The following is a 55,741-nucleotide window of genomic DNA, read 5'->3' as shown; positions in this document are numbered from 1 at the left end:
CAGTTCCAGCCGTGGAACAGGATGCGGCGGCTGCCCGGGTCTTTGTGAATGGTGTCGATGCACTGGCGAATCTGGTCGATCGCCTTGTACAGCACCACGAAGGCTTCGCCGTCTTCTTCAGACGCAGCAATTTGCTGGAAGCCCTGGCTCTGCGCCAGCTCGATCGCCGCCGGGTTGCTCAACGGGATGCGCTTGTAGGCCGGCCACTGGCGCCATTGCACACCGTAGATCTCGCCGAGGTCGTCATGCCCCTGGCGGAACGGGTTGGCCAGCCACTGGGCGTTTTCGTTGGCATTCTGGTCCCAGACCTTGCAGCCCAGTTCACGGAACTCGCCGGCATTCTTCACCCCACGCAGGAAGCCGACCATTTCACCGATCGCCGACTTGAACGCCAGTTTGCGGGTGGTGATGGCCGGAAAGCCTTTCTGCAGGTCGAAGCGCAGCGAAGCGCCAGGCAGGCTGATGGTGCGGATACCGGTACGGTTACCCTGCAGGGTGCCGTTTTCGATGACGTCGCGGACCAGATCTAGATACTGTTTCATGGCTTACCTGTAGCAAAGACGGCAGGGGATCACCCTGCCGTGGAAAATCAAACGGCGGCCTTGGCCGTGGGTTTACGGTTGTAGGCCCACCAGATCAGGCCGATGCCGCCGAGGATCATCGGCACGCAAAGCAACTGCCCCATGGTCAACCAGCCGAAGGCAATGTAGCCCAGCTGGGCATCGGGAACCCGCACAAACTCAACGATGAAGCGGAAGATCCCGTAGAACAGCGCGAACATGCCGGAAATGGCCATGGTCGGGCGCGGCTTGCGCGAGTACAGCCAAAGGATCAGGAATAATGCCACACCTTCCAGGGCGAACTGGTACAGCTGCGACGGGTGACGTGGCAGTTGCGCCGGATCGCTGAACGGCGGGAAGACCATGGCCCACGGTACGTCAGTGGCCTTGCCCCACAGTTCGGCGTTGATGAAGTTGCCGATGCGACCGGCACCCAGGCCGATCGGCACCAGCGGCGCAACGAAGTCCATCAGTTCGAAGAACGACTTGTTGTTGCGTTTACCAAACCACAACGCCGCCAGCATCACGCCCATAAAGCCGCCGTGGAACGACATGCCGCCCTTCCACACTTCGAAGATCAGCGCCGGGTTGGCCAGGTAGGCGTGCAGATCGTAGAAAAGCACGTAACCCAAGCGTCCGCCGACGATCACGCCCATGGACAGCCAGAACACCAGGTCCGAAAGCTTTTCTCGGCTCCAGGTCGGATCGAAGCGGTTCAGTCGACGCGAGGCCAGCAGCCAGGCGCCGCCGATGCCGATCAGGTACATCAGGCCGTACCAATGGATTTTCAGCGGTCCCAGGGCAATGGCCACGGGATCTATCTGCGGGTAAGGCAGCATGGTGACTCCTCTCGTTAAAGCAAAAAGCTCAAGCCAACGCAGAACAGCAGCGCAGCAAACAGCCGTTTGAGCAAGCGTGGCGACAGTTTATGCGCCAGGCGCGCGCCGAAGCGGGCGAAAAACATGCTGGTCAGGGCAATCCCGAGCAGCGCCGGCAGGTACACGAAGCCCAAGCTGTGAGCGGGCAAATGTGGGTCGTGCCAGCCCAACCAGATGAAGCTCAAGGCGCTGGCCACGGCAATTGGAAAGCCGCAGGCCGACGACGTCGCCACTGCCTGCTGCATCGGCAGGCTGCGCCAGGTCAGGAACGGCACGGTCAACGAGCCGCCGCCAATGCCGAAAATCGCCGAGGCCCAGCCAACCACGCCTCCGGCAGAGGTCAGCCCGACCTTGCCGGGAACCTTGCGACTGGCCTCGGGCTTGAGGTCCAGGGCCATCTGCACGGCGATCACCAGGGCAAACACGCCGATGATCTTCTGCAGCATCGGGCCCTGGATCAGCGACGCGGTCTTGGCGCCGATACCGGCACCGACCAGGATCCCCACGGTCATCCAGACGAAGATCGGCCATTGCACCGCACCCTTGCGATGGTGCTCTCGAATGGCATTGATCGACGTGAAGACTATGGTTGCCAGGGACGTACCCACGGCCAAGTGGGTCAACACCGAAGCATCGAATCCCTGCAAGGTGAAACTGAACACCAGCACCGGCACGATGATGATGCCGCCGCCAACGCCGAACAGCCCGGCCAGCACGCCTGCACAGGCGCCCAACAGCAAATAGAGCACGAATTCCATTGTCGCCCCCGTCAATTCAGTCCGGCATGGTAACGGAAGGTAGGCCTGTGGCTCTAGTGAAGACACATTAAGTCGCTGGATCATGTCGGACGCTTTGGTAGAGTGGGCAGAAATACAGAGGCGCACCTATGTGTCTGATCGTCTTCGCCTGGCGGCCGGGCCATGCCCAGCCACTGATCGTCGCGGCCAACCGCGATGAGTTCTATGCCCGTCCCAGCCGTGTACTGGGCGCCTGGGACGATGCGCCCGGGGTGTATGCCGGACGCGATCTGGAGGCCGGCGGCACCTGGCTGGGCGTCGGTCCAGGCGGACGCTTTGCCGCACTGACCAATATTCGCGACCCGCAACTGGCCCAGGGCGCACGCTCACGCGGCGAGTTGGTGGCGGCGTTCCTGCGGGGTGAGTGTGGCGTTGAGGCCTATCTGGATCAGGTCGCCAGCCGCAGCCAGCAGTACTCCGGTTTCAACCTGCTGGTGGGAGATAGCGGCACACTGGGTTACCTGAATGCCCGTGAGGCGCAAGTGCAACTGCTCAGCGAAGGTGTTTATGGCCTGTCCAATGCTGGGTTGGATACGCCTTGGCCGAAACTGGTCAAGGCTCGCGCCGGATTGAAGCAACAGCTGGCTGACCCGCGGCCTCAGGCGTTGCTGACCCTGCTTGGGGATAACCTGCAGGCCGCCGATGGCGATTTACCGGAAACCGGCGTAGGCCTCACTACCGAGCGCTTGCTGTCGAGTGTGTTCATTGCCAGCCAGAACTATGGAACGCGGGCCAGTACGGTGCTGATTGTCGAAGCGGACGGTCGGCGCAGGTTGCTGGAGCGCAGTTTCGGGCCGTTTGGCGGGCATCTGGGGGAAGTGGATCTGCAGGTCTGAGGCTATCGCCGGCAACGCTGGCTCCTACGGGGATTGATGTAGGAGCCGGCCTTGCCGGCGATCGGCCGCAAAGCGGCCGCAACAATCACAAGGTCTTCGACGACCCGGGATTGATCATCCGCGCCAGACCCAGGTTCTTCAGGGCCAACTGCAGCGAACTGTGGATAACTTGCGGGTTGTCGATACCCATGGCCTGGGCCAACAGCTCTTGGGACTTGCTCAGGCTGACCTGACGCAGCATCCATTTCACCTTCGGCAAGTTGGTGGCGTTCATCGACAGGCTGTCGAAACCCATGGCCATCAGCAGCACCGCCGCCGCCGGATCACCGGCCATTTCACCGCAGATGCTCACCGGCTTGCCTTCGGCATGGGCGTCGCGCACCACGTTCTGCAAGGCCTGGAGCACTGCCGGGTGCAGGTAGTCGTAGAGGTCGGCAACCCGCGGGTTGTTGCGGTCAACTGCCAACAGGTATTGGGTCAGGTCGTTGGAACCGACCGACAGGAAGTCCACCTGACGCGCCAGCTCGCGGGTCTGGTACACCGCGGCTGGAATCTCGATCATCACCCCCACCGGCGGCATCGGCACGTCGGTGCCTTCGTCACGCACTTCACCCCAGGCCCGGTGAATCAGGTGCAGGGCTTCTTCCAGTTCGTGGATGCCGGAAATCATCGGCAGCAGAATACGCAGGTTGTTCAGGCCTTCACTGGCCTTGAGCATGGCACGGGTCTGCACCAGGAAGATTTCCGGGTGATCGAGGGTCACGCGGATTCCCCGCCAACCAAGGAAGGGGTTGTCTTCCTTGATCGGGAAATATGACAGCGCCTTGTCACCACCGATGTCCAGGCTGCGCATGGTCACCGGCAACGGGTGGAAGGCGGCCAGTTGCTCGCGGTAAATCGCCAGCTGCTCCTTTTCACTCGGGAAGCGCTGGTTGATCATGAACGGCACTTCGGTGCGGTACAGCCCGACCCCTTCGGCGCCACGCTGCTGGGCACGGGCGACATCGGCAAGCAGGCCGGTGTTGACCCACAGCGGCATGCGGTGTCCATCGAGGGTGATACACGGCAGTTCGCGCAAGGCATCCAGGCCCTGGGCCAACTGACGCTCTTCCTCGACCACTTCGGCATACTGCTTGCGCAGCACGTCGCTGGGGTTGGTGTAGACATCGCCCTTGTAGCCATCGACGATCATGTCGATGCCGTCGACCTTCGAATACGGCAGGTCGACCAGGCCCATCACGGTCGGAATACCCATGGCCCGGGCCAGGATCGCCACGTGCGAGTTGCCCGAACCCAGTACCGAAACCAGGCCGACCAGCTTGCCTTCCGGCACTTCGCCGAGCATGGCCGGGGTCAGTTCTTCACTGACCAGAATGGTGTTATCGGGATAGACCAGCGTCTGCTGCCGTGCTTCCTGCAGGTAGGCCAGCAGACGCCGGCCCAGATCCTTCACATCGGAAGCCCTCTCGCGCAGGTAGGCATCGTCCATCAGCTCGAAGCGATTGACATGTTCACCCACCACCTGGCGCAAGGCGCCCTGGGCCCACTGACCGGTCTTGATCACCTGTACCACTTCGCCACCCAGGGCCGCGTCTTCGAGCATCATCAGGTAGACGTCGAACAACGCGCGCTCTTCCGGGCGCAACTGGGTTGCAAGTTTGGCGGACAGGCTGCGCATGTCGTCGCGCACGCCTTCCAGGGCATTGTTGAAGAGCTTGAGCTCGGCGTCGATGTCCTCGACGGTTTTGTCCGGCACCACGTCGAGGTCGGCTGGTGGCAGCATGACCACAGCCTTGCCTACCGCCGCACCGGGAGAACCCGGCACGCCGACGAACTTGGCCTCCTGGATACCCTTGCCCTGACGACCCAGGCCACGGATCGAGCCAGTGGCTTCGGCATGCGCGATTACCCCGGCGAGCTGGGCGCTCATGGTTACCAGGAACGCCTCTTCGCCCTCATCAAACTGGCGCCGCTCTTTTTGCTGGATGACCAGAACCCCGACCACACGCCTGTGGTGGATGATCGGCGCACCAAGAAACGAGGCGAAACGCTCTTCACCGGTTTCGGCGAAGTAGCGGTAGCGCGGGTGGTCGGCGGCATGTTCCAGGTTCAGCGGCTCTTCCCGGGTGCCGACCAGACCAACCAGGCCCTCGTTCGGCGCCATGCTGACTTTGCCGATCGAGCGCTTGTTCAGGCCCTCGGTGGCCATCAGCACGAAGCGGTTGGTCTCGGGATCGAGCAGGTAGACCGAGCAGACCTGACTGCCCATGGCCTCTTTTACGCGCAACACAATGATCCCCAACGCCGTCTTGAGATCCTTGGCGGAGTTAACTTCCTGGACGATCTTGCGCAGCGTATTGAGCATGGCTCGGGGTCGAACTCCGTCGTCAGTCGCGCGCCAGCAGGCGCGGGGCAAGCTCTTTGAGAGCGCGGCGGTAAACCTCGCGCTTGAATGTCACCACCTGGCCCAGCGGATACCAATAACTGACCCAGCGCCAGCCATCGAACTCCGGTTTCCCGGTCAGGTCCATCCGCACCCGCTGCTCGTTGGAGACCAGGCGCAGGAGAAACCATTTCTGTTTCTGACCGATACACAGCGGTTGGCTGTGGGTCCGAACCAGGCGTTGGGGTAAACGATAACGCAACCAGCCGCGGGTGCAGGCAAGAATTTCAACATCATCGCGCTCTAGCCCCACTTCTTCGTTCAGCTCGCGGTACAGGGCATCTTCCGGCGTCTCTTCAGGGTTGATACCTCCCTGGGGAAACTGCCAGGCATCCTGGTTGATCCGCCGAGCCCATAGCACCTGCCCAAGATCATTCGTCAGAATGATCCCGACATTGGGGCGAAAACCATCGGGGTCGATCACGGCAGCAACCTCGCAAACGCATGTCACGGCATTGTTCCACAAAGGTCACAAGGCCAGCAACGCGCCTGTTTACCTTATGTGCACCGATGTGAAAAGTCCGTATTCTGTGGGACTTTTCAGATGTTATGCGAGTGACTTCAATGCGCCTGGCTTTATTCGATCTGGACAATACCCTGCTTGGTGGCGACAGCGACCACGCTTGGGGGGACTACCTCTGCGCCCGCGGGATTCTCGACCCGGTGGAGTATCAGAACCGCAACGATGCCTTCTACCAGGATTACCTGGCCGGCAAGCTGGACCTGGCGGCCTACCTGAACTTCAGCCTGGAAATCCTCGCGACGACCGAAATGGCGCAACTCGACGAATGGCATCGCGACTTCATGCGTGACTGCGTCGAGCCGATCATCCTGCCCAAGTCTCTGGCGCTACTGAAAAAACACCGCGACGCTGGCGACAAGCTGGTGATCATCACCGCCACCAACCGTTTCATTACCGGGCCGATTGCCAAGCGCCTGGAGGTGGACACCCTGCTGGCCACTGAATGCGAGATGGTCGACGGCTGCTACACCGGTCGCAGTATCGATGTGCCGTGTTTCCGTGAAGGCAAAGTGACGCGTCTGATGCGCTGGCTGGAAGAAAACGGCTTCAACCTGGACGACAGCTATTTCTACAGCGATTCGATGAACGATTTGCCGCTGCTGGAGCAGGTGGCCAATCCAGTCGCCGTCGATCCGGACCCTAAGCTGCGCGCCGAAGCTGAAAAACGCGGTTGGCCGGTGATCAGCCTGCGCGACTGATCGCCTGTAGGAGCCAGCCTTGCTGGCGATGCCCGGCACTGCCGGGCCAGGGGTGCTACGCGCACCATCGCCGGCAACGCCGGCTCCGACAAGCTCATCTAGACCGGCTTGGCGCCCATCAGGCCAGCGATAGCGATGAAGCACACACCACTGAACACCGCCAGTGCCAAGGTGAACTTCGGATTGCCCACCGTCGGTGCCGTACGCAGGCGATTGACCCGCGCCAGCAGCCAGAACCAACTGAATGCCCCGAAGGTGTAGATCACGCTGGAGCCCAGCACCCAGGTCTGACCCAACGGCCAGCCGATCAGGTGCACCAGCCACCAGCCGGTGAACGGCATGCTCACCAGGCAAATGCCCATCAACAGCCAGACGAACACCAGCGGTCGCTGCATCAGGCGTCTCGCTGCTGCCGTGTCGCCTTTACGACGCGCCAACCAGGTCCAGATCGCCAGACCCAGGGCACTGCCCAGCAACAGCACGGTGGCCGCGACGTGCAGGACCTTGAGAGTAGTCAGGTATTCCATGTCATTGCTTCCTTGTGAGCTGTTCTGAGCTTAGCTGCTCAGCCCAGGAACAGCCGGTACGCGGGGTTATCGGTTTCGTCCCAGTACGGGTAGCCGATCTTGGCCAGCGCGGCCGGCACCAGGTGGCGCTCATCATCCGGCACTTGCAGGCCAGCCACCACGCGACCATCGGCTGCGCCATGGTTGCGGTAATGGAACATCGAGATGTTCCAGCGCCCACCGAGCTTGTTGAGGAAGTTGAACAGCGCTCCCGGACGCTCCGGGAACTCGAAACGCAGCACCAGCTCGTCACTGACCCGCGCGGCATGACCACCGACCATGTGACGGATATGCAGCTTGGCCAGTTCGTTGTCGGTCAGGTCAAGTACCGGGAAGCCTTGCTCGGTCAGGCTCTGAATCAGCGCGCTGCGCGGGTCGGTGTCCGGGTGAGTCTGCACGCCAACAAAGATATGCGCCTCACCATCGGCATGGTAGCGGTAGTTGAACTCAGTGATCTGGCGCTTGCCAATGGCCTCGCAGAAGGCCTTGAAGCTGCCTGGCTGCTCGGGAATGGTCACGGCAATGATCGCCTCGCGGCCTTCGCCGAGCTCGGCACGCTCGGCAACATGACGCAAGCGGTCAAAGTTGACGTTGGCACCGGAGTCGATGGCCACCAGGGTCTGGCCGCTGACACCCTTGAGCTCGACATACTTCTTGATCCCCGCCACACCCAAAGCGCCGGCAGGTTCGGTGATCGAGCGGGTATCGTCGTAGATATCCTTGATCGCTGCGCAGATCTCGTCAGTACTGACGGTGATCACTTCGTCAACATAGGTCTTGCAGATGTCGAAGGTGTGCTGGCCGATCTGCGCCACCGCCACGCCGTCGGCGAACAGCCCGACCTGTGGCAATACCACCCGCTCACCCGCAGCCATGGCGGCTTGCAGGCAATTGGAGTCGTCTGGCTCGACGCCGATCACCTTGATCTGCGGGCGCAGGTATTTCACGTAAGCCGCGATGCCAGCGATCAAGCCGCCACCACCAACCGGAACGAAGATCGCGTCCAGCTGGCCCGGGTGCTGGCGCAGGATCTCCATGGCTACCGTACCCTGCCCGGCAATGGTGTGCGGGTCATCGTAGGGATGGATATAGACGAAGCCTTTTTCATCGACCAGCTTCAGCGAATACGCCAACGCCTCGGGAAAAGAATCGCCGTGCAGGACCACCTTGCCACCACGCGAGCGCACACCTTCGACCTTGATCTCCGGGGTGGTCTTGGGCATGACGATGGTCGCTTTGATCCCCAGCTCCCGCGCCGCCAGCGCCACGCCCTGGGCATGATTGCCGGCTGAGGCGGTAACTACGCCACGGGCCAGCTCCTCAGGGGTCAGCTGCGCCAGTTTGTTGTAGGCACCGCGGATCTTGAAAGAAAACACCGGCTGCAAGTCTTCGCGCTTGAGCAGGATGTTGTTGCCCAGGCGCTTGCTCAGCTGGCCGGCAGTCTGCAACGGGGTTTCGACCGCAACGTCGTAAACGCGCGAGGTGAGGATCTTCTTGACGTACTGTTCGAGCATCGGGAAAGCATCACTGAGCGGTTGGGCGGGGCTGGAAGTCTACCCCAGCGCCTTGTCGGGCGACCACAGCAAGTCCGTGGTTTTAGCCGCTATACTACGCGTCTTCACGATACTCCTCCCCGCTTCGGAGCCCGCATGACCCAGGACCAACTCAAACAGGCTGTCGCCCAGGCCGCTGTCGACTTCATTCTGCCCAAGCTCGACGACAAGAGCATTGTCGGCGTTGGCACCGGGTCGACCGCCAACTGCTTCATCGACGCCCTGGCCAAGCACAAGACTGCCTTCGATGGCGCCGTGGCCAGCTCTGAAGCGACCGCTGCTCGCCTGAAGGGTCATGGTATTCCGGTGTATGAGCTGAACACCGTCAGCGACCTGGAGTTCTACGTCGACGGCGCCGACGAAAGCGACGAGCACCTGAACCTGATCAAGGGTGGTGGCGCGGCCCTGACCCGCGAGAAGATCGTTGCCGCTGTGGCCAAGACGTTCATCTGCATCGCCGACGCCAGCAAGCTGGTGCCGGTGCTGGGCGCCTTCCCGCTGCCAGTCGAAGTGATTCCGATGGCCCGCAGCCATGTGGCGCGCCAGCTGGTCAAGCTGGGCGGCGACCCGGTCTATCGTGAAGGCGTGGTCACCGACAACGGCAACATCATCCTCGATGTGCATAACCTGCAGATCACCAACCCGGTGGAGCTGGAAAGCCGGATCAACGCCATTGTTGGCGTGGTCACCAACGGCTTGTTCGCCGCGCGGCCGGCGGATCTGCTGTTGCTGGGGACTTCTGAAGGGGTCAAGACTCTCAAGGTCTAAAAGCATCGCGGGGCAAGCCCGCTTGCCCCGCGATGAAGTTTATTCAGTCGGCTTCTTGAACACGTAAAACAGGTTCGGTTCGCTGACCAGATAAATGGTCCCGGCATCGTCCATGGCGATGCCCTCAGCCTGCGGCACGCTGCGCTTCAAGCCCTGAAAGCCCTTGCGCAGCGACAACGTGCTCAACGGCTTGCCCTTCACATCCAGCTCCACGACCAGCTGAGACTCATCCGACAGCGCCAGCAAATGGCCGCTGCGCTCATCGAATTGCAAACTCGACAGGTCGCGCACAAACAGCCGTGAATCACGTTTCTGGTCTTGCACCACATGCACGGCATACGGTTGCCCAGGGCTTTCGTGTGGGAAACCATGTACCTCATAGATCAGCATCGGGTCGCGCTCCTTGGCCACAAACAGGCGTTTGCCTGCCGAGTCATAGGCCAAACCCTCGAAGCCTTTGTTGCCATTGAGGCCAATGCCCAAGGTCAACTGCTCGGCATCCTTGGCATCGAGAAACAGCGTGCTGTCCTGCAGGCGCACGCGAATCAGGCGTTGTTCGCGCTCGTCGGTAATCACATAACTGCCCGGCCCGATGTATTCCACTGCCTCCGGGTCGCCAAAGCCGGTCAATGGCACACGGCGCAGGATGCGTCCGTCCAGTGACAGCTCAATCAGCTCGGAACGCTTGTTGGTTACCGTGAACAGGCTGTTGCGGTCAGGGTCGAAAGTCAGCGCCGAGATATCGTCGTCGAGGCCTTCGATCGTCTTGGCTTCGAGCACCACCTGGTATTGGTCCAGGCCAATGCTCTGCTCGAACGGCTGCCACCAGGTCTTGAGGTTGAACCAGCCCCGCTCGTACAGACGGTAGTGCTGCCCTGCTACTGCAAGCAGTAACAAGGCAATCAGACTCACAAACAGGGCAATCAGCGGTAAGCGGATGTAGCGGCGCATTCAGAAGGACTCGATGGGTGGCAGGCGGAATCTAACCACACTCTGCTGAATCCAAACTTAACCTGGATATCGGACAAGTCTTAAATCAAGGCTTTTTGAAACGATAGAACAGGTTCGGCTCACTGACGATATACAGGGTACCGTTGTCGTCCATCGCCACACCTTCGGCGCGCGGGATACGCTTGCTCAAACCGTTGAAGCCACCGAGCAGGGTCATGAAACTGACCTGTTCGCCGGTCTCATCCAGCTCCAGCAGCATGTTGGAATCAGCCGACAATACCAGCATGTGCCCGGTACGCGGGTCGATGCCCAGGGCCGAGAGGTTGCGCAGGTCCAGCTCTTCGTTTAGCAGCGGTTGCTTGTCACCGGCCAGCGGGCTATGACCATCGCTACCCCAGGTAAACAAGGCTGGCGGACGCTCTTCGCCAAGGACAATACGTTGCTGGCGAGGGTCCCAGGCTATCGCCTCGAACGCCTTGTTCTGGTTTTCCGATGGACCGAGGTCGTACTGCGGGAAATCAGCGATATTCAGTGAACGGGTATCGGCAGTCAGGGTGACGATGGTCAGCGAGTGATCACGCTCATCGACAATCGCCAGCCGCCCGCCCTCAAGTGCCGCCACACCTTCGGGATTGCTCCAGCCCACCAGCGGCATCTTGCGCAGGACGTCACCCTCAAGGTTCAGTTCGACCAGGAAGGGGTTTTTGCCCATGACGGCGAACAGGGTTTTACTGGCAGGGTTGTAGGTCAGGTCGGACGCTTCGTCATCTTCCATGCCCGGCAAGACCTTGGCATCGATATCGACCTGGTAGTCCGGCAGCCAGATGCTGGCTTGCTGCTCGGCCGGGCTTTCAAAACGTTCCTGCAACCACAACAGCCCGCGATCATCCCAATGCATGGCAATCGCCACGCCGTAGCCGATGATTGCCGTCGCTGCCAACCAGGTCGACCAACGCAAAGCGAGCCCACGCTTTCGAGCAGACGGCACGGATTTACTGGATGAAACGGGAGACGCCATGGGTTTGCTGCTCTTTTTTGCCAGTTAATAACACACTACCGGCACGTTCGCAGAGCCAGATCCGCAAGCATTATCCGGATTGATTGTGAAAAAAATGACAAAAGCCGACAGCGCGCAGAGCAGCCAGCGTGACTGGCTGCCCTGCCGGGCTACAACACTGTGCTTTCGAAACGGCTGATACCCGGCAATTCCAGCACCAGTTCATCGCCGGGATTGAGCGGGCCGACACCAACCGGGGTACCGGTGAGGATCACATCGCCGGCCAGCAGCGAGAATTGCGAGGCCATGTGCTGGATCATCGGCACGATCGGATTGAGCATCAACGCGCTGTTGCCGTCCTGGCGCACTTCACCGTTGAGGGTCAGGCGGATACCGATGTCGGTCAGGTCGTCAAAGGCACTGACCGGCACGAACGGCGGCAGTACGCAGGCGCCATCGAAGCACTTGGAACGCTCCCACGGCAGGCCTTTCTCTTTCAGCTGCGCCTGCAGGTCGCGCAGGGTCAGGTCCAGGGCCGGAGCAAAGCCGGAGATGGCGTCGAGCACTTCTTCTTCGGTCGGGTGGGTAGACAGCGACTTGCCGAGCAACACGGCAATTTCCGTCTCGTAGTGCACCGAACCGCGCTCAGTCGGGATCTTGAAGCCGCTGTCGAGCGGCACCACACAACTGCCCGGCTTGATAAACAGCAGGGGCTCGGTCGGGATCGGGTTATCCAGTTCTTTGGCGTGCTCGGCATAGTTGCGCCCGATGCACACCACTTTGCCCAGGGGAAAGTGAATACGCGTGCCGTCTACATACTGGTGCTGATAGCTCATTACCGACTCCTGGCGCAATTGAAAGCGCTTATGCCTTTGACTTACTCGGCAGCGAAGATCTTGCCCGGGTTCATGATCCCGTTCGGATCGAACACCGCCTTCACCGCTTTCATGTATTGAATTTCCACGGGCGAGCGGCTGTAGGTGAGGTAGTCACGCTTGGTCATGCCCACCCCGTGTTCGGCCGAAATCGAGCCGTTGTACTTCTGCACGGTCTCGAATACCCACTTGTTCACCGTAGCGCACTTGGCAAAGAACTCGTCTTTGCTCAGGGCGTCGGGTTTGAGGATGTTCAGGTGCAGGTTGCCGTCGCCGATGTGGCCATACCAGACCACTTCGAAATCCGGATAGTTTTCTGCGACGATCGCATCGATATCGCGCAGAAATGCCGGCACTTTCGATACAGTGACCGAGATATCGTTTTTGTAGGGTGTCCAGTGCGAGATGGTTTCAGAGATGTACTCGCGCAACTTCCACAGGTTCTGTAGCTGTTGCTCGCTCTGGCTCATTACACCATCGAGCACCCAACCCTGCTCCACGCAGTATTCGAAGGTGGCCAAGGCGGCATTGGCCACCTCTTCGTTGCTGGCTTCGAATTCCAGCAGAGCATAGAACGGGCAAGGGGTGTCGAACGGCGCGGGGACATCGCCGCGACCCATTATTTTGGCCAGCGCCTTGTCGGAGAAGAACTCAAAAGCCGTCAGGTCGAGCTTGTCGCGAAACGCGTGCAGTACCGGCATGATCGAATCGAAGTCCGGGGTGCCAAGGACCATAGCGGTGAGATTGTTCGGCGCACGATCCAGGCGCATGGTCGCCTCGACCACAAAACCCAGGGTACCTTCAGCGCCGATGAACAACTGGCGCAGGTCGTAGCCCGTGGCGTTCTTGATCAAGTCCTTGTTCAGCTCCAGCAGATCGCCGGCGCCGGTGACGACCTTCAGGCCAGCCACCCAGTTGCGGGTCATGCCGTAGCGAATGACTTTGATTCCGCCGGCATTGGTAGCGATATTGCCACCAATCTGACTTGAACCTGCAGAAGCGAAGTCCACTGGGTAGTACAGGCCCTTGTCTTCGGCAAAGTTCTGCAGTTGCTCAGTGACCACCCCCGGCTGACAGACCACGCTACGGTCGAATTCATCAAAAGCGAGGATCTGGTTCATGTAGTCGAAGGACACGACCACTTCGCCATTGGCCGCCACTGCCGCCGCCGAGAGGCCGGTACGCCCGCCCGAAGGCACCAGGGCAACCTTGTGCCGGTTGGCCCAGCGCACGATGACCTGGACCTGTTCGGTGCTCTTGGGAAACACGATGGCCAGCGGCGCCGGGGCAAAGTGTTTGGTCCAATCCTTGCCGTAAGTCTCGAGGGAGTCCGCATCGGTCAGCACCTTGCCGGGCTCAACCAGGGTCATCAGCTCATCAATCAACGCAGAATTGGTCATCGACAGAACTCTCGAACTATTCATAGTCACCCTGAGCACACTTCACGTGCCAGGGATGGGCGTATCGGGGGGTACTCATGCTAGCATACGCCCCCCGCTGATCGCGCTTTTGGGCCGATGCTGCGAGAGCTTCACTTCCCTGCCATTTTTCTCCGGGACACAGGTTTACGCAGATGAGCAAGACTTCTCTCGATAAGAGCAAGATCAAGTTCCTTCTTCTCGAAGGCGTCCACCAATCCGCCGTGGACGTCCTCAAGGCCGCCGGGTATAGCAACATCGAGTACCTCACCGGTTCTCTGCCCGACGCTGAGTTGAAAGAAAAGATCGCTGATGCCCACTTCATCGGCATCCGCTCGCGCACTCAACTGACCGAAGAGGTTTTCGACTGCGCCAAGAAACTGGTCGCTGTCGGCTGTTTCTGCATCGGTACCAACCAGGTTGACCTGAACGCCGCTCGCGAGCGCGGTATCGCCGTGTTCAACGCGCCGTACTCCAACACCCGTTCGGTAGCCGAACTGGTATTGGCCGAAGCGATCCTGCTGCTGCGCGGCATCCCGGAGAAAAACGCTTCCTGCCACCGTGGTGGCTGGATCAAGAGCGCGGCCAACTCCTTCGAAATCCGGGGCAAAAAGCTGGGTATCGTCGGCTATGGCTCGATCGGCACCCAATTGTCGGTCCTGGCCGAGAGCCTGGGCATGCAGGTGTTCTTCTTCGACCCGCTGACCAAACTGCCACTGGGCAACGCTACCCAGGTCACCAGCCTGAACGAGCTGTTGGGTCTGGCCGACATCGTCTCGCTGCACGTGCCTGAGCTGCCGTCCACCCAATGGATGATTGGCGAGAAAGAAATCCGCGCGATGAAAAAAGGCTCGATCCTGATCAACGCCGCCCGCGGTACCGTGGTCGAACTGGATCACCTGGCTGCAGCGATCAAAGACAAGCACCTGATCGGCGCTGCCATCGACGTGTTCCCGGTCGAGCCGCGCTCCAACGACGAGCAGTTCGAAAGCCCGCTGCGTGGCCTGGACAACGTGATCCTGACCCCGCACATCGGTGGCTCCACCGCCGAAGCCCAGGCCAACATCGGTCTGGAAGTAGCCGAGAAACTGGTCAAGTACAGCGACAACGGTACGTCCGTATCGTCGGTCAACTTCCCTGAAGTGGCCCTGCCGGCTCACCCGGGCAAGCACCGTCTGCTGCACATCCACGAAAACATTCCGGGCGTACTCAGCGAGATCAACAAAGTCTTCGCCGAAAACGGGATCAACATCTCCGGTCAGTTCCTGCAGACCAACGAGAAAGTCGGTTACGTGGTAATCGACGTTGATGCCGAGTACTCGGACCTGGCGCAAGAAAAACTGCAACAGGTCAAGGGCACCATTCGTTCCCGCGTGCTGTTCTAAGTTCTTCTAGCGACAAATCGCGGGGCAAGCCCGCTCCCACAGGTTAATGAATGCCTGTGGGAGCGGGCTTGCCCCGCGATGCTTTCAACCCTTACTGAACAGTAACAGTGATCTTCTTCGATTCAACGCTTGGTTTGAACGGCACGTGGAACTTGTCGCCCAACACCAGCTGCAGAGTGTGCTTGCCCGGGGCCAGGGTCAATTCGACCTCGGTCTGTGCCTTGCCAAAATGCAGTACTTGCGGACCGGCTGGCAGCGGCGCCTTGTTTGCCGGCAGCAGGCTGGTAGGCAATACCTGATCAGCGGCCGGCTCATTGTCGACATCTACCAGCAGGTGGTGGTGGCCGGTGTGCGGGGTCTGGTCACCCGCTGGTTTGAGCTCCATGCCCTCGATACCGAATTTGACGGTAAAGGTCTTGTCGACCGTCGCGCCATCGGCCGGGGAAACGATGAAGACCTTGGCGTCTTTCGGCGGCTCCTGGCTCTTCAGGCCTTCGGCGGCTGCGGCAAACGCCGAAACCCCCATCAACAGGCCAACGACGGCTGCACGCGAAACTAGGCTTTTCATTCACTTCTCCTGTGATGTGTTTCTATAACCTTGCCTATGAAACGAGAGGCAATGGCTTGTAACCATAGATCAATTGAATCGGAACATATCCGAATTTTCGCACAGAAAATATTTCATCCTGCGCATAACATCCTACAACCGATGCTGTCCTAAGTTGCGCTCGACCGTGGCATCATCAGAAAGCTGCGGCGAACTTTTAAACTGCCAATAAATTCAAGGGACCTAAATGCGCCTGACCATAGGGATACTACTTGCCACCCTGCTCAGCCCATGGGCACATGCCGAACTGATCGACGACATGAATGACCGTGGTGAATTGCGCATTGCCGTCGAAGCCAACATGCCACCGTTCAACTTCAAGGATGACGGCAAGCTGGCGGGGTTTGAAATCGAACTCGGTCGGCTGCTGGCCGACGAACTGGGAGTGCGCACCGAGTTCGTCGTGACGACTCGCGACGATTTGCTGCCGGGTGTCGAGAGTGGCAAATATGACATCGCCCTGAACCAGGTCGCTGCCACCCCCGAACTCAAGGAGCGTCTGGATTTCAGCGAACCCTATAGCTATTCCAGCGCCCAGTTGATCGTGCGCAAGGACGAGAAGCGCTCACTGGCCACCCTCGGTGCACTCAAGGGCCACAGCCTCGGCGTGGTTCAGGGCAGTCAGTTCGCCGAACAGGCGCGGGGCGTCGAAGGGGTCGATCTGCGCAGCTATCCAGACGCCAGCCAACCGATCAAGGACGTGGCCAGCGAGCAGATCGATGCCGCCATCAGCGACCGTCTGCTGGTGCCTTATGCCATTCGCGACAGCCAGCAAGCGGTGGCCGAAGGCGCGACCGTCGGCCCGATCCTGAGCCTGGCGATTCCGTTTCAGAAGGGTAACCCGGCGTTCCACAGCGCGGTAGACAAAGCCCTGCAGCGCATCAAGGCCGATGGCCGACTCGAAGCACTGTCGCAAAAGTGGTTCGGGATGGACGCCAGCAAGCCGCCGAAGTAAGCAAAACCATCGCGGGGCCTGTGGGAGCGGGCTTGCCCCGCGATGGTTTTAAAGTTGTCTCAAGGCTTGCTCTGCCGCCTCAAGCTCCAGCTCACTGAACACCTGCACCCCTTCCCGGCGCAGCAAGGCTGTGGTCACTCCTTCGCCTGTTACTTGGGTACCACTGAAGGTACCGTCATACGTCAGCAGATTGCCGCACGAAGGGCTACCCGACTTGAGCACTGCGACACGAATGCCATGACGACGGACCAGATCCAGCGCCAGCTGCGCACCGGCGAGAAACTGCGCACTGACATCCTCGCCAGCAACCGTAATCACCCGTGCATCACCCTCCAGCACGGCACGACCCTGGCCGCCGGGAATTTCCGCCGGTGGCCGTGGCGTCGGTAGACCACCCGCCACTTCCGGGCACAATGGCACAATCCGGCCTTCGCGTTGCCAGCGTTGCAATAGGTCAGGGTGACCACTGGCGCGCCCGTCATAGCGCACCGGCTGACCTAGCAGGCAGGCGCTGACCAGCACTTTGTGCGGCTTAGAACGGTTCGTTGCCACGACGGCGGAACCAACCGGTGACCGACAAACGCTCGCGCCGGGCCGGCAGCACTTCATGGGGAATATCACCGGAAAGGAACACCACCAGGCAGCCACCATTTGGCTGCACGTCGTGCTCCGCACCATCCTTCAGGCTCATGCGCAACTGTCCGCCGTCGTCCGGCAACCAATCCGGGTTGAGGTAGATCACCGCTGACACCGTGCGCCGGTCGTCATCGCGAAAACGGTCGAGGTGCTTGCGATAGAAGGCGCCGGGCGGGTACAGGGCAAAGTGGCACTCGAAGTCTTCAAGGCCCAGGAACAAGCCACGATTGAGGGCTACACGCAGGCCGTCCATCAATTCCAGATACTGGTCACAGCACGCTGCCTGACCAGGCTCCAGCCACTGGATATGGTCGCCGCGAATACCTTCGCGAACCTCTTGGGTCAGGCCCCGCCCTACCGCTGCAGGCGCCAGCTCGCCCTCTGCGGCGCGTGTACGACACTCAGCCGCCAGTGCCAGGGTCAGAGACGCTGGAAGAAAGATGTCCTGCTGTGACCAGCCATGGGTGGCCAGGTCGTCGACAATGCGCAACAGCAGTGGGTGATCAGGAGATAAGGACATGGCGCGCATAGTATCCATCTGCTGCGAAAACCGACAGCGCCACTTGGCCGAGAGTATGCAATGGCTTCTCGACAAAGCCCGGCCAGGCCAAGACAATAGCGCCCTGCCGACAGGAGTCCTGAATGCGCCGTTTGTTTTTTTTGCTGATGATGATCTGCACCACGCCTGTCTGGGCAGACAGCCTCGACCAACTCTATAAGGTCGCCGGCTGGCCTGAGCAGCGCGCCCACTTTACCGATGCGCTCGATGCCGCCCAGCAGCGCTATCGCAATAGCCTGCCGCCCGCCGTTTATCAGGCGTTGCTCACTAACAGCAACCAGCGTTTCCAGGCCCAGGCTGTGGACAAGCGCGCGCAAGCGCAATTGCGTGCCCACCTGAGCAATCCCGACCCTGCGCTGGCCTTCTTCCAGTCGCCGCTGGGACGCAAGATTGTCGCCGCTGAACTGCTGGCCACCCGTCGTGACCAGCTGGCCAAGAACGCCAAGGGCTTGCCCAAGATCCAGGCCAGCGACAACCGCTTGCTGATCATCGGCCACCTGGCCCAGGCCCTGCCCGCACGCGAAGCCGGTGCCGAAGTCAGCCTGGCAATTGCCGGGGTCGCGGCCGACAGTCTCAGCCAGATGATCCCCGGCCTGCTCGGTGGTGGCCAGGCCCAGAGCCTGCTTGACGGTCAACGCCAGCGGCTGATGGAGCAAATTGGCAGCGAACTTAACAACACCCTGCTCTACGTGTATCGCGACTTGTCCGATGAAGAGCTGGATGAGTTCGCCACCTTTGCCGAATCGGCAGAAGGCCAGACGTACTACAAGGCCGCCCTGGCCGCGATCCGCGCCGGCCTGGCCGTCGGGCAGAACACCTCGGACCTGAAGTGATCAGTCCAGGCGCTGGTCGATGAAGTCAAAGAAGCGCTGACGGATCGCCGGCAATTCGTTGGCCAGATGATGCCGCGCCTCGGGTATCAGCAGAATGTCAGGCGCGGCGAATTTTTCCTGCAGCACCTTTAGGTTGTGCGGCCAGTCCACGGTCATGTCGGACTGCCCCTGAATAATCAACGGCCGCCGCGCACTGACTGGCGCCGCCTCGATGCGTTTGACCCAATCTACCAGTGCCCCGACCCAGGCTGTCGGCAAGCGTCGCGGTTGCAACGGATCTGTCTGCAGGAACGGCAGGAAGGTCGGGTCGTTGCTGTTGTCACTGAAGCGCCGCTCAATGCCTTTTACAAACGGCCGCAGCACGCGGTAGCTGAATTTTGACCAGCGCCACGCACGTGGCCGCACCAAGGGCGCCAGCAAAATTACCTGGCCCTGGGCCGGGCTCTGCGCGCCAGCGTGCAGCAGATGATCCACCACGATCGCCCCACCGGTGCTCTGCCCGCAGAGATGCCAGGGCTGTGGCAGCCCGAGGCTGCGCCCCTGCTCGAACAGGGCCTGCAACACCTGCTGATAGGCGCCGAAGTCGTCGATGCTGGCCCGCTCGCCGCTGGACAAACCATGCCCTGGCAAGTCACAAGCGAGCACGGCGTAGTCCTGATCCAATGCCCAGTCGATGACATGGCGGTACAAGCCCATGTGATCGTAATAGCCATGCATCAACACCAACGTCGCCACGGGCTGCGCGGGCAGCCACACCTGCCCGACCAACTCGAAACCCGCCGCCTCGAAGCGTCCCAGCCAGTGCTGCGGTGCTACCTTGCGAGCCGGCAGATCCAGCCCATAGTAACGCTGATAGGCCTGGGCCTGGGTCGACAACGGCTGACGCGCCGTCATGGGCGCCAGGCTGGCGCGTAACGAGTCGGACTGAAATGACGCAGGCATAGAGTATTTCCACACAGCAGAAGCCGGATTTTGACCTGTGATATTCAGCTGTTGCCAGCAGCATGGCAAGCTAGGCGACTTTTCCCGGACATTGCCTCCATGCTCATGCCATCCCCCCGCACCCTGCTCGGCCTGCTGATCGCTGCCCTTTGCGCCGCCGGTTTGTGGTGGGCCTACGACAGTTTCCAGAGTCGCTATCTACGCACGTTCGATAACCAGACCGCCCTGTTCTCCGGTGATCGCCTGCAGCTACCGGCCAAAATCGCCGGGCCCGGGCCGATCCGCCTGGTGCACTTCTGGGACCCGGCCTGCCCGTGCAACGTCGGCAATCAACAACATCTGGCGGAACTGATCGAGCATTTCGCGCCACAGGGGGTGGAGTTCTATGTGGTACAGAAACCCGATAGCCGAGGTCAGTTGCCAGGCACCCTCAGCGCACTCAAGCCGTTGGCTGAGCTGCCCGGCGCCGAACACCTGCCGGCCAGCCCCGGCGTAGCGATCTGGGACCGCCAGGGCCAGCTGGCCTACTTCGGCCCCTACAGCGAGGGCGCGACCTGCAACTCGAGCAACAGCTTTATCGAACCGATATTGCTGGCGCTGAGCCAGGGTCGCGCGGTCAGTGCTACGCATACGCTGGCAGTGGGTTGCTACTGCCCCTGGAGCCCCTAACGCAAGCGCGCCGGATTACCCACCACCGTCGCCCTGGCCGGAACATCGCGGGTCACCACGCTACCGGCACCGATCACCGCGTTATCGCCCACGGTAACCCCGGGCAGAATGATCGCCCCGCCGCCAATCCAGACGTTGTTGCCGATCTTCACCGGCCGGCCACTTTCCAGGCCGCTGCGACGTATCTTCGGGTCCAGCGGGTGGTCGGCGGCGTAGATCTGCACCGCCGGGCCGATCTGGCAATCGTCACCGATGCTGACCGGGCAGACATCGAGGATCACGCAGTTGAAGTTCATGAACACGTTGCTGCCCAGGCTGATGTTGTAGCCATAGTCGCAATAGAACGGCGGACGAATCACTGCGCTGGCACCGGCCGCGCCGAAGTGTTCCACCAGCAGTTTATGCCGCTGTTCGTTGAGCAGCTCGGCACTGTTGTTGTAGCGCTGCATCCAGTGCTTGTTGGCGATCTGCTCGGCCTGTAGTTCCGGGCAACTGGCGTGGTAGAGCTGGCCGGTAAGCATTTTCTGCCTTTCACTGAGGTTCATCTTCCCTCCTTTGGGACTATCCTCTGCCCGAAGTTACCTCGATGATCGGACCACAAAATCCGCTAAAAAGCACAAGGAGTCTTGATGAAGCGCAGCCTGACCTTCCTCGCTGTGGTCATTGCCGCGGCCGCCGGTGGCGGTTACTGGTATGTGCAAGGCAAGTTACCGCAGCGCGAGGGCGAGGTGCTCCTGGCCAGCCTGCAGGCGCCGGTCAGTGTGCGGTATGACACTCGTGGCGTACCGCACATCCAAGCTCAGAACGAGATCGACCTGTATCGCGCCCTGGGCTATGTACATGCCCAGGACCGGCTGTTCCAGATGGAGACCATCCGCCGCCTGGCCCGCGGCGAATTGGCCGAAGTGCTCGGCCGCAAGCTGCTGGCCACCGATACCCTGTTCCGCAGCCTGCGAATTCGCGAACAGGCCGAGCGCTACATCGAGCGTCAGGACAAACAATCGCCTGCCTGGCTCGCGCTGCAGGCTTACCTCGATGGCGTCAATGCCTGGCAGGACAGTCACCCAAAACCCATGGAATTCGATGTACTGGGCATCACCCCACGGCCGTTCACTGCCCAGGACACCCTGAGCATTGCTGGCTACATGGCCTACAGCTTTGCCGCCGCCTTTCGCACGGAACCTGTTTTGACCTATGTGCGCGATCAGCTCGGTAGCGAATACCTGAAGATCTTCGACCTCGACTGGAACCCTGAAGGCGCATTGCACAGCCGCCCGCCGCTGACAGCTGCTGACTGGAAAAGCCTGGAGCACCTGGCCCAGGTCAGCCAGCAAGCCCTGAGCGAGGCCGGCATTCCTCAGTACGAAGGCAGCAACGCCTGGGCCGTGTCCGGCAGCCGGACACGCAGTGGCAAGCCGCTGCTCGCCGGCGATCCGCATATCAGCTTTGCCGTGCCTGCTGTCTGGTACGAGGCCGAACTGTCAGCGCCCGGTTTCAACCTCTATGGCTATCACCAGGCGCTCAACCCCTTCGCTTCGCTGGGGCACAACCGCGAGTTCGGCTGGAGCCTGACCATGTTCCAGAACGATGATGTCGACCTGATCGCCGAGCGGGTCAATCCGGCCAACCCTGACCAGGTGCGTATCAACGGCCAGTGGCAACCGTTGACCATCTCCCAGGACACTATCGCGGTGAAAGGCGAGGAACCTGTCAGCATCACCCTGCGGCGCTCGCCACACGGCCCGATCGTCAACCAAGTGCTCGGCGCCAATGCCGGGCCGACCCCGATTGCCATGTGGTGGGCGTTCCTGGAAACCGACAACCCGGTTCTTGAAGGTTTCTACCAGGTCAACCGCGCCGACACCCTGAACAAGATGCGCAGTGCCGCAGCGAAGATCCAGGCCCCCGGTCTCAACCTGGTGTGGGCCAATGCCCGTGGCGATATCGGTTGGTGGGCGGCGGCGCAGCTACCGATTCGCCCGGACGGGGTCAACCCGTCGTTCATCCTCGACGGTAGCACTGCCCAGGCTGACAAACTCGGCTTCCACCCGTTCAGCGCCAACCCCCAGCAGGAAAACCCGGCCAGCGGCTATATCGTTTCGGCCAACCATCAGCCGCCCGCAACCATGCCGATTCCCGGTTACTACAACCTCCCCGACCGCGGCCAGCAACTGGACCGCCACTTGGCCGATCCACAAATCAAATGGGATACGCAAAACAGCCAGGCGCTGCAGCTCGACACGGCCAGCGACTATGGCCTGCGCACCCTGGCACCGTTGCTGGGGACCTTGCGAGAGGTGGCCACGGGCGATCAGGAGAAGGAGCTGGTCGAACAGTTGGCCAGCTGGAATGGCGACTACCCGCTGGACTCGGTCAGCGCCACGCTGTTCAACCAGTTCCTCTACGACCTGGCGTACGCGGCCATGCATGACGAACTGGGCGACGCCTGGTTGCAGATGCTGATCAGCACCCGCGTCATCGATGCCGCCTTGCCGCGCCTGGCCGCTGACGCCGAGTCGCCCTGGTGGGGGCTGCATGGCAGCAGCGGGCATGGTAGCCGCAGCGAGGCGGTGAAACGCGCCTGGCAGGCCAGCCTGACCCACCTGCGCGAGACACTGGGTAACGACCCGGCCGCCTGGCAATGGGGCAAGGCGCATACTTTGACCCACAACCATCCGCTCGGGCTGCAGAAACCGCTGAACCTGCTGTTCAACGTCGGCGCATTCGCCGCGCCGGGCACTCATGAAGTACCGAACAACCTGTCGGCGAAGATCGGTCCGGCGCCCTGGCCGGTCACCTATGGCCCTTCGACCCGGCGCCTGATCGACTTCGCCGATGCCGGACAGGCCCTGACCATCAACCCGGTCGGGCAAAGTGGCGTGCTGTTCGACAGGCACTATGCCGATCAGGCCAAGGACTATATCGAGGGGCAGTACCACAAGGCGCAGATGGGGGTGATTCCGGCGCAGAGTACCTTGCGGTTGGTGCCTGGAAAATAGGGCCTTATCGCGGGGCAAGTTGCTCCTACAGGGTTGTGCTGAACCTGTAGGAGCGGGTATCAGTTGTTACTTAGAACGCCGGCAGTACCGCGCCGCTGTATTTTTTCTCGATGAAAGTTTTCACTTCCGGGCTGGTCAGGGCCTTGGCCAGCTTCTGGATTGCCTCGCTGTCCTTATTGTCTGGACGGGCAACCAGGAAGTTCACGTACGGCGAGTCGGCACCTTCAATCACCAGGGCATCTTTGGCCGGGTTCAGACCGGCTTCCAGGGCGTAGTTGGTGTTGATCATGTCCAGGTCAACCTGATCCAGAACGCGTGGCAGCATGGCCGATTCAAGCTCGCGGAATTTCAGTTTCTTCGGGTTCTCGGCGATGTCTTTCGGCGTGGCCAGGGCGTTTTTCGGATCTTTCAGTGTAATCAGACCGGCTTTCTGCAACAGCAGCAGGGCGCGACCACTGTTGCTGCCTTCGTTAGGAATGGCGACGGTGGCGCCTTCCTTCAGCTCGCTCAGGTTCTTGACCTTCTTCGAGTAACCACCGAACGGCTCTACGTGCACACCAATCACGGTTTCCAGGTGCGTGCCTTTACCTTCGTTGAAGTTTTTCAGGTACGGCAGGGTCTGGAAGTAGTTGGCGTCCAGGCGCTTCTGGTCGACCTGCACGTTAGGCTGCACATAGTCGGTGAACACCTTGATCTCCAGGTCCACGCCTTCTTTGGCCAGGGTCGGCTTGATCAGCTCAAGGATTTCAGCGTGGGGCACCGGGGTGGCGGCAACCACCAGTTTCTCGCCGGCGTGGGCGAAACCTGCAACCGACAGAGCGGCCGCCAGAGCAGTGAACAACAGAGCCTTTTTCATGCGCAGTCCTTATTCGAATACAGAGCCATCGGTCGACGGCAAAAAATGAGTTGCCAGCACTTTGCTAGCCGGCTTGGAAACGGACAATACCCAGATTTTTTATGCCGTAATAATATCTTTTTCTTAGCTTATTATTCGATTTAAGCATGAAGCCGCGACAAGGCTTGCTCCAGCAGGCTCTGCAAGGCACCGCGCTCACCAGCGCCAGCCCGCTGGCACAACTGATCAAGCTGACTGGCCAATGCTTGCAGCGGTGTCGGCAGGTTCAAATGCTCGGGCAAAATCTCTTCACCGCTGCTGACCAGCAAGGCAAAGTGGATGACGTTTTCCAGCTCGCGGGTGTTGCCCGGCCAGCTGTGCAGCTCCAGCACGCGCTGGGCGGCGTCACTGATCAACGCTACCGGCAGGTTCAGTCGCGGGCTATAGATACCGACAAAATACTCGGCCAGCGGCAGGATATCGCCGACCCGCTCACGTAACGCAGGCAGTTCCAGATGCCCTTCGCGCAAGTAGTGATAGAGCCGCTCATGGAACTTGCCGGCACTGACCGCCTCACCCAAGTCGATACTCGACGCGGCGACCAGGCGCACATCCACAGGGTTGGGTTGCTGGGCGCCAACGCGGATGACTTCACGGCTCTCCAGCGCGGCAAGCAATTTGACCTGAATCGCCAACGGCAAGTCGGCGATTTCATCCAGGTACAGGGTGCCGCCATTGGCTGAGCCGAACCACCCGGCGCGGCTGCTGGCAGCGCCACTGTGGGCACCGGCGCTATAACCAAAGAGCTCGGCATCGGCATAGGTCGGGCTGATTGCCGCACAGTTGACCGACACAAACAGGCCTGCGCGATCACTGGCGCGGTGAATCTGCCGGGCCAGCAGCTCTTTGCCGGTGCCGGTCTCGCCGCGAATCAGTACCGGCAGTGCCAAGGGCGCCAGCAACTCCAGCTCCTCGCGCAATTGCCGCGAACGCGGGTCGACGAATACCAGCGCCTTGGCGCGAATACTCAGCGGGCTCTTGTCCAGCTCGGGAAAGGTCAGCAGCCGCTGACCAGAGGTGTCGTGAATACTCATGGCAAACTCCCGCCCGCAGCACCTGGGGCCGGGCGTTGGCTGTGGAAAAAGTCAGCGTACGGTCAGGCGCGGCGAAGGGCGTGCTGTTCCAGCCGATTCTGCAGGCGGTAAAGGTAGGCGAAGCCCTGCTCCCAACGACGATGCCCGGACTTGACGTTGATATGTCCGGCTCCAGCCAGAAAGCCCACTTCAGCGCCCCAGGCCCGCGCCAGCTGCATGGCCCGCGGGGCGCTGATCGCCGGATCGTTGTCGGAGCTGACCACTTGGCAGGGGAACGGCAACAACTGCTGGGCAATCGGCGCGAAGTTGCGCAGCGCTGGCGCGCAGGTAGGGCGCTCGACATCGGCTGGCGCCACCAGCAAGGCGCCGCGTACCCGGCGCAGCAGGCTGACACTGGTTTGCGCAGCCCAATGAGCGACGGTGATGCAACCCAGGCTGTGGGCAATCAGGATCACTGGCGTATCGGCGGCGGCCACTGCCTGCTCAAGTGCCTGCACCCAATCCTGGCGTTGCGGTGTCAACCAATCGGCTTGCTCGACCCGTGCGCTGTTGGGCAGCACTTGCTGCCAGTGACTCTGCCAATGGTCTTCTGGCGATCCTTGCCAGCCCGGCACAATCAGGTAACGGATCGACGAGTTGCGCATGGGGATGCCTCCTGCTGGATTTGCTTGAGGCCAAGTATAAGGAGGTGATTATGTCAGTAAAGGAATAAGAAGCTATTTGTTAATAACTAAATTGTCATGCAGGAATAAAAAAGGGGCCAGCCCCTGCCGAGGAATGGCCCCAGATGACTTCCCGAGGGTGTCAGATGTTGGCTATTTTTTGCCAAACCTTGGGTTTGAAGAACAGGGTCTCGCCACGGGCAAGCCCAGCCAGGCTGTCATGATCCTTGACCACTTCAGCTTCGATCAGCTCGCTCTGCCCTTGCACCTTCAAGGTCACCCGGGTGGTCGCACCCAGCGGCCGGATATCACGTACTTCAGCCGCATGGTGCCCCTCAATCTCATGCCGCGACAACGACACTTCATGAGGGCGGAACAGCACGTGATGGCCTTCGCTCAGATGCAGGCGATTGGAGTCGCCAAGGAAGTGGTAAACGAAATCGCTGGCCGGATTCTCGTAAACCTCGCCCGGCGAGCCGATCTGCTCGATCACGCCCTTGTTCATCACCACGATGCGGTCGGCGACTTCCATCGCCTCTTCCTGGTCGTGGGTCACGAACACCGAGGTCAGGTTGATGTCTTCGTGCAAGCGCGCCAGCCAGCGGCGCAGTTCTTTACGCACCTTGGCGTCGAGGGCCCCGAACGGCTCGTCGAGCAGCAGCACCTTGGGCTCAACGGCCAGAGCGCGAGCCAGGGCGATACGCTGACGCTGGCCACCGGAAAGCTGCTCGGGATATCGGTCGCTGAGCCAGTCGAGCTGAACCATGTTGAGCAGCTCATGGACCTTCTCGGCAATCTTGCTCTCGCTCGGACGCTCCCCTTTGGGCTTCATGCGCAGACCGAAAGCAACGTTGTCGAACACGCTCATGTGGCGGAACAGGGCGTAGTGCTGGAACACGAAACCGACGTTGCGATCACGTACATCGTGACCGGAAACATCCTCACCGTGGAAAACGATATTGCCCTGGTCAGGGGTTTCCAGACCGGCGATGATCCGCAGCAGGGTAGTTTTGCCGCAGCCGGACGGACCGAGCAGCGCCACCAGCTCACCGCTGTGGATATCCAGGTTGATGCTGTCCAGAGCCTGGAAAGCGTTGAAGCGCTTGCTGACGTTACGAACTTCGATCGACATGAATTATTCCTCCGCTGCGCTGTGGCGCAGGCGGTTAATGCGGGACTCGCTCCACTGCTTGAGCAGCAGGATGAAGAGCGCCAGAATCAGCAACAGGCTGGCCACGCTGAAGGCCGCGACATGGTTGTATTCGTTGTAGAGGATCTCGACGTGCAACGGCAAGGTGTTGGTCACCCCGCGAATGTGCCCGGAGACCACCGACACCGCACCGAATTCACCCATCGCCCGCGCGGTACACAGCACCACGCCGTAGATCAGGCCCCATTTGATGTTGGGCAGGGTCACATGCCAGAACATCTGCCAGCCGTTGGCACCAAGCAGGCGCGCGGCCTCTTCTTCCTGGGTGCCCTGCTCCTGCATCAGCGGGATCAGTTCACGGGCGACGAAAGGTACGGTAACGAAGATGGTGGCCAGGACAATACCCGGCAAGGCAAACACGATCTGGATGTCATGGTCCTGCAGCCAGGGCCCGAAAAAGCCCTGGGCGCCGAACATCAACACGTAGACCAGACCAGCGATCACCGGTGACACCGAGAACGGCAGGTCGATCAGCGTGACCAGGATGCTTTTGCCGCGGAAGTTGTACTTGCTCACACACCAGGCGGCGCTGACCCCGAACACCAGGTTCAGCGGCACCGAGATAGCCACGGCGATCAGGGTCAGCTTCAGGGCCGACAATGCGTCAGGCTCGAAGATCGCTTCGAAGAATGTTCCCAGGCCCATTTTCAGGCCCTGGGACACGACGATAACCAGCGGCAGCAGCAGAAACAGGGCGAAGATCAACCAGCCGAGACTGATCAGGATCCACCGCGAAGTCGAGCTGCCACGGCGCGCGGCGTTGGCCGAAGCGGCCGCGCCAAGGGTAGATGCAGACATGGACGTGGCCTCCTTCAAGGGGTTTCGATGCGCCGCTGCAACAAGTTGATCAGCAGCAACAGGACGAAGGAAACCACCAGCATCAACACGCCGATGGCAGTGGCACCGGTGTAGTCATATTGGTCGAGCTTGACCATGATCAACAGCGGCAGGATCTCGGTCTTCATCGGCATGTTGCCGGCGATGAAGATCACCGAACCGTACTCACCGACACCGCGGGCAAAGGCCAGGGCAAAACCGGTCAGCCAGGCGGGCAGCAGCGCCGGCAGCAGTACATAACGGAACACCTGCAGCGGTTTGGCCCCCAGGCAGGCCGCGGCTTCTTCGACTTCCCGAGGGATATCGGCCAGTACCGGCTGCACCGTACGCACCACGAACGGCAAGGTTACGAAGGTCAGTGCCAAAGTGATGCCCAACGGGGTGTAGGCGATCTTGAAGCCCAGGTCGGTGGCAAACTGGCCGACCAGGCCCGCCGGCGCGTACAACGCGGTCAGGGCGATACCGGCCACGGCTGTCGGCAGGGCGAACGGCAGGTCGATCATCGCTTCGATGATCTTGCGCCCCGGGAAGGTGTAGCGCACCAGTACCCAAGCCAGCAAAGTGCCGATGATGCCGTTGATGATGGCGGCGCAGAGGGCAGTACCGAAGCTCAGCTTGAGTGCGGCCAGGACTCGCGGCGCACTGATGATGGCCCAGAACTGCTCCCAGGTGAGCTGAGCGGCATGCACGAACATGGCCCCCAGCGGTATGAGCACAATCAGACTGAGGTACACCAAGGTGTAGCCCAGCGTCAGCCCGAAGCCGGGTATGACGGGGGAGATACGACGTGACATAAAGGTCCCTGGTTTAACGCGTGAAGCCCGGGACGAATCCCGGGCCCATGCTGGCTACTGAACGGCGATTATCCTGACGGCCATGTATCACTGGGCCGTGTAGATCTGGTCGAACACACCACCATCGTTGAAGAATTTGGGTTGGGCAGTTTTCCAGCCGCCGAAGTCTTTGTCGATAGTTACCAGGTCCAGTTTCGGGAACTGCTTGGCGTACTCGGCGGCAACTTTTGCGTCACGTGGGCGGTAGAAGTTCTCTGCGGCGATTTTCTGCCCGGCCGGGCTGTACAGGTGCTTGAGGTATGCCTCGGCGATCTGCTCGTTGCCCTTCTTCTCGGCATTCTTGTCGACCACGGCCACTGGCGGCTCGGCGAGAATCGACAGCGACGGCACGACGATCTCGAACTTATCGCTGCCACCGTCTTCCTTGAGGGCCAGGAACGCTTCGTTTTCCCAGGCCAGCAACACATCACCCTGACCGTTGTTGACGAAGGTGATGGTCGATCCTCGGGCGCCGGTATCGAGCACCGGTACATGCTTGAATAGCGCCTTCACGTACTCCTGGGCCTTGGCTTCGCTACCACCGGCTTTCAGGCCGTAGGCCCAGGCGGCGAGGAAGTTCCAGCGCGCACCACCGGAGGTTTTCGGGTTCGGCGTAATTACCGATACATCTTTCTTGATCAGATCGCCCCAGTCCTTGATGCCTTTGGGATTGCCTTTGCGCACCAGGAACACAATGGTCGAGGTGTACGGCGTGCTGGCGTCCGGCAGGCGGGTCTGCCAGTTGTCCGGCAGGGCCTTGCCGAGCTTGGCCACTTCGTCGATGTCGCCGGCCAGCGCCAGGGTCACCACGTCAGCGCGCAGGCCGTCGATCACCGCCCGGGCCTGCTTGCCCGAACCACCGTGAGACTGCTGGATCTTCACGTTGTCGTCCGGGTGAGCCTGCTGCCAGTGCTTGATGAACTCGGCGTTGTACTGCTGGTACAGCTCCCGGGTCGGATCATAGGACACGTTCAGCAACTCGTAGTCCCTGGCGATGGCGGAACCGGCAAACACGGCGCTGGCGAGTGCAGCCAGGGCATAACGGCGGATGGACATGGTGAAGCTCCCGATTGGCTATTTTTTCTAATTAGGGTGATCAGCTGGGCTTGTTGCCGGGGCTCTGCAGGCGGAACTTTTCCTTGCGTTCGATCTGCACGACCTGGGCGTTGTGCACGGTGATTTCCACCGCACCAAAGCGCAGGTCGCGCAGGGCGCTCTGGATTTCGCGCAAAATGCTGGCTTCGTCCTGACCGTCAACGCTACGCAGAGATGCGCTCATGCTCGTGCTCCTGTGAGTAAGGGATGCCGTGCAGTTGCATGAAGGGGGGGCGACTGCGCCTGGCTTGAGGGCAATCTTAGGGGGGCGCTAATATTCTTAAAAATACTATTTAAGAATTTTTATATAACCAAAAATGATTAAGTGCCAGGGGCTGATCTACAGCCCATCGCCGGCAACGCCGGCTCCTACAGTGTACTTCTGCAGGAGCCGACGATGAGGCCCTCAGGCCCAGCGCAATTGCTGTGCTGGAACCGGCCGTCCAAACCAGTACCCCTGCCCCAGCAGGCACTGGTGCTCGAGGAGAAATTGCGCTTGCTCGGCCTGCTCTATGCCTTCGGCAAGGACCTGCATACCCATGCTTTGGCCCAGGGCAATGATCACCCGGACAATCGCCGCATCGTCTTCATCGCACGGCAACCCAGCAACAAAACCCTGGTCGATCTTGAGCTTTTGCACTGGCAAACGCTTTAACCGCAGCAGCGACGAGTACCCCGTGCCAAAGTCATCGATGGCCAGACGCAGCCCCAGCTCACGCAAACGGTGCAGCTGTTCCAGCGCAACCTCGGGGTCTTCCATCACAGCGCTTTCAGTTACTTCCAGCTCCAGCATCGCCGGGTCCAGGCCGGTCCCGTGCAACACCTTGGCAACCTGCTGATAAAGGTCGCGATGCCCAAACAGGCGACTGGATATGTTCACCGCCACAAACATGAGTGGCCGCCCGCTGGCCTGCCACTGCACCATCTGCGTACAGGCCTGGTGCAGCACCCAGGTATCGATTTCCGCAATCAGGCCCGTGCGTTCGGCGATCGGAATGAACTCCCCGGGAGGCACCAGCCCGCGCTGCGGGTGCTGCCAACGTACCAAGGCCTCAACACCAATCATCGCGCCGTTGCGCAGGTCATGCACCGGCTGGTAGTAAACCCGCAGTTCTTCATGCTCCAACGCCCGGCGCAGCTCACCCGCAGTCTCGACGCGCTGCTGGGCATGGGCCGTCAGTTCTTCAGTGTACAAGGCGAAACCTGCACGACCGCAGGCCTTGGCCTTGAACAAGGCCGAGTCGGCATTACGCAACAGTTGCTCAGCGCTCAGCGCGTCGCTGGGGAACAGGCTGATGCCAATACTCGCGCTGACGAACAGGTTCTGGTTATCGAGCTCGAAGGGTTGCTTCATCACATCGATGATGCTTTGCGCCAGCGCAGCAGCCTGGCCAACCTGCGGACATTGCTCGGTAAGCACGGCAAACTCGTCACCCCCCAGCCGGGCCAGGGTCACACCGCTACAGAGCAACGCCTTGAGTCGCTCGCCCACCACTTTGAGCAACTGATCACCGACATTGTGCCCAAGGCCGTCGTTGATGCTCTGGAAATGATCCAGGTCCAGTAACAGCAGGGCACAACCGCGCTTGTTGGCCTGTGCAGCAGCCAGCGCCTGCTCGGCGCGGTCGCTGAACAACAGGCGATTGGGCAAGTCGGTGAGTGGATCATGATGGGCCAGGTAGGCCAGCTCGCGCTCGCTGTGCTTGATCGCACTGATATCGCTGAACACCGCCACATAATGGCTGAGCTCACCGCTGTCATCGCGGATCGAGCAAATGGTCTGCCACTGCGGGTACACCTCGCCACTTTTGCGCCGGTTCCAGATCTCGCCGCTCCACTCGCCCTTTTCGGCCAGGGTCGCGTAGATTTCCTGATAGAACACCGGCCCATGCCGCCCGGACTTGAACTTGCTTGGCCGCTGGCCGAGAACTTCGTCCTTTTCATACCCGGTGATCTGCATGAACGCACGGTTCACATGCACGATTACCCCGTCACGATCGGTCACCAGCACGCCTTCAAGGGTGCTGTCGAACACCGCCGCGGCCATGCGCAGACGTTCGCGGTCTTCACGGCGCAGGCGTGCGCCAACACCAATGAAGTTCAGCAGCCGCGCACGGGAAGAGAAGATCAACATCGCGCTGCATAGCACCCAGATATAGGCACTGAACAACTGCCAGCGGGCCAATTGCTGAGAATTATCGAAAAGACCGCTCAATAATTGATCAGACAGCGCCAGCCAGAGCACAGATGACACCAGGTAAAGCGCAGACATGCGCATGGCGTCTCGAATGGAAGCAGACATAAGGTCCTGACAATCCCACAAAAAAATTTGGGGGATTATAGGGTAGAAACATCCCGTGACCTCCTATCTAAAAGGCCGACTGGTTTTATTTACCGGTGCAGGGATAATGCTTCGCGCTGTTCCTTATGTTCTAGAGGGTCCTTTCACCTATGTGGTACCAAGGTTTGCTCAACTTGTCAGCCTGGCAACTGCTGGCAGTTACCCTGGTCATGACCCATGTGACCATCGTCAGTGTCACTGTCTACCTGCACCGCTATTCAGCCCACCGCTCGCTGGAACTGAACGCCGGGCTCAAGCACTTTTTCCGTTTCTGGCTGTGGTTGACCACAGCGCAGAACACCCGCGAGTGGACGGCCATCCACCGCAAGCACCACGCCAAATGCGAAACCGTCGATGACCCGCACAGCCCGGTCATCAAAGGCCTGTCCACGGTATTGCGCAAAGGCGCAGAGCTGTACCGCGAAGAGGCACGCAACCCGGAAACCCTGCGGATCTATGGCAAGAACTGCCCTGAGGACTGGATCGAGCGCAACCTCTATTCGCGCTACAAGCTGGGCGGCATCGCCCTGATGGCGGTCATTGACCTGCTGTTGTTCGGCACCATCGGCATCACCATCTGGGCGGTGCAGATGATGTGGATTCCGTTCTGGGCCGCCGGCGTCATCAATGGTCTTGGTCATGCCGTCGGTTATCGCAACTTCGAATGCCGTGACGCCGCCACCAACCTGTTGCCGTGGGGCATCATCGTCGGCGGCGAAGAGCTGCACAACAACCATCACACCTACCCTAACTCGGCCAAGCTGTCGGTCAAGCGCTGGGAGTTCGACATGGGCTGGGCCTGGATCCAGCTTTTCTGCTTCCTGCGCCTGGCCAAGGTGCAGCGCGTCGCGCCGATCGCCCATCGAGTCGAAGGCAAGGGCCAGCTGGACATGGACACCGCCATGGCGATCCTCAACAACCGCTTCCAGATCATGGCCCAGTACCGCAAGCTGGTGATCGCGCCGCTGGTCAAACAGGAACTGGCACGGGTCGATGACTCGGTGCGCCATCAGTTCCGGCGCGCCAAGCGCTTGCTGTCGCGGGAAACCAGCCTGCTGGAAGACCGTCACCACCTGCGCATCCAGACCATGCTCGAACACAGCCAGGCACTCAAGACCATCTACGAGAAACGCCTGGCCCTGCAGCAAATCTGGCTACGCACCAGCGCCAACGGCCACGACATGCTGGCAGCGATGAAAGACTGGGTACACGAGGCCGAGGCCAGCGGTATTCAGTCCCTGCGCGACTTTGCGGCTCAGCTGAAAACCTACTCCCTGCGTCCTGCCGTGAGCTGATGCCGTTGATCGGCGCGCCCCGGTGTGGGGCGCGCTGTCCGGAACTTCACCGCCTATCCTCACTCTGACTGGCATAACGCCCGTGTGGCGGGCCGGGTCGTGGCCGCCCGCCTCTGTGTGAGAAGTTCCGTGCCAATGGTCAATAAGAAACCGACGTCCCAGCCCCATAATGAGCCCCCTGAATTGGCTCAGACCCTCCTGGCGCTGATGCACGCCCAAGGCGAAGTGGCGCGCCTGAGCGAGCGCGAACAGCTGTTCAGCTCGTTGCTCGATAGTGTCAATGCCGTGCTCTGGGCGTTCGATTGGGAATCACGCCAGGTGCTTTATGTCAGCCCCGCCTACGAGCGAATCTTCGGTCGCCCGGCCGGCCTGCTGCTGGCCGACTTCAATGAATGGCGTGACAGCGTTTACCCTGACGACCTCGACTATGCCGAGCGCAGCCTGGCCGAAGTGCTGGTCAAAGGCGCCGTGGAAGACCGCGAATACCGCATCATCGATGCCGACGGAAACGTCCGCTGGCTTAGCGACAAATGCTTTATCAATCAGCAGACCGACAACGAGCATCGACTGATCGTGGTCGGTATGGCCGAAGACATCACCGAAAAGAAACGCGCCGAAGGTGAACTGCAGCTGCTGGCTACCACGGATGTCCTGACCCAAAGCAGCAACCGCCGGCACTTCTTCGACTGCGCTGTGGAAGCTTTCGAAGCGGCACGGCGGGAGCAAGCGCCGTTGACCTTCCTGTTGCTCGATATCGATGATTTCAAGCAGATCAACGACACCTATGGTCATCAGGAGGGCGACTATGTGCTGCAGCGCATCGCCGACACCGGCAAGGCCGTATTACGCCGTGGCGATCTGTTCGGGCGCATCGGTGGTGAAGAGTTTGCCGCGGTATTTCCAGGCTGTACGCCACAGGTCGCCGAGCAGATCGCCGAGCGCTTGCAGCGGGAAATTCAGCGCTTAGCGTTCAGTCATGATCAACAGGTGTTCGGCGTGACCGTGAGTCAGGGGCTGACGGGCATCAGTGACGCGGATACATCGCTGGACAGCCTGTTTGCCCGGGCAGACGCGGCGATGTACCAAGCCAAGCGCCAGGGCAAGAATCAGATTGTGATTGGTTGAATCCCACAGAAATAAAGTTAGCCTTAAACCTTGCGCAGCCTACCCAGCTCCGCCAACCCCACCTTGAGTAACCGCGCCGTCTTGCTCTCGGCCAACGCCTCCAGCCCCTGGTCCGCCGGCAACCGCACCAGCTGCCCGGCCAGGTTCATCACCAGCGCTTCACGCGAATACACCCCGCCGCCCAGCTGGTAGATCGCCGCAATCAGCTCACGCAACTCCAGCGGCAAGCGCCAGCGAGTGCGCAACGCCGAACCGAAGGCCGCGCCAAATTCATTGAGCGACAACGCAATGTCATCCTCATTCAGCTCCCCCCCGGACAGACGCCATTCCTGTAGGCAACGCAGCAATGCCAGGTCGCCCAGACAATGCAGCAGACCGGCGCAGTAACAGCGCTCCTGATCCAGTTCAAGCATCCGCGCCAGGACCCGTGCGTACTCGGCGGCGTGCAGCGACAATGCCCAGAAGTGCTCGGCACGCTCAGACAACAACGGGTCACTGAGCTTGGCGCTACGCTTGAGCGTCAGCCCCAGGATCAGGTTCATGCTCTGCGTGGTACCGAGCTTGTTCAGCGCCTGCAGCAATGTCTGCACGGCACCGTCGCGGTGCAATGCAGCACTGTTGGCGGCAGCGATCAGCACGGCAGTAACCTGCGGGTCGTTACGGATCTCTTCTTCCAGGGTTTTGAGGTTGAGCCCCTGCGGGTTCAGGCTGCGCTTAACGGCCTGCTGCACATCCGCCAGCAACGGGCCGCCATCGGCCGTGGCCCGGCGTCCTTCGAGAAAACGCGTCAGGGTCATACCCGCCTGCAGCGCCGGCACCGGACAGGCGATTTGCTCGCCCACCTTGAGCAGCAACTCCTCCAGGCGATGACGTAAGGCGTCCATGTTCAAAGGCTTGCTCAGATAAGCTGTAGGTGCCAACGGCAAGGCTTCGCGCACGCTGGCGCTGTCGCTGCGATTACTCATGAGAATGAACGGCAGCGCCGGTTGGCGTCCCTTGGCGCGCACATTGCGCAGCAAATCCAGGCCATCCCCGCCAGGCAATTCGCGAGCGGCAATGATCAGATCAGGTTGGCAGGACAGCGCCGCCAGCGCCTGGGAGCCATCGGCACAGACCTGCACCCGCGCATCGCAACGCACGCTGAGCAACATCTGGCTGAGCATCTCCCGTACCCAAGGGTCGCCCTCGGCAATCAGCACGCAGGGTGCCTTGGCTGGGTTGGTAATGCTCATACTCGACTCTCCGATAGTTCACGACACGTACTCCTGCGCACCTTCCAGGGCGTCTCCTTACTGGCAACCTTAGCCATGCAGCATTCCTTTGGTCGAAAAAAAACCCGCCGAAGCGGGTTTTCTTCTACTGCGTCACAGTTTACGCGAGTTCTGCGAAGCACTCTTCGATGATTGCCAGACCTTTGTCCAGTTGCTCATCAGGGCAGGTCAGCGGAACCAGGATACGCAGGACGTTGCCGTAGGTGCCGCACGACAGCAGGATCAGACCCTTGTCACGCGCCTTGGCCACAACCGAAGCAACGGCAGCAGCGTTAGGGGTGTGGGAACCGGCCTTGTCGAACACTTCAACAGCGATCATCGAGCCCAGGGCACGCACGTCACCGATGATCGGGTGCTTGTCCTGGATCTTGCGCAGGCCAGCAACCAGACGCTCGCCAACAGCCTGGCTGCGTTCCAGCAGTTTCTCTTCTTCAAACACTTCCATCACGGCCAGGGCCGCAGCGCAAGCGATCGGGCTGCCGGCGTAGGTGCCGCCCAAGCCGCCTGGGGCGATAGCGTCCATGTATTCGGCCTTGCCGCAGACACCAGCCAGTGGGAAGCCACCAGCGATGGATTTGGCGAAGGTGGTCAGGTCTGGGGCAACGCCCATCTGCTCCATGGCGAAGAAGGTGCCGGTACGGCCAGCACCGGTCTGCACTTCGTCAGCGATCAGCAGGATGCCGTGCTGGTCGCACAGGGCGCGCAGGCGCTTCATGAACTCTTTAGGCGCAACGTAGAAACCGCCTTCGCCCTGAACAGGCTCGAGGATGATCGCGGCGATGTCGCGTGGCTCGGCGTCGTTCTTGAAGATGCGCTCGATCGAAGCGATCGAGTCGTCAATGCTGACACCGTGCAGTTCGTTCGGGTACAGGGCACGGAAGATACCGCCTGGCATCAGGCCCATGCCGGCCGAGTAAGGCACGACTTTACCGGTCAGGCCCAGGGTCATCATGGTACGACCGTGGTAGGCGCCGGTGAAGGCGATCACGCCGGCACGGCCAGTAGCGGCACGGGCGATCTTGATGGCGTTTTCAACAGCTTCGGAACCGGTGGTGACCAGCAGGGTTTTCTTGGCGAAGTCGCCTGGCACCTTGGCGTTGATCTTTTCGCACAGCTCAACGTAAGGCTCGTAGGCCAGTACCTGGAAACAGGTGTGGGTCAGCTTGTGCAGCTGGGCTTCAACGGCAGCGATGATCTTCGGATGCACGTGACCGGTGTTCAGCACCGCGATACCGCCGGCGAAGTCGATGAACTCGCGGCCTTCGACGTCAGTGACGGTGGCGTTTTTTGCCGACTCGGCGAAGATCGGGTGGATCTGGCCAACACCGCGTGGAACAGCGGCGATACGACGTTGCATCAAAGATTCGTTGGTCTTGTTGCTCATAATGTCCTCAATTCGCCACACACAAGGGCGGCGCGATTCAAGTCAGAGTGGCCGGTATTCAACTGCGGGCAGCATGCGTTGATCGACTGCCGCAGGGGCCCAGGCCACTGGATGTACGGTGTAAAAAGGCCAGCGAGACGTCGCTCTCGCGCCCCGCTGGCAGAGGTAAAGCCTTACGCTGCGATCAGATGCTGATGCACAGGTATTTGATTTCCAGGTAGTCCTCAATGCCGTACTTGGAACCTTCGCGGCCCAGGCCCGAGGCCTTGATACCGCCGAACGGCGAGACTTCGTTGGAGATCAGACCGGTGTTGATGCCGACCATGCCGTACTCCAGCGCTTCGGCGACACGGAACACACGGCTCATGTCACGGGCATAGAAGTACGAGGCCAGACCAAACTCGGTATCGTTGGACATGGCAATGACTTCAGCCTCGTCCTTGAAACGGAACAGTGGTGCCAGCGGGCCGAAGGTTTCTTCCTTGGCCACCGCTGCGTTGTTTGGCACGTTGACCAGTACGGTCGGCTCGAAGAAGTTGCCTTCGATCAGCTTGCCGCCGGTCAGTACCTGAGCGCCTTTGCCAACCGCGTCAGCAATGTGCTCCTGAACCTTGGCTACCGCTTTGCCATCGATCAGCGGACCGGTGGTGGTGCCGTCTTCCAGGCCGTTACCGATCTTCAGCTTGGCCACAGCGGCCTTGAGCTTCTCGGCGAAGGCATCGTAGACGCCGTCCTGAACATAGATACGGTTGGCACAAACGCAGGTCTGGCCGTTGTTGCGGTACTTGGAGATGATCGCGCCTTCGACGGCCTTATCCAGGTCAGCGTCGTCGAACACGATGAACGGTGCATTACCGCCCAGCTCCAGGGAAACTTTCTTGATGTCCTTGGCGCATTCGGCCATCAGCTGGCGACCGATTTCGGTGGAGCCGGTGAACGACAGCTTGCGCACGATCGGGTTGCCGGTCAGCTCGCTGCCGATATCGCCGGCGCTGCCGGTCACCACGCTCAGCACGCCAGCCGGGATACCGGCGCGGGTGGCCAGCTCAACCAGGGCCAGGGCCGAGTACGGGGTTTGCGAAGCAGGCTTGAGCACCATGGTGCAGCCAGCGGCCAGGGCCGGGCCGGCTTTACGGGTGATCATCGCCGCCGGGAAGTTCCACGGGGTGATCGCCGCGGTTACACCGATTGGCTGCTTGATCACGATCAGGCGCTTGTCTGGCTGGTGGCCAGGAATGGTGTCACCGTAAACGCGCTTGGCTTCTTCAGCGAACCACTCAATAAAGGAAGCGGCGTAGGCGATCTCGCCCTTGGCTTCGGCCAGCGGCTTGCCTTGCTCGGTGGTCATCAGGCGAGCCAGATCGTCCTGGTGCTCGATCATCAATTCGAACCAACGACGCAGCTTGCCAGCACGCTCTTTGGCGGTCAGTGCACGCCAGGCCGGCAGCGCCTTGTCGGCGGCCTCGATGGCGCGACGGGTTTCGGCCGCGCCCATCTTCGGCACAGTGCCGATGATCTCGCCGGTGGCCGGGTTGTTGACCTTGATGGTCTGACCGTTGTCCGCGTCCAACCACACGCCATCGATGAAGGCTTGCTGGCGGAACAACTGAGCGTCTTTAAGCTGCATGTCGGCTTCCTTAACGGCACCGTACAGACACGGCGCGAATTATTGATTGTAGAAAAAGGAGAGCGTTTGAAATCTCAAACGAATCCTAGGAGCAACGAGGGAAAAGGACAATAGGGTGTTCGAAAAAAAGAACAAAAAGCGCTATACGGCAACCTTTTTCAGATCAACATCAGTTATAGACCTGTGTGTGTGCAAAATCGAACACAGCCATTCTGGCGATGGACGCCGACAGTCTAGATGGGTATCATGGCGCCCGCGTTGCACTCGTAGCTCAGCTGGATAGAGTACTGCCCTCCGAAGGCAGGGGTCGTGGGTTCGAATCCCGCCGAGTGCGCCATCCTCCTCTCCCTTTGCTTGCAAAGGTCTGGCGTTTCGCCAATCCCGCTTACCTACATTTCAATTCGCCTGGCTGCCCAAGCCCAGTGAATACCCTCGTTTATTACCCTTCGTTCTATCCATATCCCCTGTAAGTCCTGTTGGCTTTACCTTGACTAAACTATCTGTTTAGAATGCTGGCAAATTGCCCGCCAGTAATGGACTGCGGCACAAGGTTACCCACACCCTCCAGGGAATTTAGGAATGAAAATGCTGAAACACTGTCTGGCTTTGACCGTTGTCGCTTCTCTCGTAGGCTGCCAGGCGACGGGCGAGCAGTATGAATCCGATGTGTTTGACGCCAGCCAGGTAAACACTCAGCAAGAAGCCAAGACCGTGAAAATTCTCACCGTCTCGCCGACCAAGATCAAAGTCAGCAACGAGAAGAACAAAAATGCCGCCATGATGGTCGGCGGTGTTCTCGGTGCACTGGGTGGTGCAGCACTGGGTGCTGGCAAAAACACTGACACCGCTATTGTCGGCGGTGTTGCCGGTGGTGGTGCGGGTGCCCTCGCCGGCTCCATGGTCAACGACACCACCCTGGTTCCAGGCGTGCTGATCGGTTACTCCGAAAGCGGCAAGATCTACACCTCCGCTCAGGTTGGTCGTCCTTGCAACTTCGAAGTCGGTGGCATCTCCCTGATGGTCATGACCATGAGCAACGAGACGCGCATTCAGCCGAATGCTACCTGCCCAGAACCTAAAAAGAGCTGAGGCAGCCGGACATGAAGCATATTGTTCTGGGCACCGCCCTCGCACTGTCTGCCGTGACCGCCACGGCAGGCCAGTTCGATCAGCTTTACCAGATCGAACAGCAGACCAAACAGAAAGAAGCAGCCCTGGAAACCGAGCGCCTGCGTCAGGCCGCTGCGGCCCAGCAGCGCGCCGAATCGCGTGAAGCTGCGGCTCGCCAGCAGCGCGCGGCCTCGCAGCGTGCCGCGGCGCAAGCCGCTGCCGTACGGCAACAGGCGCAAGCGGCAGAGCAGAAACGCGTTCTCACCCGTGAAGAAGGCTTCGAAGACGAGCTGCGCGCACTGGAGCTGGAAGAGCGCCGCCTGCAGCTGCAAGCGAAAAAAGCTCAGGTTGCGCGGGCCAACGACTACATCGATGCCGAGCTGCGCGACAGCGCTGCGCGCACCGACGTAATCCAGTCCAACGCCGACTCCGCACGCAACGTGACCTCGGGCACCAAATCCTTGCTTGAAGATGCAGGCAAGGCCGAAGTCAATCGCTCCAACAGCCTGTTCGGCAAGTAATCATCACAGGCCTGCCCCGGCAGCTATGCCGGGGTCGGCCTCTGCGGAGACAACATCATGCTGCGTCTGTTTATGCTGGTAGCGGCTGGCCTGCTGCTGAGCGCCTGCTCCAAGGAAGAAGCCGAGTTTCCCACCGTCGACCTGCATGGCCGTCTGGTGGTTGATCAGGAAATGACCACCTCGCGTCAGGCCCAGGGCATCCAGGGCGAGTATTTCAAACGCGTGCTCAGCGTTAACGGTCAGGACATGGACTTTGGCGCCTTCGTCAAACAGTACTGTCCAGACAGCAACACCCGTAACGAAACCTGCATCAAGGCCTTCCGCATCAAGAAGATCGACGATGTCAGCGGTGCTACCCGGTTCTTGCCTAACGGGCTTTGATCGGTGCTGCAGTCGCGAAAGGCTCAGGTGAATTCCTGGGCCTTTTTTGTTTGTCTTGGTGTTCCGCAGTGTCAGATTTTGTTTCGAGCTTTCGAAAATGCTGGCTGATTTGACGTCCTAGGAAATACCCTACCGAGTCTGTCGATACCCGTCTGCTTGTCCATGGGAACTCGTACCTCTAGGCTCCTGTCCGTCACCGAACACTCGGTGATCGGGTGTGGTAACCCGGATTTATGGATCATCCCATACAGCCTATGGTGGCTGTGCGCGGGAGGCTTTTAGCCTGCCGGGTCTGGGTGTTCCCCCGGTTTACCACCCCGCGTACAGCTGCCACCCATTCGTGTGGTAACGGATCACGGTGTCAGCTCCAACTGGAGCACCCATATGAAAAAGATCGTCCCCGATCCACCACTAGATCAATCCACGACCACTTCCCACACCGTCTTCGGCGCTTGCGACGCCGGCCACTCTCCGCTGTTCGCCGTCTGCTCCGGCATCGCCGCTCACGACGCGCTGGTGCACGCCTCTTTATATCTGAGCTGTGCCTACGACACCGGCTACAAAGCCTTCGACAACATCGATCCGGCCAGCAAGAACTTTCTCTGGTCGACCCTGCATTCGGTGGAAATGGCCAAGGGCCTGGTTGATGCGCTGCTTGATGGCATAGAAGATCGAGCCATGGTTCCGCCTACGCAGCAACAGTAGGAAGTTCTATAGAAGAAGGCGTCGGCGCCGACAACGCCGACGCCTATGCACAACCGCTAACGCTCAACGCGCCATTGTTTTGCCACCCATGAAATACTTGGTAAACTATCCAGCTGACTTCTGCCGCAAACGCGTATCAGGAACGATCAAAAGGATTTGTCATGGCAATGGTGTTTTGCCGCGGTTGCGCCAAGCAGATACATGAAACGGCGCCTTCCTGCCCACAATGCGGTGCGCTCCAGCATCTTCAGGCTCATATTCAGCCTGCCAATCCGCCCTCCCCCTGGATGGGCATCGTCTCCCTGACGTTCGGGATTCTCTGCACGCTTTCCCTGTTTGATAGCGCCGAATGGGACAGTGATACGTTGCTCGGACTTAGCCTGTTTGCAATGGTCAGCCTGGTCCTGGGTAGCGTCAGCATTTTGCAGCAAAAACCTGGCAGCAACATGGGCATCGCCGGTGTTGTGATGTCGGGTATTTCGCTGTTTGTATATATCGGATTTTCAGTTAATTAACGTGAGGGATAACAAATGAGTATGGTTTTTTGCCGTGGCTGCGCCAAGGAAATCCATCAGAGCGCCATGGCTTGCCCGCAGTGTGGAGCGCCTCAAGGCGTTGCGCCGGCTGCCGCAACTGCGACAGCTGCCATTGCTCCCGAAACCACGGGTAACTGGTATTTCGCCGTACTGAAGAAATACGCCGTATTCGCCGGCCGTGCGCGCCGCAAAGAATACTGGATGTTCTTTCTGATCAACTTCCTGATTGCCTTTGGCATTGGCTTCGCCGAAGGCTTGGCAGGCACCAATGGTCTGATCTCAAACCTGTACGCCCTGGCGCTGTTGGTCCCAGGCATCGCCGTTGGCGTTCGCCGTATGCACGATACCGATCGCAGCGGCTGGTGGTTGCTGTTGCCATTCGTCAACATCGTGTTCCTGTGCCAGGACAGCACGCCAGGTCCTAACCGCTTTGGCCCGAACCCGAAGGGTGTTGCTTGATCACGTTTTGATCAGGTTTCGACAAAGCGGCCATCCTTGGCCGCTTTGTCGTTTGCGGGCCAGCCCATGACGTTTTTCAATCGCCTCGATGCCGCTTTCTCCCTTGCTCTGCGGCCATCTGTACACGATTCTGTAGATATCTGCCGTCATCCACTCCCAGCATCGCAGAGGCTTCTATGAAAACCGTGGCACAGCTCCTGAAAACCAAAGCCCAGCAGCACCATCAGGTTCATACCATTGGCCCCGGGCAGATGGTGCTCGATGCACTGCGGCTGATGGCCGAGAAGAACGTCGGTGCCTTACCGGTGGTCGAGGGCGGCCAAGTGGTGGGAATCGTCAGCGAGCGCGACTATGCGCGCAAGATGGTGCTCAAGGGCCGCTCTTCAGTGGGCACGCCGGTCAGCGCGATCATGAGCGCGCCGGTGATCACGGTCGACCCGCACCAGAACATCGATTACTGCATGAACATGATGACCAACAGCCACCTGCGACACCTGCCGGTGGTGGAGAACGGCGAGCTGCTGGGCTTGCTGTCGATTGGTGACCTGGTCAAGGAGGCCATCGCCGAGCAGGCCAACATGATCCAGCAACTGGAACAGTACATTCGCGGCGATTGACTCGCCGCGACTTCCTCAACGGTATTCGGTCTCCAGCTCATCGAGCTGGTGGTCGAAGCTGCGCAGGCGCGCCGACCAGGTGTACACCAGCACTTCCAGATCGCGGTTGAGCACCGCGCCCCCTCGTCCGCTGCTTTGCTGCGAATCGCACAGGTCCAGTTGATAGCGCTCCCGAGCCATGGCGGTGGCCACACTGGAGAGCTCACGGGCGTTGTCCAACCAGTGGCGGCGCAGGTCGTGGGTTTCCTTGTCCAGCTCGCGGCACTGGCGCTTCAACGCTTCAAGGCTTTGCTCCAGTGGCGTGCCTTCAAGCTCGCCCATGACTTCCTGGAAGGTCCGCCCCGGTTGCCAGTAGCTGCCCCAGAAGTAGCGATCGAACACGGTTTCGACCCGGCGCAAGGCAACTTTGGTGTTCCAGATCGCCACCAGTGTGCGGCCCTGGGCCAGCTGGCGCTTGCTGACCCGCAACTGCTGCCAGGCAATCCAGGCCAGTGCCGTCAGCGCCAGCGCCCCGATCACCCCACCGGCGGCGTAGAGAAACACCAGGGCCTGGTTCAGTTGATAGCTCTCTTTGACACCATAGAAGTAACCGGCGGTCAGCAGGCCCAAGGCAATCACGGCACACCAGAAACCGACGGCATAGGGATCTTTCATTGCGCTATCCCCCAGTTGTTTTTTCCTGAGCATAGCAACGCCGAACGCCGGTATCAGTGCCGCTCAGCGTTTATTTCGCAAGGCCTCATTGAGCTGATCGAACATCACCGCCCAGTCGGCATCCTCCTCGATACTGTCCTTGAGAAACGCCCTTTGTGCGTCCGTCCAGAAGGGCGCATCGACCAGTTTTATCTCGTTTTTGAGCGGCGAATGGCTTGTGATGAACTGGTCGATACCGACGGGATCATCAGGAAGTCCCAGTTGTTTGAACAGTTCGGAAAACTTGTGATTGGTTGCTTCCATAAGTCACTCCTCAGGGCCAGACCGGTCGTCCACGACGCCAGCCTGGCAGTGGGTTGATCATCAGCAAACCTCGCGCACTTCGGCGTTCGGCACCAGTTTCAGGTACTGCGTCATGTTCATGTGGATCAGATGGTCGTGATCGCCGGCCTCGACATAGATATCACCCTGGCGAGTCAGCGTCGGGTCAACCAGCATCTTGATCGAATATGCATCACCCAGTGCCGGGATGGCGCCACGCTCGCAATCACCGAACAGATGAGGCAGGTTGCTTTCAATCGTCATGTGCCACTGACCGGTGGCTTGTACTTTGCTCATGTCCAGGTGACGGTTGGCGGGCAGTACAGCCATCAGGTAGTTGCCATGGCGGTCGTCGAGCATGACCGATTTGGCCACTCTTTCAGCGGGTACCCCGGCCATGCGCGCCGACTCAAGGCTGGTGGATGAGTGTGCGTGAGGAACGATGTCATAGTCGCAGCCGGCCTTGTCCAGGCACTGCTGCAAGGTTTTTGCCATACGCATGATGCACCTCCGGATATAGCTCCCCCACTTCTGAAGTTTAGGCCGTGCTGCTGCGGGCAGCGGACTAAACTTACTGGACACGCACAAACCAGGTGAATTCAGGTGATCGCTCGTTGGTGTCGGCACCTGTTCTTTCTGCTCTTGCTCGGCGCACTGCCTGGCGGTCAGGCTGCGCCCGGCGCTCCCGTGCTGGTGCTCAATATTAACGATGCCATCGGTCCGGCAAGTGCCGACTATCTGATACGCGGCCTGGAACACGCCAAGGTCGAGCAGGCACAACTGGTGGTGATCCGCCTCGATACCCCGGGCGGGCTGGACAGCTCAATGCGCGAGATCATCAAAGCGATCCTGGCAAGCCCGGTGCCGGTGGCCAGTTTCGTCGCCCCCGGTGGTGCCCGGGCGGCTAGCGCTGGCACCTATATCCTTTACGCCAGCCACGTCGCAGCCATGGCCCCGGGCACCAATCTGGGCGCCGCCACCCCGGTGCAGATCGGCGGTCTCCCCGGCACACCGAAAGACCCTGGCGCACCACCGGCAGCACCGACGGGCGACAAGCAAGCGACGCCGGGCGAACAGGACACCTTGACCCGTAAGCAGGTCAACGACGCCGCCGCCTATATCCGTAGCCTGGCGCAATTGCGCGGGCGTAATGCCGACTGGGCCGAGCAGGCGGTGCGTGAGTCCGTCAGCCTGCCTGCCAGTGAGGCTCTGCGCCTTAAGGTGATCGACCGGGTCGCCAACGATCTGCCCGACTTGTTACGCCAGCTCGACGGCAAGTCCCTCGAAGCCGCGGGGAAAACCGTGCAATTGCACACCGCCGCCGCGCCGGTGATCGAGCGTCAGCCGGACTGGCGCACGCGCTTGCTGGCGGTGATCACCAACCCCAGCGTCGCGCTGATCCTGATCATGATTGGTGTCTACGGCCTGATGTTCGAGTTTATGAGCCCAGGCTCCGGGGTCGGCGGAGTGATCGGCGGCATCTGTCTGTTGCTGGCCCTGTATGCCCTGCAGCTGTTACCGGTGAGCTACGCCGGAGTCGCGCTGATTCTGCTCGGCGTGGCCTTCATGATTGCCGAGGCGTTCATGCCCAGCTTCGGTGTGGTCGGCTTTGGCGGCATCGTCGCTTTTGTGGTGGGCGCGGTAATCCTGATGGACACCGATGTGCCCGGCTTCGGCATTCCGCTGCCGCTGATCCTGTTCCTGGCGCTGTTCTCGGCGCTGCTGCTCGGCGGCGTGCTGGGCATGGCCATGAAAGCGCGCGCGCGCGCGCTGGTCAGTGGCGATGCCGGGTTGGTCGGCAGCCTGGCCACGGTGATGGCGGTCAATGACAGCGATCCGTACATCGGCTCCGTGCAGGTGCAGGGTGAACAGTGGCAGGCGCAGAGTCAGACGCCGCTGCAGGTGGGGCAACACGTCCGGGTGATCTCACGCAAGGGCGTACTTCTGGACGTCAGCGCCGCAGCAAACGCTGTGGCGCAAGGAGACTGAAGATGTTTTTCGAACTGGGCATTGGTGCGTTGCTGGCATTTGCTGGCGTGCTGTTACTGTCGGCGTTTCGCATTCTGCGAGAGTACCAACGGGGCGTGGTGTTCCAGCTCGGGCGCTTCTGGCGGGTCAAAGGGCCGGGATTGGTATTGCTGATTCCCGGGGTCCAGCAGATGGTCCGGGTCGACCTGCGCACCGTGGTCCTCGATGTGCCGCCGCAGGATGTGATCACCCGCGATAACGTCTCGGTCAAGGTCAATGCCGTGCTGTACTTTCGCGTGCTTGATCCGCAGAAGGCGATCATCCAGGTCGAGGACTTTCTCATGGCCACCAGCCAGCTGGCGCAGACCACCTTGCGCGCGGTGCTCGGTAAGCATGAGCTGGATGAGTTGCTGGCCGAACGCGAGCGTTTGAACCTGGATATCCGTCAGGTGCTGGACGCGCAAACCGACGCCTGGGGCATCAAGGTGGCCAACGTCGAGATCAAGCATGTCGATCTCAACGAGTCGATGATCCGCGCCATTGCCCGGCAGGCAGAAGCCGAGCGCGAACGACGGGCCAAGGTGATCCATGCCGAAGGGGAATTGCAGGCCTCGGAGAAACTGATGCAGGCCGCAGAAATGCTCGGGCGTCAGTCGGGGGCCATGCAGCTGCGGTATATGCAGACCTTGGGCACGATTGCCGGGGACAAGTCGTCGACCATTGTCTTTCCGTTGCCGATCGAGATGCTCAAGGGGTTTGTGGATAAGTAGTTCTAGTTGCAGGAGCCGGCGATGCGGCGCGTAGTCCTCGTTGGCCGCACACACCTGGGTGTAGGCACGCACGACGTCGGCCACCAGGGTAATGCGTGCGGTATCGGCAGCGGCCTGGGTCGCGTCGGCATTGGCCTGGGCCGCTTCGACGCCGCGCTTGAGGGTGCCCCAGAGGTCGAACTGGCAGGATGCGCTGATGATCGCTTCACCGCTGTTCGCCACCGGCACCTTCTCCGTGGGCCCGCGACGAAGCGATGTCGAACGCCCGCAGCGGATCGTCGACCACCGGCAGGGCGATCATCGATGCCCTGCAATAGCTCCCGGTGCAGGCGTACCAGCGACGGGCTTTCCAGCCCCGCCGTCAAGCGTGGATGACGAGCACCCTGCTCAGGGTTGCAGTTGATCTTCCAGCTTCATGGTCAGGGCCAGCGAACTGCCCATGGCGATGGCCTGGTCACGCCAGAACAGATAGCGCAATGCGTTCTGCGAAACACTGAAGTGCACCGCCAGCTCTTCAGCGGCTTGCATCACCCCGGCCACGGCCGCCAGTTCCAGCCAGTACACGCCGGCTTTCTGGTCGGCTGCCACGGTCTGCCCGTGCAGCAGCCGGTAGCCGACTTCAAAACGGCAGCGCGCCTCGCCGCGCTGGGCACCGCGCAAGAACCAGCGATAGGCCATGTGCAGGTCGACCTTCCACTCCTGCATTTCGCTGTCGCAGATTTCTTCCTCGTAGAGATCGCCCAAGGCCGCAGCCGCCTGTTCCAGACCGCGCTCGAAAGCTTGTTGGTAATACTCGGCCGCACTGGCATAAGCGACCTCCACACCCTTGCCGAAATAATACTGCTGGCCCAGGTTGAACCAGGCCGGCGCACTGCCCTGCAACGCCGCCATGCGTAGCAGGTGCCCGGCCAGCGTCGGGTCGGCGCGCCAGTACCTGCCATTGAGCCAGATCCAGCCCAGGTCGTTGAGTGCCGCAACACTGCCATCCAGGGCCTGGGCTCGCAGATCGCTATACAGCGCCTGCAGATCGCTGGCCGCCTCGAGGCGGCTGATCAGGATGTAGCTTTCACCCAACGCTGCCCGCTGGCTGGGTATACCCACACCGGCGTACAAGCGCTCCAGTTGGCTGGAACGGCCAGACACCTCAATGACGCGCTCGGGAAGCAGACGCTCGAGCAGTGGGAAAATGTTGCTGGCAGCTGACATGTTCATCCTCATTGAACAACCCGCCGAAGAAAAGGCAGGAGTAATGAGGCGTGATTCTGCGCAAAACCACGACAAAACCTGTCGCGAACGATTCGGTTGAGGCAAATCAACTGTTTCATCCTTGACCCGATAGAGAAATGGCCAATTGCCATATCTATCCACTAGGAACATGCTACAACCGCAAGCCTAGACAAGGACGCCACACTTTGCCCTCCACCACGACCCGCGCCACGCTCAGCCGTCAATGGGAGTTGCTGCGCCAATTGCCCAGCCGCTCACCCGGTACCACCAGCGCCGAGCTGGTAGCTCGCCTGAAAGACGCCGGCTTTACCATCAGCAAGCGGACCATTGAACGCGACTTGAACGAGCTGTCGCTGATTTTTCCGTTGGAGCGCAACGACAAGAGTATTCCCTACGGCTGGCATTGGGCGGCCAATGCCGGCTTTCGCCAGTTGCGCGTGCTCAACAGCACCACCGAATGCCTGCGCGACTTTGATCTGCAGGCCTATCTGCGCAGCGATGCCTTGCAGTTTGGCGATACCGACAAGATCGAGTTGCAGGCCTGGATCAGCGACAACCTGGCGCGTCTGGTGCGTGAAACCCCGCTGTCGGCAGACATGCAGCTCACCCAGCTGGAGCACGGCCACTGCTTGCGTGCGACGGTGAGCAACGGCTGGCAATTGCGCTGGTGGTTACTCAGCCAGGGCGACGGCCTGATCGTCGAACAGCCCCTAGCCCTGCGCCAGCAGATCGCCGAGACCCTGAGCAACGCTGCGGCGCAGTACCAGACGGCCTGAGCCGTGCTTTAAATACACAAGAAGCCGCGTAATCCTGCGTGCTCTTAACGCTCGCGAAGCGCTTCTGCCCGAGCGCGGATGATCGGCTTGAGCAGGTAGCTCAGCACGCTCTTCTTACCAGTGATGATATCCACCGAAGCGACCATGCCCGGAATGATCAACAATGGGTTCTCATCGGTGCCTAGGTGGCTGCGATCAGTGCGCAGCTTGATCACGTAGAAGGTGTTGTTGTCTTCATCGGTAATGGTGTCGGCGCCGATCTGTTCCAGCTTGGCTTTCAGGCCGCCATAGATGGTGAAGTCATAGGCAGTGAACTTGACCATGGCTTCCTGACCCGGATGCAGGAAGGCGATGTCTTGCGGGCGGATACGTGCTTCGACCAGCAGGGTGTCGTCCAGCGGCACGATTTCCACCAGATCGCTGCCCGGCTGAATCACGCCGCCGACAGTATTGACCAGCAGCTGCTTGACGATACCGCGCACTGGAGAGGTAACCAGGGTCCGGTTGACCCGGTCATCCAGGGCCTTGCCTGTGGCTTGCGCCTTGCTCAGGTCGGTGCGCGCCTCGTTGAGCTGAGTAAGGGCATCGCTGCGAAACTTGCCCCGGGTCTCATCGATCTTGCGCTCGACTTCCTTGATGGCCGACTCGGCCCGCGGGATGGCCAGCGAGGTGGCATCGAGCTGGCCACGGTTTTCCACCTCGGCACGCTTGAGGCGCAGTACTTCAACCTGCGAGATTGCGCCCTGGGCCACCAGCGGCTCGGACATGCTGATCTCCTGACGCAGCAACTGCAGGCTGTTGCGGTACTGGGCCTGTTTGGAGCTGAACTCGCGCAGTTCCTGCTGGCGCTGCACAAGTTGCTCCTGAAGGCCGCCGATTTCACTCTGCAATTGCTGACGACGGCTCTGGTACAAGGAATCTTCGTTGGCCGCCTGGCTTGGCGCAGCCTTGCGGATCTCTTCGTCGATCTTCAGTGGACGGTCTTCGACCTCGGCACTCAGGCGCTCCACGCGCAGGGCCATGGCCAGGCGATCCGCTTCGGTCTCGCCGACGTTGGAAACGAAACGGGTATCGTCCAGACGCAGCAGAGGATCGCCGGCTTCAACGATCTGGCCTTCTTTGGCATAGATCTGCGCAACGATGCCGCCTTCCAGGTTCTGGATTTTCTGCAGCTTTGAAGATGGTATCGCCTTGCCCTCACCGCGAGTGACTTCGTCGATGATCGCAAAGTTGGCCCACACCCCAAGGAACAGGAAGAACGCGATCACACCCCAGATGGTCAGACGCACGATACGCGGCGCGTCCTCGATCAGCGCCTTGTTGACCTCGGGCAGCGGCTGGCCGCTAAGGGACTCGGAGCCTTTGAAGTACTTGCGCAGGCTGTCCTTGACCTGGCCCATATCGATCTTATGCAACACTGATCTGCCCCTTCTTCAGCGCATCCATGACGGCGGCTTTCGGGCCATCCGCAACAATCTGTCCCCGATCAATGACGATCAAGCGATCGACCAGAGACAACAACGATGCCCGGTGGGTGACCAGGACCACGGTCTTGCTTTCAATGACTGCTTGCAGGCGCTGCTTGAGACGCTCTTCGCCGGTGTTGTCCATGGAGCTGGTAGGCTCGTCGAGCAGCAGGATCTGTGGGTTGAGCAACAGCGCCCGGCCCAAGGCAACGTTCTGACGTTGACCACCCGAGAGGTTCTGGCCGCGCTCGCCGACCTGCAATTCATAGCCCTGCGGATGCAAGCGGGCAAACTCATGGACACCCGACAGCTCAGCGGCTTGCAGGACCATTTCGTCCTCGACGTAACGCGCACCGCTGACCAGGTTGTCGCGCAGGGTGCCGGCCATCAGCTGGATATCCTGTGGCACATAGCCGATGTTGTGGCGCAGTTCGCTGACGTCGATCTGGCGGATGTCCACGCCGTCGACCAACAGCGAACCGCTGTCGGCTTCATAGAGGCCGACGATCAACTTGGCCAGCGAGCTCTTGCCCGAGCCGCTACGACCGATGATGCCGATTTTTTCACCCGGCCGGATACTCAGGCTGACGCCTTTGAGCGCCAGGTTCTGCTGGTTCGGGTAGGTGAAATCGATATCGCGGAACTCGATTGCACCCTGCAGCACCTGACGGCTCAGCGGGCGCTCTTCGAAGTTACGCTCTTGCGGCAGCTCCATCATCTGGTCGGTCGAGACCATGGTGACCTTGGCCTGCTGGTAGCGGGTCAACAAGCCGGACAGCTGCCCCAGCGGACCGAGGGCACGACCACTGAGCATGTAGCAAGCAATCAGGCCGCCCATGCTGAGGTTGCCGGCAATGATCTGGTAGACACCGGTACAAATCAGCGCAACTCCCGCCAGTTGCTGGATCAACAGGGTGATGTTCATCGCCAGGCCCGACAGCACCTTGACCCGCAGTTCCAGGCGGCTGAGGGTGCCAATGGTCTGCTCCCACATGTACTGGCGTTCGCTTTCGGCGTTGTTGACCTTGACCGCGTCGAGACCGGCCAGGGTCTCGATCAGGCTCGACTGACGCTCGGATGCCAGGGCCATGGTCCGCTCCAGCGTCGCCACCAGGGGCTTCTGCAGGGCGTAGCCAATGCCTAGGGCGAGCGGGAAGGCTATGATCGGAATCCATACCAAGTGGCCACCGATGATGGCGATCACTAGCAAGATCAGCAGGGTAAACGGCAGGTCGATCAGGCTGGTCAGGGTCAGCGAGGCGAGGAAATCGCGCAGGCCCTGGAATTCGTGAATGTTCTGGGCAAAGCTGCCGACCCGCGCTGGACGGTACTTCATCGCCATGCCGACGATGCGCTCGAACAGCGTGGCGGAGATGATCAGGTCGGTCTTTTTCCCGGCAAGGTCAAGGCACAGGTTGCGCAGCCCCTTGAGGATCAGGTCGAAGATATAGGCACCGCAGATACCGACAGCCAGCACCCACAGGGTCGCGGTCGCCTGGTTGGGCACCACGCGGTCGTAGACGTTCATGACGAACAGGGGGGCGGCCAGGGCGATCAGGTTGATCACCAGGCTGGCGGCGATGGCATCGATGTACAGCCAGCGGCTGCGCTTGAGCGTGTCGCGGAACCAGGAGCGTGCACGGGGAATCAGGTTGCCGTGGTTAACGTCGAACTTGTGCTGCGGCTGAGCGAAGAACACCCGCCCGCTGTAGTCACTCTGCAACGCCTCGCGACTGACATGCACCTCACCGCCGTCGCTCTCGCTGAGCAACAGCCGCGCGGTGTCGTCATTTTCCCAACCGAGCAGCACCGCGCTGCGACCGTCCTTGAGCAGCAGCATCGCCGGCATGGCGATGCTCGGGACCTGCTCCAGCTTGCGTTGCAACAGACGCCCCTGCAGACCGGCACGGGCTGCCGCACGCGGCAGCAGCTCCGGGCTCAGGCGCTGGGCCGGCAACGGCAGGCCGGTGGTCAGCATCGCCCGGCTGGCGGGCTTCTGGTGCAACACACAAAGGGACAGCAGGCTGTCCAGCAGCGGATCATCGTGCTGACTGCGTGGATCATGGCTGAGTTGGACTCGACTGACTTCTGATTCCACGCGGCTTCTCTTGGTGATTACGGTTGGAGACTAAGGTGAACCTCAGTTCATACCTGGCAGGTTGACCTTCGGTTTCATATCGTTTTGCACAACGGATGCCATCGGTGCGACCACGCCCTGGCTCTTGAGCAGTTGGCCAATGGTCGCCTTGATTCGATACTGAGTAAACACTTGAATGTTCTTCACCTCGGTCAGGCGACGCTGTGCGGTGAAGAGCTCGTTCTCACTATCGAGCAAGTCGAGCAACGTCCGCTCGCCCAGGCTGAATTGCTTCTGGTAGGCGCTGCGCACGTTGTTGCTGTAGTCGACGTATTGTTGGGCGATAGGCAATTGCGCGTTGGCGTTGTCCAGAGCATTCCACGCCAGGCCTAATTCTTCATTGAGCTGGCGCAAGGCATTGTTACGAATGTCCAGCGCCTGATTGGTCTGGTACGACTTGGATTCCAGGTCGGCCTTGTTACTCCCACCGTTATACAGGTTGAAGCTCATACGCAGCATGGCCTGCCATTCGTTGTTATGACCGTTCATGCCATCGATGTCGTTGTCGGCCGTCCGTCCGAGTTCTGCATCGAAGCGCGGATAGAACGTAGACTTTGCCGCCGCGTATTGTTTTTCCGCCGCCGCTATATCGGACTCTGCCGAACGCAGGATCGGGCTGCTTTCGACCATTTGTTGCCGGGCTTCGTCGAGATTGGCCGGCAGCAAATCGATAAACGGCGCAGGAGCGCTCAGTTCATCGGGCATCTGGCCAACCACGCTCAAGTAGTTGGTCTTGGCGTCTGCCAGGTTGGTCTGCTCGGTAATCAGGTTGTTACGGGCCTGGGCCAGACGCGCTTCGGCCTGGTCGAGGTCAGCCAGACGCCCCACGCCGCGGGCTGTGCGCAGCTTGATCTGGTCGTAAATGCGTTCGTGACTGCGCAGGTTGTCTTCAGCCAGGCGCACCATTTCGCGACGGGTCAGGACGTCCAGGTAAACCTGGGCAACGGTCAACGCGGTGCGCTCGGAGGTACCGAGCAAGGAGTAAGCGCGCGAGTTAACGGTGGCTTGTTGACGCCCTACTTCGCTGGAGGTGGCAAAACCGTCAAAAACCATTTGCCGCAGACGCAGGCTGGATTCACCACGGTTAAGGGTTTCCCAACGGTTGCCCGTGCTCGGACTGTCGGTCCCTTCGCGGCCGTAACCTGCCAGCACATCGACCTTCGGCAAATAGCCACCCTTGGCAGCACGCAGCTGGTAGTCAGCCGCGATCCGGCTGTTGACCCCGGCCTGGATTTCCGGATGCACATCAAGGGCTTTTTGCATGGCCTCTGGCAGGCTTTGCGCCTGAACGAAACTGGCAGCGAGGGCGAAAGGAAGAGCAGTGAACAATGACGCGCGCATGAGACGTTTTTCCTAGGGACCTCTTGTCCCAGATCACAGCAAAAGGGCGTTGCTGCATTCGAAAATGGCAACCAGCTTGACGTTCTGTCGGAAACTTCCGAATGGGTACTCGAGCGTACGTAGGAAGGGTGGTAGCCGCTTAAATATCAATGTGACATTACGGTGTTGATTGTTTAGGATGGCAACAAGAAGGTCAATAGTTTGGCATAAAGTTAATAGCCAAAAAATATAGACAAAAATTTGACGAAACCAGCGTCAAAATAACATTTGAAACATTCCCATCGGAACGCGGCAAATCAGCGCCGATTGGGCATGGAAGCCAACTGAACGGGTATTCGGAGAGTCCAATGAGCAGCGTTGTTGCCATCGTCAAAAGCATTGTTGGCCAAGTCATCGCCGTATCCCCGGAAGGGGCTCGGCGCGTCCTCATTGAAGGTGACCGCCTGCTTGCTGGCGAGCAAGTGCTGACCGGCCTGGCGGGCGCTGTGACCCTGGAGCTGGCTGACGGTCGCACCCTGGACCTGGGCCGCGATACTCAGTGGAGCGCTGACGCGCCGGATAGCAGCACCGACCTTTCGGCCGCTACCGCGCAGGCCGCGCCTTCGGTTGAAGAGCTGCAACAAGCCATTGCTGCTGGTGCCGACCCGACTACCGAGCTGGAAGCCACTGCGGCCGGCCCATCGGCTGCAGGTGCTGGCGGTGCCGTCGGCGGTGGCCACAGCTTCGTCATGCTCGATGCCACGGCAGGGTCGGTCGATCCGACTATTGGCTTCCCGACTGGCCCTATCGGTTTTGCCATAGCTGACGAGCGTCTGGAGCTCGGGGGTGTGGACAATGTCAATGGCAACAACTCGCTGCCCCCTGTGTCGGTCATCGACACCACGACGGTCGCGACCGTGAGCCTGACCGGTTCGGTACAAGACGAAGGCCCGTCGGCGCAGTACATCTTCACTGCCACGCTGAGCCATGCCTCCCAAGGCGTGACCACGATCACCACCGACCGTGGCGTGATCACCATTGCCGATGGTCAGACCACGGGCACCCTGACGGTTCCGGCTGGCAACGGCGAAGACGCCTACAAGGACGGCACCGAACTGACCGCCACGATCACCGGCGTCAACGGCCCTGGCTTTGAAAAGCTGGAAGTCGGCAACAGCTCGGCAACCTCGACGGTGGTCGACACCACGACGGTCTCGACCGTGAGCCTGACCGGTTCGGTACAAGACGAAGGCCCGTCGGCGCAGTACATCTTCACCGCCACGCTGAGCCATGCCTCCCAAGGCGTGACCACGATCACCACTGACCGCGGCGTGATCACCATTGCCGATGGTCAGACCACGGGCACGCTGGTCATTCCGGCTGGCAACGGCGAAGACGTCTACAAGGACGGCAGCGCGTTGACCGCCACGATCACCGGCGTCAACGGTCCTGGCTTTGAAAAGCTGGAAGTCGGCAACAGCTCGGCGACCGCGACGGTGGTCGACACCACGACGGTCTCGACCGTGAGCCTGTCTGGTTCGGTACAAGACGAAGGCCCGTCGGCGCAGTACATCTTCACTGCCACGCTGAGCCATGCCTCCCAAGGCGTGACCACGATCACCACTGACCAGGGGCTGATCACCATCGCCGATGGTCAGACCACGGGCACCCTGACGGTTCCGGCTGGCAACGGCGAAGACGCCTACAAGGACGGCA

The 55,741-nt window shown here is 60.5% G+C and carries 56 protein-coding genes, 1 tRNA gene and 1 pseudogene (1 of these 58 cut by a window edge); 22 read left to right on the top strand and 36 right to left on the bottom strand.

The features are described from left to right. The 3 genes in view from C6382_RS18565 to C6382_RS18555 are tightly spaced (at most 47 nt apart) and all read right to left on the bottom strand, a layout consistent with a single transcriptional unit that may run on beyond the window. On the bottom strand, positions 1-542 hold the 5' portion of the coding sequence (locus C6382_RS18565; protein WP_107025818.1) for a thymidylate synthase. The gene continues 430 nt to the left of window position 1, outside the view; 542 of the gene's 972 nt are visible here — the first part of the coding sequence; the start codon lies at positions 540-542; the stop codon falls past the left edge of the window. Positions 543-589: 47 nt separating this feature from the next. Further along, on the bottom strand, positions 590-1,399 hold the full coding sequence (gene lgt, locus C6382_RS18560) for a prolipoprotein diacylglyceryl transferase (RefSeq protein WP_107025817.1): 810 nt from the start codon (positions 1,397-1,399) through the stop codon (positions 590-592). 14 nt (positions 1,400-1,413) lie between these two features. Beyond that, entirely contained in the window at positions 1,414-2,196 is a 783-nt protein-coding gene (locus C6382_RS18555; RefSeq protein ID WP_107025816.1) for a sulfite exporter TauE/SafE family protein, read from the bottom strand. A 128-nt stretch (positions 2,197-2,324) separates the two neighbouring features. On the opposite strand from C6382_RS18555, the gene C6382_RS18550 reads away from it, so the two are divergent. Further along, positions 2,325-3,071: an NRDE family protein gene (locus C6382_RS18550; protein ID WP_107025815.1), complete on the top strand. Its 747-nt coding sequence runs from the start codon at positions 2,325-2,327 to the stop codon at positions 3,069-3,071. Positions 3,072-3,156: 85 nt separating this feature from the next. Here the strand turns inward: C6382_RS18550 and ptsP are convergent, their stop codons facing one another. Next, positions 3,157-5,436 (bottom strand): phosphoenolpyruvate--protein phosphotransferase, encoded by a 2,280-nt coding sequence (ptsP, locus tag C6382_RS18545; RefSeq protein ID WP_107025814.1) that lies wholly within the window; start codon positions 5,434-5,436, stop codon positions 3,157-3,159. Between the two features lie 22 nt (positions 5,437-5,458). Then, the gene (locus C6382_RS18540; protein WP_010222140.1) at positions 5,459-5,938 is read right to left on the bottom strand and encodes an RNA pyrophosphohydrolase; all 480 of its coding nucleotides are present in this window, start codon (positions 5,936-5,938) and stop codon (positions 5,459-5,461) included. Between the two features lie 140 nt (positions 5,939-6,078). On the opposite strand from C6382_RS18540, the gene C6382_RS18535 reads away from it, so the two are divergent. Beyond that, positions 6,079-6,735: an HAD family phosphatase gene (locus C6382_RS18535; RefSeq protein ID WP_107025813.1), complete on the top strand. Its 657-nt coding sequence runs from the start codon at positions 6,079-6,081 to the stop codon at positions 6,733-6,735. Positions 6,736-6,833: 98 nt separating this feature from the next. Here the strand turns inward: C6382_RS18535 and C6382_RS18530 are convergent, their stop codons facing one another. Next, complete coding sequence (locus tag C6382_RS18530) at positions 6,834-7,262, bottom strand: DUF2269 family protein (RefSeq protein ID WP_107025812.1); 429 nt, start codon at positions 7,260-7,262, stop codon at positions 6,834-6,836. Positions 7,263-7,300: 38 nt separating this feature from the next. Next, positions 7,301-8,815, bottom strand: coding sequence for a threonine ammonia-lyase, biosynthetic (gene ilvA / locus C6382_RS18525; protein WP_107025811.1), 1,515 nt, complete (start codon positions 8,813-8,815; stop codon positions 7,301-7,303). Positions 8,816-8,950: 135 nt separating this feature from the next. Here ilvA and rpiA point away from each other — a divergent pair, with 135 nt between their 5' ends. Next, positions 8,951-9,622, top strand: coding sequence for a ribose-5-phosphate isomerase RpiA (rpiA, locus tag C6382_RS18520; protein ID WP_107025810.1), 672 nt, complete (start codon positions 8,951-8,953; stop codon positions 9,620-9,622). Positions 9,623-9,661: 39 nt separating this feature from the next. Here the strand turns inward: rpiA and C6382_RS18515 are convergent, their stop codons facing one another. From C6382_RS18515 to C6382_RS18500, 4 genes are all read right to left on the bottom strand, one after another. Beyond that, positions 9,662-10,573: an SdiA-regulated domain-containing protein gene (locus C6382_RS18515; RefSeq protein ID WP_107025809.1), complete on the bottom strand. Its 912-nt coding sequence runs from the start codon at positions 10,571-10,573 to the stop codon at positions 9,662-9,664. 85 nt (positions 10,574-10,658) lie between these two features. Further along, positions 10,659-11,591: an SdiA-regulated domain-containing protein gene (locus C6382_RS18510; protein WP_107025808.1), complete on the bottom strand. Its 933-nt coding sequence runs from the start codon at positions 11,589-11,591 to the stop codon at positions 10,659-10,661. 149 nt (positions 11,592-11,740) lie between these two features. Further along, complete coding sequence (locus C6382_RS18505; RefSeq protein WP_107025807.1) at positions 11,741-12,406, bottom strand: fumarylacetoacetate hydrolase family protein; 666 nt, start codon at positions 12,404-12,406, stop codon at positions 11,741-11,743. Positions 12,407-12,447: 41 nt separating this feature from the next. After that, the gene (locus C6382_RS18500; RefSeq protein ID WP_107025806.1) at positions 12,448-13,845 is read right to left on the bottom strand and encodes an FAD-binding oxidoreductase; all 1,398 of its coding nucleotides are present in this window, start codon (positions 13,843-13,845) and stop codon (positions 12,448-12,450) included. 173 nt (positions 13,846-14,018) lie between these two features. Between C6382_RS18500 and serA the strand changes: the two genes are divergently transcribed. Beyond that, a complete protein-coding gene (gene serA / locus C6382_RS18495; RefSeq protein WP_107025805.1) occupies positions 14,019-15,248 on the top strand; it encodes a phosphoglycerate dehydrogenase in 1,230 nt (409 codons plus the stop codon). A gap of 91 nt (positions 15,249-15,339) precedes the next feature. On the opposite strand, the gene C6382_RS18490 is transcribed toward serA, so the two are convergent. After that, on the bottom strand, positions 15,340-15,816 hold the full coding sequence (locus C6382_RS18490) for a DUF4399 domain-containing protein (protein ID WP_107025804.1): 477 nt from the start codon (positions 15,814-15,816) through the stop codon (positions 15,340-15,342). Positions 15,817-16,042: 226 nt separating this feature from the next. Between C6382_RS18490 and C6382_RS18485 the strand changes: the two genes are divergently transcribed. Next, positions 16,043-16,810 (top strand): transporter substrate-binding domain-containing protein, encoded by a 768-nt coding sequence (locus C6382_RS18485; RefSeq protein WP_107025803.1) that lies wholly within the window; start codon positions 16,043-16,045, stop codon positions 16,808-16,810. Between the two features lie 48 nt (positions 16,811-16,858). Here the strand turns inward: C6382_RS18485 and C6382_RS18480 are convergent, their stop codons facing one another. Next, positions 16,859-17,362, bottom strand: coding sequence for a DUF523 domain-containing protein (locus tag C6382_RS18480; protein ID WP_256589139.1), 504 nt, complete (start codon positions 17,360-17,362; stop codon positions 16,859-16,861). Next, the gene (locus tag C6382_RS18475; protein ID WP_107025801.1) at positions 17,343-17,975 is read right to left on the bottom strand and encodes a 2OG-Fe(II) oxygenase; all 633 of its coding nucleotides are present in this window, start codon (positions 17,973-17,975) and stop codon (positions 17,343-17,345) included. The genes C6382_RS18480 and C6382_RS18475 overlap by 20 nt, the downstream gene beginning before the upstream one ends. A 113-nt stretch (positions 17,976-18,088) precedes the next feature. Here C6382_RS18475 and C6382_RS18470 point away from each other — a divergent pair, with 113 nt between their 5' ends. After that, positions 18,089-18,838: a DUF2059 domain-containing protein gene (locus C6382_RS18470; protein WP_107025800.1), complete on the top strand. Its 750-nt coding sequence runs from the start codon at positions 18,089-18,091 to the stop codon at positions 18,836-18,838. On the opposite strand, the gene C6382_RS18465 is transcribed toward C6382_RS18470, so the two are convergent. Then, on the bottom strand, positions 18,839-19,780 hold the full coding sequence (locus C6382_RS18465) for an alpha/beta hydrolase (RefSeq protein WP_107025799.1): 942 nt from the start codon (positions 19,778-19,780) through the stop codon (positions 18,839-18,841). Between the two features lie 105 nt (positions 19,781-19,885). Here C6382_RS18465 and C6382_RS18460 point away from each other — a divergent pair, with 105 nt between their 5' ends. Beyond that, positions 19,886-20,449: a DUF6436 domain-containing protein gene (locus tag C6382_RS18460; protein WP_107025889.1), complete on the top strand. Its 564-nt coding sequence runs from the start codon at positions 19,886-19,888 to the stop codon at positions 20,447-20,449. Here C6382_RS18460 and C6382_RS18455 read toward each other — a convergent pair. Continuing rightward, positions 20,446-20,994 (bottom strand): sugar O-acetyltransferase, encoded by a 549-nt coding sequence (locus C6382_RS18455; protein ID WP_107025798.1) that lies wholly within the window; start codon positions 20,992-20,994, stop codon positions 20,446-20,448. The genes C6382_RS18460 and C6382_RS18455 overlap by 4 nt on opposite strands. 84 nt (positions 20,995-21,078) lie before the next feature. On the opposite strand from C6382_RS18455, the gene C6382_RS18450 reads away from it, so the two are divergent. Continuing rightward, the gene (locus C6382_RS18450; RefSeq protein WP_107025797.1) at positions 21,079-23,448 is read left to right on the top strand and encodes a penicillin acylase family protein; all 2,370 of its coding nucleotides are present in this window, start codon (positions 21,079-21,081) and stop codon (positions 23,446-23,448) included. A gap of 70 nt (positions 23,449-23,518) precedes the next feature. Here C6382_RS18450 and C6382_RS18445 read toward each other — a convergent pair whose 3' ends face one another. The 9 genes from C6382_RS18445 to dibA form a co-directional block, all read right to left on the bottom strand. Continuing rightward, a complete protein-coding gene (locus tag C6382_RS18445; RefSeq protein WP_107025796.1) occupies positions 23,519-24,304 on the bottom strand; it encodes a MetQ/NlpA family ABC transporter substrate-binding protein in 786 nt (261 codons plus the stop codon). Between the two features lie 140 nt (positions 24,305-24,444). Continuing rightward, positions 24,445-25,377, bottom strand: a complete 933-nt coding sequence (locus tag C6382_RS18440; protein ID WP_107025795.1) for a sigma 54-interacting transcriptional regulator — start codon at positions 25,375-25,377, stop codon at positions 24,445-24,447. A gap of 62 nt (positions 25,378-25,439) precedes the next feature. Then, a complete protein-coding gene (locus tag C6382_RS18435; protein WP_107025794.1) occupies positions 25,440-26,021 on the bottom strand; it encodes an alpha/beta hydrolase in 582 nt (193 codons plus the stop codon). 160 nt (positions 26,022-26,181) lie between these two features. Then, complete coding sequence (locus C6382_RS18430) at positions 26,182-27,171, bottom strand: sulfate/molybdate ABC transporter ATP-binding protein (protein WP_107025793.1); 990 nt, start codon at positions 27,169-27,171, stop codon at positions 26,182-26,184. A gap of 3 nt (positions 27,172-27,174) precedes the next feature. Further along, positions 27,175-28,047, bottom strand: a complete 873-nt coding sequence (cysW, locus tag C6382_RS18425) for a sulfate ABC transporter permease subunit CysW (RefSeq protein WP_107025792.1) — start codon at positions 28,045-28,047, stop codon at positions 27,175-27,177. Between the two features lie 14 nt (positions 28,048-28,061). Beyond that, entirely contained in the window at positions 28,062-28,880 is an 819-nt protein-coding gene (gene cysT, locus C6382_RS18420; RefSeq protein WP_107025791.1) for a sulfate ABC transporter permease subunit CysT, read from the bottom strand. Positions 28,881-28,967: 87 nt separating this feature from the next. Further along, complete coding sequence (locus C6382_RS18415) at positions 28,968-29,975, bottom strand: sulfate ABC transporter substrate-binding protein (protein WP_107025790.1); 1,008 nt, start codon at positions 29,973-29,975, stop codon at positions 28,968-28,970. 40 nt (positions 29,976-30,015) lie between these two features. Then, complete coding sequence (gene oscA, locus C6382_RS18410; RefSeq protein ID WP_107025789.1) at positions 30,016-30,198, bottom strand: sulfur starvation response protein OscA; 183 nt, start codon at positions 30,196-30,198, stop codon at positions 30,016-30,018. Positions 30,199-30,420: 222 nt separating this feature from the next. Further along, complete coding sequence (dibA, locus tag C6382_RS18405; RefSeq protein ID WP_107025788.1) at positions 30,421-32,316, bottom strand: phosphodiesterase DibA; 1,896 nt, start codon at positions 32,314-32,316, stop codon at positions 30,421-30,423. A 149-nt stretch (positions 32,317-32,465) separates the two neighbouring features. Between dibA and desA the strand changes: the two genes are divergently transcribed. Together desA and C6382_RS18395 are read left to right on the top strand one after the other, a co-directional pair. After that, positions 32,466-33,650: a delta-9 fatty acid desaturase DesA gene (gene desA / locus C6382_RS18400; RefSeq protein ID WP_107025787.1), complete on the top strand. Its 1,185-nt coding sequence runs from the start codon at positions 32,466-32,468 to the stop codon at positions 33,648-33,650. 135 nt (positions 33,651-33,785) lie between these two features. Then, a complete protein-coding gene (locus C6382_RS18395) occupies positions 33,786-34,775 on the top strand; it encodes a sensor domain-containing diguanylate cyclase (protein WP_107025786.1) in 990 nt (329 codons plus the stop codon). Positions 34,776-34,798: 23 nt separating this feature from the next. On the opposite strand, the gene C6382_RS18390 is transcribed toward C6382_RS18395, so the two are convergent. From C6382_RS18390 to gabD, 3 genes are all read right to left on the bottom strand, one after another. Further along, positions 34,799-36,007, bottom strand: coding sequence for a response regulator (locus tag C6382_RS18390; protein WP_107025785.1), 1,209 nt, complete (start codon positions 36,005-36,007; stop codon positions 34,799-34,801). 139 nt (positions 36,008-36,146) lie between these two features. Further along, positions 36,147-37,430, bottom strand: a complete 1,284-nt coding sequence (gene gabT / locus C6382_RS18385; protein WP_107025784.1) for a 4-aminobutyrate--2-oxoglutarate transaminase — start codon at positions 37,428-37,430, stop codon at positions 36,147-36,149. Positions 37,431-37,614: 184 nt separating this feature from the next. Beyond that, complete coding sequence (gabD, locus tag C6382_RS18380; RefSeq protein WP_038605409.1) at positions 37,615-39,057, bottom strand: NADP-dependent succinate-semialdehyde dehydrogenase; 1,443 nt, start codon at positions 39,055-39,057, stop codon at positions 37,615-37,617. Between the two features lie 260 nt (positions 39,058-39,317). On the opposite strand from gabD, the gene C6382_RS18375 reads away from it, so the two are divergent. From C6382_RS18375 to C6382_RS18340, 8 genes are all read left to right on the top strand, one after another. Then, a tRNA-Arg gene (locus tag C6382_RS18375) sits at positions 39,318-39,394 on the top strand. A gap of 242 nt (positions 39,395-39,636) precedes the next feature. Next, positions 39,637-40,146, top strand: a complete 510-nt coding sequence (locus tag C6382_RS18370; protein ID WP_045181170.1) for a hypothetical protein — start codon at positions 39,637-39,639, stop codon at positions 40,144-40,146. A gap of 11 nt (positions 40,147-40,157) precedes the next feature. Then, a complete protein-coding gene (locus tag C6382_RS18365; RefSeq protein ID WP_107025783.1) occupies positions 40,158-40,688 on the top strand; it encodes a DUF5384 family protein in 531 nt (176 codons plus the stop codon). A 57-nt stretch (positions 40,689-40,745) separates the two neighbouring features. Beyond that, positions 40,746-41,069, top strand: a complete 324-nt coding sequence (locus C6382_RS18360; protein ID WP_107025782.1) for a hypothetical protein — start codon at positions 40,746-40,748, stop codon at positions 41,067-41,069. Between the two features lie 384 nt (positions 41,070-41,453). Beyond that, complete coding sequence (locus tag C6382_RS18355; RefSeq protein WP_107025781.1) at positions 41,454-41,774, top strand: DUF3077 domain-containing protein; 321 nt, start codon at positions 41,454-41,456, stop codon at positions 41,772-41,774. A gap of 161 nt (positions 41,775-41,935) precedes the next feature. Next, a complete protein-coding gene (locus tag C6382_RS18350) occupies positions 41,936-42,289 on the top strand; it encodes a hypothetical protein (protein WP_107025780.1) in 354 nt (117 codons plus the stop codon). Between the two features lie 21 nt (positions 42,290-42,310). Continuing rightward, positions 42,311-42,769 (top strand): DUF805 domain-containing protein, encoded by a 459-nt coding sequence (locus tag C6382_RS18345; protein WP_178082796.1) that lies wholly within the window; start codon positions 42,311-42,313, stop codon positions 42,767-42,769. A 176-nt stretch (positions 42,770-42,945) separates the two neighbouring features. Further along, positions 42,946-43,386 carry a CBS domain-containing protein gene (locus tag C6382_RS18340; protein ID WP_107025778.1) on the top strand — a complete coding sequence of 147 codons (441 nt, stop codon included), beginning with the start codon at positions 42,946-42,948 and terminating at the stop codon, positions 43,384-43,386. A gap of 15 nt (positions 43,387-43,401) precedes the next feature. Here C6382_RS18340 and C6382_RS18335 read toward each other — a convergent pair whose 3' ends face one another. The 3 genes from C6382_RS18335 to C6382_RS18325 all read right to left on the bottom strand — a co-directional run bounded on the left by C6382_RS18335 (position 43,402) and on the right by C6382_RS18325 (position 44,862). After that, positions 43,402-44,040, bottom strand: a complete 639-nt coding sequence (locus C6382_RS18335; RefSeq protein WP_107025777.1) for an NADH:ubiquinone oxidoreductase subunit N — start codon at positions 44,038-44,040, stop codon at positions 43,402-43,404. Between the two features lie 63 nt (positions 44,041-44,103). Continuing rightward, positions 44,104-44,343: a DUF2789 domain-containing protein gene (locus C6382_RS18330; protein ID WP_107025776.1), complete on the bottom strand. Its 240-nt coding sequence runs from the start codon at positions 44,341-44,343 to the stop codon at positions 44,104-44,106. A 60-nt stretch (positions 44,344-44,403) separates the two neighbouring features. Continuing rightward, on the bottom strand, positions 44,404-44,862 hold the full coding sequence (locus tag C6382_RS18325) for an aminoacyl-tRNA deacylase (protein ID WP_038605387.1): 459 nt from the start codon (positions 44,860-44,862) through the stop codon (positions 44,404-44,406). Between the two features lie 102 nt (positions 44,863-44,964). On the opposite strand from C6382_RS18325, the gene C6382_RS18320 reads away from it, so the two are divergent. Both C6382_RS18320 and C6382_RS18315 read left to right on the top strand, forming a co-directional pair. After that, a complete protein-coding gene (locus C6382_RS18320; RefSeq protein WP_107025775.1) occupies positions 44,965-46,350 on the top strand; it encodes a nodulation protein NfeD in 1,386 nt (461 codons plus the stop codon). 2 nt (positions 46,351-46,352) lie between these two features. Further along, positions 46,353-47,099: a slipin family protein gene (locus C6382_RS18315; RefSeq protein WP_107025774.1), complete on the top strand. Its 747-nt coding sequence runs from the start codon at positions 46,353-46,355 to the stop codon at positions 47,097-47,099. 26 nt (positions 47,100-47,125) lie between these two features. Here the strand turns inward: C6382_RS18315 and C6382_RS18310 are convergent. Further along, positions 47,126-47,333 (bottom strand): annotated as a pseudogene (locus C6382_RS18310) (TolC family protein); the annotation flags it as partial. A gap of 153 nt (positions 47,334-47,486) precedes the next feature. Then, a complete protein-coding gene (locus tag C6382_RS18305) occupies positions 47,487-48,305 on the bottom strand; it encodes a tetratricopeptide repeat protein (protein ID WP_107025773.1) in 819 nt (272 codons plus the stop codon). Between the two features lie 206 nt (positions 48,306-48,511). On the opposite strand from C6382_RS18305, the gene C6382_RS18300 reads away from it, so the two are divergent. Beyond that, positions 48,512-49,102 carry a WYL domain-containing protein gene (locus C6382_RS18300; RefSeq protein ID WP_107025772.1) on the top strand — a complete coding sequence of 197 codons (591 nt, stop codon included), beginning with the start codon at positions 48,512-48,514 and terminating at the stop codon, positions 49,100-49,102. A gap of 44 nt (positions 49,103-49,146) precedes the next feature. Here C6382_RS18300 and C6382_RS18295 read toward each other — a convergent pair whose 3' ends face one another. From C6382_RS18295 to C6382_RS18285, 3 genes are read right to left on the bottom strand one after another with little or no spacing between them, the layout of a single operon-like run. After that, the gene (locus C6382_RS18295; protein WP_178082795.1) at positions 49,147-50,502 is read right to left on the bottom strand and encodes an HlyD family type I secretion periplasmic adaptor subunit; all 1,356 of its coding nucleotides are present in this window, start codon (positions 50,500-50,502) and stop codon (positions 49,147-49,149) included. A gap of 7 nt (positions 50,503-50,509) precedes the next feature. After that, a complete protein-coding gene (locus C6382_RS18290) occupies positions 50,510-52,666 on the bottom strand; it encodes a type I secretion system permease/ATPase (protein WP_107025770.1) in 2,157 nt (718 codons plus the stop codon). A gap of 42 nt (positions 52,667-52,708) precedes the next feature. Further along, entirely contained in the window at positions 52,709-54,046 is a 1,338-nt protein-coding gene (locus tag C6382_RS18285; protein ID WP_107025769.1) for a TolC family outer membrane protein, read from the bottom strand. A gap of 347 nt (positions 54,047-54,393) precedes the next feature. Here C6382_RS18285 and C6382_RS18280 point away from each other — a divergent pair. After that, positions 54,394-55,741: retention module-containing protein (locus tag C6382_RS18280; RefSeq protein ID WP_146146918.1), on the top strand; the 1,348-nt coding region annotated here is incomplete at its 3' end.

Origin of the sequence: Pseudomonas sp. BBP2017, assembly GCF_003024385.1 — a bacterium.
GTDB lineage: Bacteria > Pseudomonadota > Gammaproteobacteria > Pseudomonadales > Pseudomonadaceae > Aquipseudomonas.
Note: the sequence above shows the minus strand (reverse complement) of the source record. Positions and strands in the feature narration are given on the sequence as shown.

What these genes read in the sequence shown, in the direction of transcription:
- serA (WP_107025805.1), top strand. Translation starts at nt 14,019, where the DNA reads ATGAGCAAGACTTCTCTCGATAAGAGCAAGATCAAGTTCCTTCTTCTC.
- C6382_RS18500 (WP_107025806.1), bottom strand. Translation starts at nt 13,845, where the DNA reads ATGACCAATTCTGCGTTGATTGATGAGCTGATGACCCTGGTTGAGCCC.
- C6382_RS18355 (WP_107025781.1), top strand. Translation starts at nt 41,454, where the DNA reads ATGAAAAAGATCGTCCCCGATCCACCACTAGATCAATCCACGACCACT.
- C6382_RS18325 (WP_038605387.1), bottom strand. Translation starts at nt 44,862, where the DNA reads ATGCGTATGGCAAAAACCTTGCAGCAGTGCCTGGACAAGGCCGGCTGC.
- ptsP (WP_107025814.1), bottom strand. Translation starts at nt 5,436, where the DNA reads ATGCTCAATACGCTGCGCAAGATCGTCCAGGAAGTTAACTCCGCCAAG.
- lgt (WP_107025817.1), bottom strand. Translation starts at nt 1,399, where the DNA reads ATGCTGCCTTACCCGCAGATAGATCCCGTGGCCATTGCCCTGGGACCG.
- C6382_RS18550 (WP_107025815.1), top strand. Translation starts at nt 2,325, where the DNA reads ATGTGTCTGATCGTCTTCGCCTGGCGGCCGGGCCATGCCCAGCCACTG.
- C6382_RS18295 (WP_178082795.1), bottom strand. Translation starts at nt 50,502, where the DNA reads ATGGGCCAGGTCAAGGACAGCCTGCGCAAGTACTTCAAAGGCTCCGAG.
- C6382_RS18330 (WP_107025776.1), bottom strand. Translation starts at nt 44,343, where the DNA reads ATGGAAGCAACCAATCACAAGTTTTCCGAACTGTTCAAACAACTGGGA.
- C6382_RS18460 (WP_107025889.1), top strand. Translation starts at nt 19,886, where the DNA reads ATGCCATCCCCCCGCACCCTGCTCGGCCTGCTGATCGCTGCCCTTTGC.
- gabD (WP_038605409.1), bottom strand. Translation starts at nt 39,057, where the DNA reads ATGCAGCTTAAAGACGCTCAGTTGTTCCGCCAGCAAGCCTTCATCGAT.
- C6382_RS18350 (WP_107025780.1), top strand. Translation starts at nt 41,936, where the DNA reads ATGGCAATGGTGTTTTGCCGCGGTTGCGCCAAGCAGATACATGAAACG.
- C6382_RS18335 (WP_107025777.1), bottom strand. Translation starts at nt 44,040, where the DNA reads ATGAAAGATCCCTATGCCGTCGGTTTCTGGTGTGCCGTGATTGCCTTG.
- C6382_RS18305 (WP_107025773.1), bottom strand. Translation starts at nt 48,305, where the DNA reads ATGTCAGCTGCCAGCAACATTTTCCCACTGCTCGAGCGTCTGCTTCCC.
- C6382_RS18430 (WP_107025793.1), bottom strand. Translation starts at nt 27,171, where the DNA reads ATGTCGATCGAAGTTCGTAACGTCAGCAAGCGCTTCAACGCTTTCCAG.
- dibA (WP_107025788.1), bottom strand. Translation starts at nt 32,316, where the DNA reads ATGTCTGCTTCCATTCGAGACGCCATGCGCATGTCTGCGCTTTACCTG.
- cysW (WP_107025792.1), bottom strand. Translation starts at nt 28,047, where the DNA reads ATGTCTGCATCTACCCTTGGCGCGGCCGCTTCGGCCAACGCCGCGCGC.
- C6382_RS18395 (WP_107025786.1), top strand. Translation starts at nt 33,786, where the DNA reads ATGGTCAATAAGAAACCGACGTCCCAGCCCCATAATGAGCCCCCTGAA.
- C6382_RS18510 (WP_107025808.1), bottom strand. Translation starts at nt 11,591, where the DNA reads ATGGCGTCTCCCGTTTCATCCAGTAAATCCGTGCCGTCTGCTCGAAAG.
- cysT (WP_107025791.1), bottom strand. Translation starts at nt 28,880, where the DNA reads ATGTCACGTCGTATCTCCCCCGTCATACCCGGCTTCGGGCTGACGCTG.
- C6382_RS18345 (WP_178082796.1), top strand. Translation starts at nt 42,311, where the DNA reads ATGGTTTTTTGCCGTGGCTGCGCCAAGGAAATCCATCAGAGCGCCATG.
- ilvA (WP_107025811.1), bottom strand. Translation starts at nt 8,815, where the DNA reads ATGCTCGAACAGTACGTCAAGAAGATCCTCACCTCGCGCGTTTACGAC.
- C6382_RS18340 (WP_107025778.1), top strand. Translation starts at nt 42,946, where the DNA reads ATGAAAACCGTGGCACAGCTCCTGAAAACCAAAGCCCAGCAGCACCAT.
- C6382_RS18505 (WP_107025807.1), bottom strand. Translation starts at nt 12,406, where the DNA reads ATGAGCTATCAGCACCAGTATGTAGACGGCACGCGTATTCACTTTCCC.
- oscA (WP_107025789.1), bottom strand. Translation starts at nt 30,198, where the DNA reads ATGAGCGCATCTCTGCGTAGCGTTGACGGTCAGGACGAAGCCAGCATT.
- C6382_RS18360 (WP_107025782.1), top strand. Translation starts at nt 40,746, where the DNA reads ATGCTGCGTCTGTTTATGCTGGTAGCGGCTGGCCTGCTGCTGAGCGCC.
- C6382_RS18465 (WP_107025799.1), bottom strand. Translation starts at nt 19,780, where the DNA reads ATGCCTGCGTCATTTCAGTCCGACTCGTTACGCGCCAGCCTGGCGCCC.
- C6382_RS18440 (WP_107025795.1), bottom strand. Translation starts at nt 25,377, where the DNA reads ATGAGTATTCACGACACCTCTGGTCAGCGGCTGCTGACCTTTCCCGAG.
- C6382_RS18450 (WP_107025797.1), top strand. Translation starts at nt 21,079, where the DNA reads ATGAAGCGCAGCCTGACCTTCCTCGCTGTGGTCATTGCCGCGGCCGCC.
- C6382_RS18315 (WP_107025774.1), top strand. Translation starts at nt 46,353, where the DNA reads ATGTTTTTCGAACTGGGCATTGGTGCGTTGCTGGCATTTGCTGGCGTG.
- C6382_RS18530 (WP_107025812.1), bottom strand. Translation starts at nt 7,262, where the DNA reads ATGGAATACCTGACTACTCTCAAGGTCCTGCACGTCGCGGCCACCGTG.
- gabT (WP_107025784.1), bottom strand. Translation starts at nt 37,430, where the DNA reads ATGAGCAACAAGACCAACGAATCTTTGATGCAACGTCGTATCGCCGCT.
- C6382_RS18435 (WP_107025794.1), bottom strand. Translation starts at nt 26,021, where the DNA reads ATGCGCAACTCGTCGATCCGTTACCTGATTGTGCCGGGCTGGCAAGGA.
- rpiA (WP_107025810.1), top strand. Translation starts at nt 8,951, where the DNA reads ATGACCCAGGACCAACTCAAACAGGCTGTCGCCCAGGCCGCTGTCGAC.
- C6382_RS18285 (WP_107025769.1), bottom strand. Translation starts at nt 54,046, where the DNA reads ATGCGCGCGTCATTGTTCACTGCTCTTCCTTTCGCCCTCGCTGCCAGT.
- C6382_RS18390 (WP_107025785.1), bottom strand. Translation starts at nt 36,007, where the DNA reads ATGAGCATTACCAACCCAGCCAAGGCACCCTGCGTGCTGATTGCCGAG.
- C6382_RS18535 (WP_107025813.1), top strand. Translation starts at nt 6,079, where the DNA reads ATGCGCCTGGCTTTATTCGATCTGGACAATACCCTGCTTGGTGGCGAC.
- C6382_RS18485 (WP_107025803.1), top strand. Translation starts at nt 16,043, where the DNA reads ATGCGCCTGACCATAGGGATACTACTTGCCACCCTGCTCAGCCCATGG.
- C6382_RS18365 (WP_107025783.1), top strand. Translation starts at nt 40,158, where the DNA reads ATGAAGCATATTGTTCTGGGCACCGCCCTCGCACTGTCTGCCGTGACC.
- C6382_RS18515 (WP_107025809.1), bottom strand. Translation starts at nt 10,573, where the DNA reads ATGCGCCGCTACATCCGCTTACCGCTGATTGCCCTGTTTGTGAGTCTG.
- C6382_RS18490 (WP_107025804.1), bottom strand. Translation starts at nt 15,816, where the DNA reads ATGAAAAGCCTAGTTTCGCGTGCAGCCGTCGTTGGCCTGTTGATGGGG.
- C6382_RS18370 (WP_045181170.1), top strand. Translation starts at nt 39,637, where the DNA reads ATGAAAATGCTGAAACACTGTCTGGCTTTGACCGTTGTCGCTTCTCTC.
- C6382_RS18455 (WP_107025798.1), bottom strand. Translation starts at nt 20,994, where the DNA reads ATGAACCTCAGTGAAAGGCAGAAAATGCTTACCGGCCAGCTCTACCAC.
- desA (WP_107025787.1), top strand. Translation starts at nt 32,466, where the DNA reads ATGTGGTACCAAGGTTTGCTCAACTTGTCAGCCTGGCAACTGCTGGCA.
- C6382_RS18445 (WP_107025796.1), bottom strand. Translation starts at nt 24,304, where the DNA reads ATGAAAAAGGCTCTGTTGTTCACTGCTCTGGCGGCCGCTCTGTCGGTT.
- C6382_RS18555 (WP_107025816.1), bottom strand. Translation starts at nt 2,196, where the DNA reads ATGGAATTCGTGCTCTATTTGCTGTTGGGCGCCTGTGCAGGCGTGCTG.
- C6382_RS18415 (WP_107025790.1), bottom strand. Translation starts at nt 29,975, where the DNA reads ATGTCCATCCGCCGTTATGCCCTGGCTGCACTCGCCAGCGCCGTGTTT.
- C6382_RS18475 (WP_107025801.1), bottom strand. Translation starts at nt 17,975, where the DNA reads ATGCGCGCCATGTCCTTATCTCCTGATCACCCACTGCTGTTGCGCATT.
- C6382_RS18470 (WP_107025800.1), top strand. Translation starts at nt 18,089, where the DNA reads ATGCGCCGTTTGTTTTTTTTGCTGATGATGATCTGCACCACGCCTGTC.